This is a genomic window from Rickettsiales bacterium (assembly GCA_035765535.1).
Classification (GTDB): domain Bacteria; phylum Pseudomonadota; class Alphaproteobacteria; order Rickettsiales; family JABCZZ01; genus JABCZZ01.
Map to the genome: position 1 here is coordinate 400,588 of DASTXE010000001.1, position 43,437 is coordinate 444,024.

Genomic DNA, 43,437 nt, shown 5'->3' on the forward strand with positions numbered 1-43,437 from the left:
AGCAGGGTGATACGAGTGTTTGGCCGCAGGTTGCTCATGGAACATATTGAAGAAGCTTTCACGCAGCTTTTCTGTCGCAAGGAACGCATTTGCACCACCCAGCCGTTCTTCTATGCTCCAGGTAGGCTTATGGCCATGCGCGGCCGCATCCATGAAATCCTCGATCTCCTTACGGCTCCAGCCTGCAAAATAGTCCCACGCCTGGTTGAACTCGCGGATATGCTTTAAACACAGATACTGGTATTCATCGATCGAATGTCGCGATTTGGGAGCTTTATACTCCCCCGGCTCGCCACAACCCTCTACGGCGCATTGTCTTTGATTATCAGTATCTTTTTTTTCTTTTGTTTTTGCTCTCATGTGGCTATACATAACGCAGAAATCAATTCTAGTATATATTGTACTTTTACCTTTTGAAGTTTATACTTTCAGCATGAAAAGCGAAGCGAGAAAGAATGAAACCCCGGCATTGAAGTATGCCAGGCAATCCCTGCTGTTGATGACGGAGCGCAATATCGAGCCGACTCCGATCAATTATACCGTGTGGTATCATTACACGATGGGTGACATTAAGGAGCTGAACGCGGAGATCGACAAGTTCCTGCGCACGAAGACGCTTGTCATCACGGATGATGTAAATATTTACCTCTACAACAAATACGTCCTCGCGCCGCAGCAGACGGAAGAAGAGGCAGTGACGGATACTTCCCAGAACGCGCAGACCGTGCTGGGTGAGATTATGGAAGTCATCAAGAAATTTAGCAGTGACACCGAGAATTATAATACGCAGATTGATTCCCACGTCACGGCGCTGTCAAAAAAGATTACCGATCCCGCGCTGAAGGAAATGGCGGCGGAGATCATCAACCGCGCCGTGGCGATCCGTGATTCCGGTTCCGAGCTCAGCTCGAAGCTGGAGGAATCCAAACGCGAGGTTGCCGTGCTTAAAACCAACCTTGAACGCGTGACGTATGAATCGCACCGCGACTTCCTGACGGGCGTGGGCAACCGCAAGGCGCTCGAAAAGCGCCTGGAAGAGCTCACACGCTGGTCGCGTGAGAATAACAACGCGGATCTGTGCCTGCTGATGATCGACATTGATCACTTCAAGAGCTTCAACGACAAGTTCGGCCATCTGATCGGCGACGAAGTGCTGAAGAAGGTGGGGCAGGCGCTCGTGGATACGGTTAAGGGCAAGGACTTCGTCGGCCGTTATGGCGGTGAGGAATTCGCCATCCTGCTGCCGAGCACGCCGCTTGCGGGTGCGCTGGTCGTGGGTGAAAATATCCGCAAGAATATCGAAGAGACGATCCTGCAGCGCAAGGATACGGGTGATGTGATCGACAAGGTCACGGTTTCCATCGGCGTGGCGCGCTACCGCCCGGATCAGGATTCCGCCGCCGTCTTCATCAGCCGCGCCGACAACGCGCTTTATCGCGCCAAAATGGGCGGCCGCAATCGTGTAACCCCGGAATCATTTAATTAGTTTTGCTGTAGTTACGGTAGGTTATAAAGGGAAGGAAAAAATTTCTTCGCTTCCCTTAGAGCGCTCTCTATGCATTTTGCTTCCGTACAGGCATATTCTGCGCCCTGTGGACGTAAGGGCATGGGAAAATATTTCTGGTTTAGCTCCAGTGCGGTGTCGTCGATATTCGAATAGATGGTTTTATAGAAGCCAGTGTTATTATAGGATTGCACAATTTCTTCTTTAGTGAACTCTTTGTGCATCTTGGCCACTTCATCGATCAGCAGGGTTCTGAGTTTTTCATAATCGCCGAGCATCTTCATACCCAGCGGCAGGCTCCTTTTCATCTCGATGCTAATAGCATATTGGAGCAACATGCAGGTTGTTTGCAGTCCGGCATAAATCCGTGTCATCGAATCCAGGCTATCCGATCGGCTGGCGGTCATCTCGTTGGTACCGCGGATGCTGGTTGCCTTGCAGAGGCAATACCCGGCTGAGCGTTAATGCCAGTAGCTGTTCCGGCAAATGTGATGGCAGGAGCGCTGGGCGCTGCTTCGCGCGTTTGCGTGGTGACCTGATCACCTCGCACGGTAACCGCGCCTACTGCGACTTCAGGGTTGCCTGTAGCACTGGCCCGTGCCGCCGCCGCATCCATGAAAGCGCGGGAAGCTATATCTACTTGTTCTGCCTTTGCGTGCTTCATATCCATACTGGTGGTAAGCGCTTTTGCGCCGTCATTAACGGCGGCAGGAGCAGCCCCCCATTGTTTGGCCTGCTGTATGATCGAGTCAAACGCTGCATTTGTGGCTTCCACAGTAGTTGCCGTTCCGGCTGCATGGGGATTCATTTGAACATCAGGCAACGGGCCTGAAGCGGCATGTAAACTGTGATCACCGGTACTGGGAGATAGTCCAAACTGGGCCTCAAGAGCTCTGTCTTTTGCCAGTACAGCAAAAGCAGCCGCATTCGCTGCTTCTGCGGCCGCCTGTTGCTCTTCAAGGGTAGGAGGCGGCTGGTCGCCCCATACGGATCGGCGCTCTCCGGGGGCCAAACCCATAGCTTCCTTGAGAGTATTTCTGGGTCTCCCATTACGCAGCATGTGTGGTGAGAAGGGATTTCTCTCACCTTTTTCTTCTAATGGCGTGCCATCCACGATGTGAGGCGGTTTCCACCCACTTGAGTTATTTCCCAAGCCGTTGGAGGGGCGGACGGTAGTAGACATAGACGATTGATGGGGAGTAGCGTTGCCATGACTTTGAGATGAGGCGTTAGGGCCATCTTCCAGCAGAAGCTTGGAGGCGTCGTAGGATGCTTGGTCGAATGGCAGGGTTGGAGAAGTTGGACCAAGAGGTGATATGGTGGTTGTCACGGATGGCATTGTATGTGCGTCGTCACTTCCACCCGTGAAGCGGTTTCTTAACCATGAAAACAGCCCGGATTCCTTTGCCGGCGCAGTCTCGGGGGACGATATCTCATCTGTTGCGGTGGGTGCCATGACGGATTCCTGTTACACTAGTCTCACCTGCCAGTATAAAGGATTGCGGTTAATAAGGGATTAATTTTTTATGACAATTTATAATATTATATTTCCTTTTATATTGAAATATAATGATTTTTATAAGGTGTTCTCGCATTGCGATCTGCGAATAATTCTCACTGTCCAGAACAAAAGTGATTACAATGCGTTTTCCCACCATGTCGGCACTGTCGGTTTTAATCCTAAGGAAGCATTAACGATTTTCCGGTAGGGGATACGGGTACGCCTTAGAATGACTTTGCCTGCTTCCAGAAAACATTGTAGCTGTGCTTCGTTCTGTAGGCCTTCGACGATATGCAGTTTTCTGTTGTCCTTGGTTAGAAAATACAACGTAATAAACTTCGGTGGCCTTTCACCCCAGAAATTGCCCTCAATAACCAATTCTGCGATGTCACTGAAATTACAGATCTCCTTGCCGTTCTTAAACACAATATGGCGCGAAGTGTTTATTTCCCAGTTTTCACCCAGCAGCAGAACCAATATGCCTCGAAATGAAGAGATGACGCAAATCGCCAAACCAATCACAATACAGATAGCTGCTGTTACATACTCAGATGTGTCATAAACTGGCAATAGCCAGTGGCCATGGCTATAGCTTTCTTTGTCGTGCAATATCTGCGGCCCTATCTTCAATACGCAATATACCACGAAGACGGAGAGTGATAAAAAATACAGTACTTTGAGTGCTGCGGGCAAAACCCGAGGATGAAGTATAATGCCGGATTGGGTTTCTTTGATATCGAGTGCTCGCATGACGCAAATAAGATTTTCATCAAGTTGCTGAAAGAAAACACGTCATTAAGAGACTGGTGGAGCATAGGAGAGTCGAACTCCTGACCTCTTCCATGCCATGGAAGCGCTCTACCAACTGAGCTAATGCCCCGTATCAATAGGGAGAGGACTTTTTAGCCAATCTGCCGCGAGTGTCAACAGAAATCAGTGTGGCTTATGCCATCAGCTGTTCCACCATGCAGGCTTCCAGCGTCGCTGATGTCGGGTTGGCCAGGGGAGAGCTTACGCGGTAATAAATCGCTCCGAAGGGAAAGACGACCATGAATTTATCCCAGCTGGACATCAACCGATGCCGGCTGCTATGGCAGGCTATGCAGATGACAGGAACATTGGCTAACCTTGCCAGATCGATGACGCCTGTCTGCACTTTCATGCGTGGCCCCTTGGGGCCATCCGGCGTGATGACGATATGCTCCCCGGCCCGCAGCGCCCTGATCGCTTTCGCCGCCGCCTTTGCACCGCCGCGGGTGGTTGAGCCGCGTATGACATCAATGCCAAAACGCTGGATGGTGCGGGCGATAATCTCGCCGTCATGATGGGTGGAGATGATGGCGTGTGTTTTATTCGCCTTCGGGCAGATCATCGCCATCATCAGCAGACTGCCGTGCCAGAAGGAAAATATGGCGGGCAGGTCGCCATTGAGATAAGGCAGTGCAAGCTCGTCTATGTCCATATGCTTGCGCGAGGTATAATAAACGAATCGGATATACGCCGCGATGCAGAAAGAGAGCCCGCTTTGAAAGGCAGGGGCCCGGAAAAGCCTTTTTGAGAATTGCTTCATGCACCTAAAAGGAGTGAGCAACAGCGCGCAGAGAAAGAGAGAAATTATCCGGCGAGGTTGATAAGCTTGATATTGGCAGCAAATGTTCTGCCTTTGTTCGTCGCCAGTTCATAGCTGACGCGCTGGCCTTTCGGAAGATTGGCGATATTCGCGCGCTCCAGCGAATTGGAGTGGATGAATACGTCGCTGCCGCCGCTTTCGGGTTGGATGAAGCCGAATCCTTTGTTTGGATTAAACCATTTTACAGTACCGGTAGCCATTTTCTTCCTTTCAGGGTGAAATGCTAATGACGCAAAGGCAAATCCAAAAACAATTTGTGCGCCCGAAATGCTTCAGGCGCACAAAAATGAATGCTATCGCAATTAAGCGGCGAGCTTCAGGTTTACAGCCGAGGTCTTGCCTTTTTCGGTAGCAAGTTCATAGCTGATTTTCTGGCCGTCATCCAGACCGCGCATGCCGGCTTTCTGCACAGCAGAAATATGCACGAACACGTCCGAACCGCCCTGGTCAGGCTGGATAAAGCCGAAGCCTTTGGTGGAATTGAACCATTTTACAGTACCGGTAGCCATAGTATAGTCTCCTTTAGACATTAACGTTTTTAACTGCCTTTATCGGGCAATCATTGAGCTTATAACTTATCCCGAACCATTCGGGAAACTCTACCAAACGCTGAAAAACCAGTCCTTAGGAGATATATTTTATATACCAGGCAGGTATCCGCTACCCTAGGGTAACCAACAGATGCAAGAGTAGCTAAAAAACTCAATAGACAGCTTAGCGTTTTTTCCCGCAAAGTCAATTTTTCTGTGGGTTTCAGGGCAATAAAAATGCCCGTAGCCAGAGAAAATCAACGATTAGTGATGAATGTCAGGTGGTAAGCTAAAATGCCCTTCACAAGAAGTAGGGACAGACTATAATCGTCTTATTCGTTTTTAGCAGCTCATCCGATGCCCAGAATATCAACTTTAGCCTTAATGATTCTTCTGTTCTGCATGCCATCATGGGCATATTCCGAACAGAATCTGGCGGAAATCAGGCGAAACTATAATGCATCCACCGCAGAACTTGAAAAGCATCTTATTGAAGGGCAGTGGATCGATGAAGAACCTGATTCATCAATCCTGTTAACAAAACATAGGTACCTTGCGGAAGAGTGGATAGTAGCATGGCTCAATGCACATCCTTCTCAGGGAATTGAAGGCATCAGGAAGGCTATCACAACGCTTGCGCCGTCGGAAACCCCGCAATGCGTCACATTGGAGGACGATACTTTTCTTGTGGCAACGCCCGCTCTCATTCCCAGCATATTCATTATAGCGAAGTCAGACGGGCGTTTTAAATCTGTGTGGAGCATAACCGATCCGCAGGAGGTCAAAGGGAAAGCAGCGGATATGCTGAGCGCTTGGCAAGCCGGTAACGCCGTGCATGGCGGGCGCGGCCCCTACTCAGCGGGAGGGGGAAGCATGGGACCGCTTTTCCCTGAACTCGGCATTTTGCCGGCGGATAAAAACGGGCATGCACGCTTTTATATCGATGCTACCTATGCACAAAGTGCCGGTGGCACTCAAGGCAAGCAAATCACTCTATGGGCGTGGGATGGCACAAATGCGCATCTGCAGTTTGCCCGGAATTATCTGATCGGGATTGATCAGGATGCAGGAACTCGCGTAGAAGGCAATCTGCTTAAGGTGCAGCAGAAAAAATCCTTCCGTACATTCTTCATGAGCGCGTCATCGCCAGAGCGCCAGGTAGACTGGATTGTACAGATAGAACCGGAAGGAATGAAAGAAGTAGGGGAAGAAGTCGTGGTGCCTGAACTGGATGCAGTGGATGAACTTTTCTATCGGCTGATCAAAGGAACGCCTGCTTCGGACATTGCCTCACCAGCAGCCATTAAGGTCGCTGAAAAAATCATACAGAATGTCCGTGCCGGAGATTCGGAGGAAGAGTGGAAAAAATATTCTTCACTCGGCATGATCATGGATTGGGCAGTGACTCATGACGCAGGCAAAAAGAGCTTATGCCTTCCGCTGGATGAGGGAACCTATCAGATAACATTCGGAGGTAAGCGCTACTTTATTGCAAGTCTCGTGAAAACCAACGGATGCAAGAGCCAATAAGCACATGATTCAATTAACTGCTATCCAAGAAGTTGATAAAATACACGAGTTACTAAGTCAGCATTTAAAAGAACTTAACCAAAATTCTCTTGGGTTTAATCATTTAACTGTATATGGAAGACTCTTTTTATACACACTTGAAAAATATAAAACTGAATTAGAGTTACCATCCCCTAGATTCAGTTATGAGCTTAGAAACTTTATCAATCGACAGCTAGCCTCAAATTTATTGTTATGTATCGAAGGAGGTTTGCAGGAATTTATTGTGGATCAGTATAAATGCTCAGTTCTGAATAAAAGGGAGCTTTCAGCATTTGGTTGTGCATCAACTTTACTTAAAAAAACAGACTCTTTATTAAGCAACTCAGAAAGGAAATGGTTAAAAAATTTCAGAGGAAAACGAGTTTCAAGCCCAGATTTTTATGATTTATTAGATTTTGTAATCTGTAGCCTCTCCCTCATACCTGCTGAACAAAAAAAATTGTTCAGAAGATCTTTTGAATTTTTTACCTTAGTGCGTAATAAAGCATCCCATTTAGATGCCAGCTTAACTCTCCAAGAGATAGCATTAATAGAAGAATTTTCACTTAAAGATTCTAGCAAATTACGGTTTCAAATTAGCGTGGTAGAAGATGAAGGATTGCATTATTTCGAGGTAACTCTAATTTTCTTTCATCAAGCTTGGTTGCATGTAAAAAATTTCTTTGAATTACTTTACGATGAGATAAATACTCAATCGTAAATAAAGTTTTCTAGTCTCACCCCACCACCACCTTTATATCCTGCGTTGTATTCGGCGCAGCGGCAGGAGTGAAGGCGCGTTTCTGGGTGAAGTGAATTATCGTTTCACCCGCCGCAAATGCGGTTACTTCAAATAATTCATCGCGGCTGGAAGCGCCCGGCCTTGGGGAATCCACCGCATCGCTCTCCAGCTTCGCAACGCTTGCAATTGTCTTATTCTCAATCTCGAAGAACCACTGATACCCGGCGCTGCCAAGCCCCGGCAGGGTGATACGGGTTTTATCGCCAACGGAAAGTGAAACTTCTTTCATAAGCACCTCATTAAGTAACGGGCAACCGGACGAGCAGAGCGAGGACTAGCGACCAAGCGGGAGCGCAGCCCGCGTGGCGCCTGAACGCAATCCAATAGTCTAAAAAAATAACCGGATGCGGTATTACACCGCACCCGGCCCAGATATACAACTACGAAAGGTTACTTCTTGATGGCAACTTTTTTGATCGGCCCAACCGGAATCGGACGGACGATCAACGGATCGGTCGCGGCGTGACCGAAATTCGGCCCCTGGTTCCACGTTGCACCGCTGCGCCACCAGTGCTGCAGCGTGCCATCGGTCAGTTCGGCGATGAGTTCCAGGTTGAAGCCGTAGCTTGACTCGATCAGCCCCAGCACTTTCGTGATGCCACTGCCAAAGGTCGCACTGTGGAACCAGTCCTGTGTGCCTTCATTGTCGCGCCACCAATGCTGGATGGAGCCGTTCACCGCCACGCAGAGCTCATAATTGCCCTGCTTGGTTTCGTCGGCTGCGCTGTACTGGCCTTCGACCATCACGGGCGAGCTCTTCACGCCTGCGCCGAACTTCTCGCCAGCCTTCCATGCGCCGCCATGCGGATCGTCACGCCAGTAACGCTGCATCGTGCCGTCGTTATTGACGCAGACGACATCCAGCCCATGATCGCGGCGCTGCACGAGCGTCGCACCGCTATGCGCAACGTTGGAAGCGAACGTGGCGCTTGCCGCCCATCCGCCGCCGCCATTGTTGCGCCACCAGTGCTGCAGCGTGCCGTCGGAAAGGCGTACGACGAGTTCGAAATTGCCCGGGGCGCCGTAATCCCCCTGGATGAAGCCGGGAATACCTGCCACATTCGTGGGGCCGAAGATGCCGCCATCGTTCCAGGTGCCGTTGGACTGGTTGAACCACCAGTGGTGCAGGCGGTTGGAAGTCGTCCAGTACACATACTCGAAGTTACGGTTATACGTGGTGCCGGTAGCGGTGGGGCTTTGCTGGCAGTCATTGGCGAGCGTTTCGGCGAGCGACCAGTTGAAGTTGGAGCCGTCGCGCCAGTAATGGCGGATGGCGTTGCCAGTGGGGGCTTTCGTCCAGACTTCAAAGTTGCGGTGGCCTGCGCCGTCTCCGCTTTCATACAAGCTGCCGTTATGCATGCGGCGCTTCGTCCAAGGATCGGGATTGATGGCAGCGTTCGGGATGCCGTACTTCGCATAGGAGTCGATATCGGCCTGGCCGTAACCGAACCAGCAATAGCCCTGCATGCCCCAGCCCGTGCCCCACGAGTTGCGGATAAGCCATGCATTCTTCGAGTCGTCGTAGCCGACAATCACGATGCAATGCCCGCCTGCAACGGTGTTGTTGGTCTTCGTATAGACGCCGGAATTCGGGCCGTAAGCGAAGAAGTCGTTATAGACGGTGAAGCAGGCGCTGAGCGGGCCTACATTATCCAGCCAGTTTTTCTGGTCCTGGATATTGCCGATCGCGACGTAATTATCCAGACGCACGGTGCGGCCGTCACGGTCGGAAGTCGGGTGGTAAGGCTGGTTCGTCGTTTCATACGGCCAGCAGCCCGGATCGGCAACGCCGTGCGCTTTCATCCAGTCGAGCGCCGTCACGGGGGAGCCAGTGGTGGAGCATTGCGCGCCAAGCCCGTCATGCACGTCGCCTTCGGAGCGCAGGCTCCATACGGCGTGTTCGATGCGCGTCATGGCTTCCACTAGGCCCACGGCGCTGAACGTCCAGCAGGATTCGCAAGGTCCCTGATCCTTAATTTTCGTGAGCCACGGCCAGCCATAACGGTTACGCCAGTCGACCGATTTAGGCGTGCCCGACGTGCCGAACTCTGCAGCTGCAGCAGGAGCCGCAGCGGCAAGTGTTTCCTCAGCGGTGGAGCGCAGTTCCAGCACCTTGCTGCCCGGAGCGCCGGGAGCAATCGTCTTAAGCGACTCAAGCTGGGTCGTATCCAGTTCGGTAAGTTTATTCTTAGGAATGAAACCGCGGTTGATGCGCTGCTGGAGCAGGAAAGTGTTGTTGGTCGGCGCGGTGAAGAAAGGAGTGAGATCAAGCTTCGGCAGATCGGCTGCTTTCGCGACTTTGCTCAGATCGGCACCTGTCGGATGGACCTTCACCTCGTCTTCGTCCCTGAGGCGATGATCGAGCGTCCATTGAGCGTTCGCCGCCGTGAGGTCTTTGCGTAGGTCTGCAATTTTGATTGGCATAATCTCTCCTTAAAATGGTTGAGAGAGAAAGTTACTTATGGTTGTATAAATGAAATATAACTCAATCTTCGGCTTTCGTAAGTAAGTTATAAGTGTATTTAAAAAACAACACTTTATGAAATGCCATAGAGGAACATGTCAAAACTATAAGTTGATCATATGGTTGAATATGGTTTGATCGGGACAAGCGCAATCAAGAAACTTGTGAATGACAGTAAAATAACTATTCTCTCTGGGAAAAGTAAAAGGAAAACGACATATGAATTGGTTATCGCGTCTGAAGTCCGGTTTGAGCAAGACCAGCAGCCGTCTTGCTGGGGGGATTGCAGGAATATTTACCAAGCGCAAGCTCGATAAGGAAACGCTGGAAGAACTGGAAGAACTGCTCGTGCAGGCGGATATGGGGGCGAAGACCGCCTCTAAAGTGGTCGGCGCGTTCGGCACGCAGCGTCTGGATAAGGAAATCTCGCCGGAAGAAATCAACACGGTGCTGGCGGAAGAAATCAGTAAGCTGCTGACGCCTGTTGCTCGGCCGCTGGAAATAGACAAGGCGAAGAATCCTTATGTGATTATCGTTGTGGGCGTGAATGGAAACGGCAAAACGACGACAATAGGCAAACTCGCCAAGAATCTGCAGCATCAGGGCCATAAGGTTATGCTGGCCGCAGCCGATACGTTCCGCGCAGCGGCGGTGGAGCAGCTGGAAGTCTGGGCGCAGCGCAATCAATGCGAGATCGTTACCGGCGCGCCCAATGCCGAACCAGCCAGCGTGGCTTATAAAGCCATTGAAGAGGCAAAGCAGAAAGGCGCTGACGTATTGATGATCGACAGTGCGGGCAGGCTGCATAACAAATCCAACCTTATGGCGGAACTTCAGAAGATCATCAAGGTCATCAAGAAGCTGATGCCCGAAGCGCCGCACGCTGTGATTCAGGTGCTGGATGCGACCACGGGCCAGAATGCGATCAATCAGGTGGAAGTGTTTTCATCCATGGTGAATGTGACGGGGCTTGTAGTCACAAAACTCGACGGTACGGCGAAGGGAGGGATTGTTGTGGCTCTGGCGGATAAATTCGGCCTGCCGATTCATGCTATTGGGGTGGGGGAGGGAATAGACGACCTGCAACCATTTGTTGCCAAGGAGTTTGCCGAAAACCTGTTTTACCAAGAATGATGCAGGCCGTCTTCCAACCAGCGGTGTCACTGCCGCATTGCAACAACGATGGAGGCATGCTGCGCGATGGTTTTTTCCTGATGGATGCATGTTGCCACGGTAGCGATTGCGATCATGGCAAAGGCTGCAATCCACAGAAGGCCGGACTCACAACGTCTTTGGTAACCATACTGCATAATGCTCTCCTTGAACGATTGTTATTGCAAGTTTGATTTATGTACATTATTCATATGGTGAACGCAACATAAAAATTCAAGGGGGTGTTATGGGACGTGGTGGTATTAGAAAAGGCGCAGGCAGACCGACAGGCAGAGGGCCACATGGAGAGGCAACCAAACCTATTCGTGTTCCTGTAAGCCTGCTGGACGAGATTGCAAACTTTGTCGCCAATAAGGGCTACAAGATTCCGCTTTACTCCAGCCACGTGCAGGCAGGCGGACCGGCGCCGGCGGACGAAGCGATCGATGATAAAGTCGACCTGAATGAATATCTGGTGAAGCACCCGAGCGAAACCTTCATGGTGCGCGCGACCGGAGAATCCATGATCAATGCAGGTATTTCCCATGGTGACGTGCTGATCGTGGACCGCAGTCTTAAGCCTGCAAATGGCAAGATTGTCATCGCGGCAGTGGATGGGCAACTGACCGTGAAGCGCTTCCAGAAGGAAAAGAACGGCGCAGTTGCATTAATGCCGGAAAACCCGGAATTCAAACCAATCATACTCGCAGAGGGTAACGATCTCGTGATCTGGGGCGTCGTGACGAACGTGATACACGCGCTCTAGCGCTTGAGTTAAAGGGTGGCTATCAGAAAAACTTCACCGCTGGCAGGACGAAGGCCATCCGTGCGGCCTGAGAAATAGCGTTGGGTCATCTCCTGCGTAGAGATATGATGGGCGGTCTTGAAACCGGCTTCGCGAGCCAGTTCCATCATTTCTTCCGGACTGAAGAAGCTGATAAACGGTGTGCCGCTGGCTTTCGCACGCGCATAAACCTCTTCATGCTGCGCGCGTTCGTCGGCAGGGATGAGATCAAGCGGTAGCAGAAATGTCATTGCCAGTGTAGAGCCGGGAGCAAGTGCCGCGATCTGACGTAATGTATCTATGACTGCCTCCTTGGAGAGATACATGGAAACACCCGTGGAAGCTATCACGGAAGGCTGCTTGGGATCGAACCCCGATGAAATTAATTCCTGAAGCCATGACTCGCCCGACTCAAAATCAACGGGCACCAGATGCAGCCAGTCTGGAACACCGAAGCCAAGCTCAATCAGGCGCTGCTTTTTCCATAAAGATGCGCTGGGTTTATCCACTTCAAATACCCGCATTTGCGAAGCGATGTTTTTATGGCGCTGAGCAAAACTATCCAGCCCTGCGCCCAGAATAATATATTGCGCAATGCCACGGCCATATTGTTCAATCACGAGATCGTCAATAAAACGCGAACGGCTTACAATGGCAGCGCGGTAGCCTTGCGTGCCTTGCAGATTCATGTCCGGACGCTGGCGCCAGTTTTCAGGCGGCGATGCCAGTTGTAAGCCGACTTCATCTTCCAGTATATGCGGCGCCGGGTCACTCAGCACATGTAAGGCGCGCCACAGGGCAACCCTCACGGCAGTGCTGTCGGCGGTGGCAATCGGGTCTTTATCCATACATCAACTCCTAAGGAAGAATGAAGCAGATGGCGGATAAATAGTATATAAGATTTAGACGCTCCAGGTCATATCCGACGCAGGGATATGAAGCCCGCACTCGGTTTTCTGCTCATTCTCCAAACCTATTGTGTGCGCCCAGCGCCCCGCGCGCTCATCCTGTCCTGCCGCAACAGGTACGGTGCAGGGCTCGCAGCCGATGGATTTATAACCTTTTGCCACAAGCGGATGCGGCGGAATATTACGTAGCATCACCGCTTCGCGCTGGTCGTCCTTGCTCCAGTGCGCCAGCGGATTGATCCTGAAGACACCGTTTTCATCAAGCTCTATCGTCTGCATGTTAGCGCGTTCGGGCGTCTGGTAACGCTTTCGGCCTGTAATGAGGGCTAGAATCCCAAGAGATTCAATGGTGCGGTCCAGCGGTTCCACCTTGCGTAGCCAGCAGCAGCGATTAGGTTGGGTTTTCCAGAGCATGCCATCCGCATCGATCCGCCCGAGCATTTCCGGGTCCGGTTTGATCCAGTGCACATTCTTAAGGCCAAGAGATTTTTCCAGCGTGCGCCCGTATTCCAGCGTCTCAGGAAAATGCTTTCCCGTATCCAGGAAAAGTACTGGCGTTTCCGGCTCGACTTCCGCCACCAGTGCAAGCAACAGGCCTGCATCCGCACCGAAAGAAGTAAGCAGTGCAATAGTACCGGGAAATTCCTGCCGGATCATGGTACGCAGCAATTGATGCGTGTCCAGTTCACCGTAAAAATTCTGCAGGCGATCCAGTGAGGTGGTCATAACACATTCTCCGCCCCATGATGCTGCGGGGAAGGCAAGATATGTGCTGCCTCATTATCCTGTTCCAGAGCGCGTATCTCTCCCGTTCCAAGCAGGCCCAGGCTGCGAATGAAGCCGCGCGTTCTGTCGCTGACGGATTTATTGTCCAGCCCCTCGCTTTTCCATTCAAGACGCTTCTTGCCGATTGTAGTAACGATGTCAGCCCATTCTTCTTTAAAGAGATTGGCGATAAAGCCACGGATTTCCTGGCCAAGCGTAGGGCTTGCACCGCCCGTGGAAACGGAAATGGTCAGGTCTCCGCGCTTGACGAAGGCAACAAAGTGGAAATCGCAAAGAGCTGGTTTATCTTCCACATTGACGAGAATGCCCTGCAGCCGCGCGATGCTGACCAGCACGGCGGAAGTTTCATCATCCAGCCCTACAATCATCAGCACATTAGCCTGCCGAATTTCATGGGATTCCGGAAGCGTATCCTCGTAGGCGGCAATATTGATTGCTCCCATCTCCTGCAACTGCTGCAGTCTGCGGGAGAACGCTTCGCCGGTGCCGACAAGGGCAATGCGTATTCGGCTTAAATCCAGTGATACAGGGTACATCATGCTGCCCATTTATACTGTGTTGATAATGCGTCCGTAGCGGTTTTCTTGACCGCTGCTATGCCGTGGCGGTGACAGAAATCGCCGAACCCCTCATTCGCATTGCGTCCGCTTTTATAAAGCGCCACCATCGGCTCCAGCGCGGTGGTGATGTCATCGAACGGCACTTTGTCGAACACTTTCTCATTCAGGCGTGTGCCTTCAAAATCGCCGCCGATGAAAACCGAGTAATGTTCCGGTGTGCGGCCCACAAGACCGATATCGCCGACATAAGGACGTGAGCAGCCATTCGGGCAGCCCGCAATACGCACCGCGATTTTTTCTTGGCCGATTTCGTGCTTGTCCAGCAGTTGCTGGATTTTGGCTTCGAGCGGGTGCTGCACGCGTTCGGCTTCAGCCAGCGCCTTGCCGCAGGTCGGCAGAGAAACGCAGGCAAAGAAATTGCGGCTTAAGTCCGTAATATCCTCACGCAGGCGCACGCCATATTTGCGCAAGATAGAAGAAATAGTAACCTTTTCCTTTTCTTCAATATCGCACAGAATAATATTCTGGTCATTCGTCAAAGTGAGCGGCATCTTATAAGTGGAAACTACTTCGCGCAGCGCTGAACGGTAGGCCACGCCGTAAACATCATCCGCAATACGTCCGCTAGGAATAGGAACGCCGAGGAACCATTTTCCGTCACCCTGTTCATACCAGCCGACATGATCCACGACCCCCCAGTGCTTGACCGGAAGCGGCGCATCAAGAGAGGCGCCGAAATATTTTTCCATTTCCGTTTTGCACCAGTCGAGACCTTGTTCCGCCACCACATATTTGAGGCGCGCATGTTTGCGGTCGCCGCGGTCACCGTTGTCACGCTGTAATTTCACAACCGATTCCACAGCGCGCACCATATTTTCCGGTTTCACGAATGCGATCGGCTTGGCGAGGAAAGGATAGGTCTTCGGATTATTGTGATTCATGCCGAGACCACCGCCGATAGCGACGTTATAGCCTTGCAGTTCCTGCCCGTTAAACAGTGCTAGCAGAGCGATATCGTTGCACAGCATATCCATGCAGTTATCTTCGGGTTGGCCTATAGCCACCTTGAATTTGCGCGGCATATAGGAATCGCCGTAAAGCGGTTCGCCCTGTGCCGGGGAAGGCAGGAAAGGATAGGCTTCAATCTTTTCGCCGTCCAGCCAGATATCCCAATATCCTTCCGTTTTTGGTGCAAGATCCTTGGCCAGCGTAAAGCAGGCCTCCTCAAGCTTCGCGTGAATATTATCACGGATAGGAGCGGGGCAGGTGATGATATTGCGCACCACGTCGCCGCAGCCGCCAAGTGTAGAGAGCAGAATCCGGTTTATGTCGGCCACAAAAGGCTTCAGATGCGCTTTCACAATGCAATGGAATTGGAAAGTCTGGCGCGTGGTGATCCTGAGCGTGCCGTTAGCATGGGTATCGCACAGCGTATCAAGCGCGAGATATTGCTCAGCCGAGAGTCTGCCGCCGGGCATTTTAAGGCGCAGCATGAATTCCCATTGCTTGTCGAGCCCTTGTTTCTTGCGCTCGGTGGCGCTGTCGCGATCATAGCCCTGATAGCTGCCATGAAATTTCAGTAATTCATAAGATGCATCTGAAACAAAATCATTAGCATCAGCAAGCTCATCCGCAATATTTCCACGCAGCCCGTCACTAGCTTTCTTTATAGCTTCCACACCGGAAAGTTTCTGCGTATCGGACATTGAATACCTGCTTGATTTAATAGTGGCTGCGCAGGCGGATAATAGAGAGGAAACTAATTTATTGCAATATTTTTGTGTAAAGAAATATTATACAAATTAGAAGTGTGCAAATATGCTTAGTGCAGTGTTGGCTGTGCACTTGCGGCCTGAAGTTTTTGTTCTTCAGCCCGCCCGATAAAACTATCGGATTGCTTTTCCGGTACCAGGCTTTTGGGAGCGGCATACAGCTTTTTGCCGTTCTCTTCGGTAGTGCGTTCTTTCGCAAAACGCTGCTCAAAGCTGGGAGTCTGAGGCAGAGATGACTCGGCTTGAGTATGAGGAGCATTTACCTGTATATCGCCTGGCTGGGAAGAACCTGTAGCCGCTGCTGACTGCGGAGCTTCTGATTTATGGTTATGTTTGCCGCGCGCATTTTCAAAGAAGCCGCCGAACAGCCTGAGCGTTACAGCGCAAACAAATGAATAAAACCCTTCAAACGCGACGATTTCCCCCACGGCCTTTAAAAGAGGGATTTGTGCGCCCGTATCGCTGGTAACCGTTTTCTGCGCCAGCTTGGGAAACATTTTGGTGACAAAGGCAGACTGCCCCATCTTTGCACCGGTATCCTCAAATAAGGTTGCGTTCCATGATTTCTGAGTGCCGCCCTTGCGTTCGCGTCCCAGCAGCATCGCAATGGGAATCACTGTAAGCGCGGTTGCAAGCCTGCCTCCGAGAATGCTGCCAAGGCTGATTTTCTGTGCTTCTTCCTTCTCGGCAGGTTTATCAGCTGCATTTCCTTGAACGCCTTCGGTCTGCTTATCTTCTTTATTGCCGAATTTATCGATGAATGCCTGGCGCTTCTTTTCCAATGCTGCCACAGGGAATGCAAATACAGATCCGTCCAGCCAGGACCAGAGCACCATCATCAGGCCCTTGGACCAGCTTGCGGAACGTTCCGGCGACATATGCAGCTTGTTTTCAAGCTGATTGGCCGTCCATTCGCGGCTCTTATTACCCCTGGTTCTAAGGCCGCGCGTAATGGCGGATTTGTCGCTTCCGTAGGTGGTATAGAAGGTCAATGCCGCGGAAGTTACAGCTACCGCGCTGGTTAATAGAACACCATAGACAATGGCGTCAAATGCCCGCTGGGCAAAATTCATTTTTTTCTTGTCTTCATGCTTACCTTGTACGCCGGTCAATGCATACAGCAGTTCGCCACTTGCGTTTTCTAACGATTTACCCAGGGTGCCTTGAATATTCTGCCAGTTTTCTTTGGTGGCCGGATCCATGGAGACCGTGTCGGGAATACGTACATCGTTATAGCCGGACTTGGTTCTGGCAACATCCAGCGCCATTTTTGCAGATTGCTGGGGAGAAAGACCAGAGACATATCCGGCAATAAAACCGGCATAAGCGGAGTCTGCGGAACCTATGGATTTTTTAACGGCAGGAAAATCAGTGCGCCCGGCAGCAACAACAGGCGTTACGCCAGGAGCGGAAGAGCCTGTAAGAAGGACAGTGCTGTTATCCGATCTTACGATAAGAGCTGCAGGCGCTCTGTTACGGGCAGGCTTGCCTGCCTGTGCTCTGAGCTTGTCGCGTTCCTCCATGTCGGCCAGAAGTTTTTTGGCCGCCAGGTCAAAATCATGCCCTGTATCGTAGATGCGGGTAAGCTCCTGTTCGTCGCCCACGATAACGTCGGCATTCTCAAGAAGTTTCTGGTATGTACCGGGAGGTACCGGATGCCCGAACTGCGCTTGTTTAGGAAGCGTGGCTACAACTCTTTTATCGTTTGCGAGCGCTTTAGTAAGCAGCGTATCGGGAAATTCGTTGCCGAGCTTTCCCCAGAGTGACGACGGAATAAACACGACGTCGTTCTTGCGTACAAGCTCGTCGGTGATCATACCCGGCTTCAGCAACTGGTCGGCATTGCCCGGATAAGTCGCCAGCGTATGGCTGCCGTCCGGAGCGGTAAAGATAAATGATACGGCAGGCTCGGCATTATTGCCGATTTCATTTTGAGCGGGAAGCAAGTGGGTGCCCGTTCCCTTGATATCATTCTTGATGGAATCGGAATACACACCGTGACCGGCGACACCCAGAAATTCCAGGTGAGCGTTATGGCCCATGAGGCGCTTGAACGTGACCAGTGTATTCGCCGTAGAGCCGCCCGGCTCAATACCCTCCATCTTTAAACCTTGCGTAAGCCTGGAGATAGTATCGAATTCTTCTTTGGTAAGGGAGACTTTTTCGCCGCGCCGTGCATCGTGCTCAGCCAGCACTTTATCAATAACGGTATTCAGCTCGGCATATCGATCGCGTATAGCAGCAGGCGCCGTCCTCAACTCTTCAGGCGAAGGCAGCGGGATAGGCACGTCTGCTATCAATAAGTCGCTCGATAAAATATTGACCATTCTGTATTCCCGGCTTAGGGGTGACCGATTGACATGCAACCACCCGGAAGCTATTAACTAATCCCATATTACATGATAGAGATAATAATTAGTATGACAGTTTTATGAAATTTATTAATAATTCTGTAGCTTTTTCTGTTATTGTATAACTAAATAAAACACATATAAAACATGGGAATAAGGTGATAATGAACCGCGTTTTTTCAGGCGTACAGCCGACTGGCAACCTCCATCTGGGCAACTATCTGGGGGCCATACGCAACTGGGTGGATATGCAGGGTACCTATGAATGCATCTTTTGCGTTGTAGACCTGCACGCGATCACCATTCCGCAGAAACCGGAAGAACTGCGCCAGGCCATCCGTGAAGTTACGGCGGCCTATATTGCCTGCGGCATTGATCCCAAAAAGAGCATTATCTTCCCACAATCGAGCGTTTCAGTGCATTCCGAGCTTTCCTGGATACTGGGATGCCATACGCCGCTCGGCTGGTTGAACCGCATGACGCAGTTCAAGGATAAAGCAGGCAAGAACCGCGATAATGCATCGCTTGGCCTGTATGGTTATCCTGTACTGATGGCAGCAGATATTCTGGGTTATAAAACCACCCATGTTCCGGTGGGTGAAGACCAGAAACAGCATCTTGAACTGGCACGTGATATTGCTGGTGCATTCAACCGCTATTACGGTATTGATTATTTCCCGCAGCCTGAACCGCTGATCCGGGACACTGCTGCGCGTATCATGAGTCTGCGTGACGGAACGAAGAAAATGAGCAAGTCCGACGAGTCGGATTATTCGCGCATTAACCTCACAGACGATGCCGATGCAATCGCGCTCAAGTTCCGCAAGGCTAAATCGGATGCCTATCCGCATATCGACTATGAACCAGAAACCCGTCCTGAGGCGGCAAATCTGATCGATATTTATGCAGCGCTCTCAGGCATTTCCCGCGAGGCTGTAGTCAGCCAGTTCGGCGGCATGAATTTTTCGGACTTCAAAAAAGCCCTGACCGATATGGCGATTGAAAAACTTTCCCCAATCACGGCCTATATGCGCGACCTGCTGAACAACACTGACTATATCGATGCGGTGCTGAAAGACGGCGCAGAACGGGCAGATGCGCTGGGATCGCGTTATCTGCGCGAGGTAAAGGAAATCGTGGGCTTCCCGGTCTTTTAATTATCTGGGCAGTTTTATAGTGACAACCAGCCCGGGCTTGTTATCGGCAAAGCTAAGCTCGCCTTTATGGAGTTTCACCGCCGCACCGACCAAGCTTAAGCCCAGCCCATTGCCCGGTGAGCTGCGGCTTTGTTCGAGCCGGAAGAACTTTTCCGTGACCTTGCTGTAGAACGACTCTGGAATACCGATACCGCTATCGGCAACCTGCAGGAGGATATATCCATCCTGAGCGAGCAGTCGCACGGTGATCAGGCCGGAGCGCGGAGTGTATTTGATGGCATTGTCGATGATATTGGCCATCATCTGCGTAATCAGATGGCGATCCCCCTTGATGGAAAGACCTTCGGAAATTTCAGAGACCAGCGTCTGAGCCTTTTCTTCCGCTACAAGCAGGTAAAGATCGACTACGTCCACCATGGCCTCAGAAATATTGAATTCGCTGAACTGCTCAACACCAGCGCCGATTTCAGCTTGCGCAATGCGCAGGATGGAATTGAACGTTGCAACAAGCGAGTCAATTTCTGCAAGCGAGCCGCGCACCTGTTCATTCAGTTGCTGCGGAGTAGTATCCCCAATCAGCATGCTTTCCAAACGGTTGCGCAGGCGGTTTAGAGGCGTGCGCAGATCATGGGCCACATTATAAGAAATGTCCCTTACACCGTCGATCAGCTCGCAGATACGGTTCAAAGTCTGGTTTAGATGCAGCGCCAGATGGTCGAATTCATCGCCGATACCGATGACATTCACGCGTGTATGCAACGCGCCTGCAGCCACTTTGCGGAAAGTCTGGTTGACCACATCAATACGCCGGTAAATCGTGTAGGAAAGCAGCATGCCGCCGACAGCCGCCATGGCAAACATAATGGCGAAGCAGAGATACAATACCTCTACAATAATTTCCCGCACATGCTCGATATTATCCATCTTGCGCCCGACCAGCAGGATATACCCTCCCGGCAGTGCCGTATTCATCGCAATGGCCTTGGAGCTGCTAGGCGGAGAGCCATTTTCATTGTTCACGGTGAATTTTACCCAGCTATCCACATCCGTCTTGCCGCCCGGCCAGCGGTCGAGGTTTCCGGCCAGTACTTTCCAGTTTCGGTCGATAAACATAATGACAAGGGTCTTATCCTCGTCCTTTTCCAGGATGTTCTTGATCGAAGCAACGGTTTCATCCCGCTTGTCGACGGTGAATTTATGTTTCAAGTCAGCCAGATGGATTTCAATGGAGTGCTTGAGATCGGCTTCCATATTGTTGATGATTTCGCTGTAAACGAAAATCAGCAGCGCCGTCACGGAAGCAGCAAACGTTACCATGTAAAGCAGGGTAAAGCGGAAGGCCGCCGATCGGAAAAGACGAAACATCTAGCTTTCACTCAGTTGGTAGCCGACACCTCGGATCGTTTTGATAAGGGATTTATCGAACCCTTTGTCGATCTTCTGGCGCAGGCGGCTGACCTGCACGTCGATAACATTGGTCTGCGGATCGAAATGGAAATCCCATACGCTTTCCAGCAGCATGGTACGCGTAACCACCTGTCCGGCATGACGCATCAGATATTCCAACAGCATGAATTCACGATTTTGCAGCGGTATGTCCTTACCGGAACGGGTTACCTTACGGGTCAGGAAGTTCATAACTAGGTCGCCTACCTGCAGAGAAGATTGCTCGCTGCCTGAACGCTGACGGCGCATAAGCACTTCGATACGCGCCATGAGTTCGGCAAAGGCGAACGGTTTGACGAGATAGTCATCGCCGCCGGATTTCAGCCCTTTCACGCGTTCATCCACCTGATGCAAAGCGCTCAGGATGAGAATCGGTGTCGTATTGCCGGAAGCGCGCAATGTCTGGATAATCGTAAGCCCATCAAGCTTCGGAAGCATCCGGTCGATGATCAGTACGTCAAATTCATTCTCCACGGCATGAAACAAGCCGCTGCTGCCGTCTGTCATGTGCTCCACATGATGTCCGGCTTCCTGCAACCCTTTCACAATAAACCCGGCTGCATCTTTATCGTCTTCAATTAATAATACGCGCATATACCCACTTTTATAAATGTCTGGCAGCAATATAAAGCTTTGTAAAACTATTTACAATATATGGCTTTATCTCATAGTCTTTGAAAAATGGAGAGTAAAATGGAAGGAGGCTGTGAAAAAATCCCGCAAGTGACGCTGGCGTTCTGGATTATCAAGATCGCGGCCACAACGCTTGGAGAGACCGCAGGCGATGCTGTGACGATGTCCATGAATCTGGGGTATCTGGTGGGGACCGCCATTTTTGCCTCTATTTTTATCGTGGCCGTCAGTGGCCAGATCATGACCAAACGCTTCCATCCGTTTCTATATTGGGGGGTGATTATTGCCACCACCACGGCAGGCACCACATTAGCCGACTTCGCCGACCGTTCGCTAGGAATAGGTTATGCGGGCGGTTCATTGTTGCTGCTTGTGTTGCTGATGACGTCACTTGTCCTGTGGTATTGGACGCTCGGCTCTGTCTCTATCGATACAGTCCACACTGTCAAAGCGGAAATATTTTACTGGGCGACGATCATGTTTTCACAGACACTCGGCACGGCGCTGGGCGACTGGATGGCGGACTCCACAGGGCTTGGCTATGAAGGTGGTGCGCTGGTGTTTGCGGTGGCGCTTGCCGTGGTCGCATTCGCGTATTACCGCACGAAAGTTTCTCATACGCTGTTATTCTGGGCGGCATTCATCTTGACGCGCCCGCTTGGCGCCACTGTAGGCGACCTGCTGGATAAGCCAGTAGCGCAGGGCGGCCTTGCCCTGAGCCGCTACACCGCATCCGGCGTGCTGTTGATATTCATTATCGCATGCATCCTGTTGCTGCCGCAAAAAGCGTTGCAATCACGGCACTAGCTCCGCAGTGCTTTCCGCCTCTTCCGCAGTCCAGGTGCTGCCTGCCGAAGCAAGAATGACCATCCCTATGGCAAACAGCTGTATGGCGCCAAGCGTTTCTGAAAGGAAGACTACGCCACAAACGGCTCCGATGGCGGGTTCCATGCTTGAAAGTATGCTGAAAGTGCGCGTAGGCAGCTTGCGCAGCGCAAACATTTCCAAAGAATAGGGCAGGGCGCTGGAGAGAATGGCGACACTAAGTGCCATGGGTAGAATAGCAAAGTTAAACAGAGAAAGCCCGTGCTGCGCAAAACCAATGGGAAATACGAAGCAGGCGGCGATGCTCATGCCAAGCGCTGTGGCCGTTCCGCCATGCACTGTGTGGCTGGTTTTCTTGCCGAAAATAATATAGATCGCCCAGCAGGTGGCTGCCCCAAGCGCATAAGCTGCCCCAACCGGGTCAATGTTAGAGGAAAGTTTTGTCACCGGTAACAACAGCACAATTCCGCCCGCAGCGCATACTGCCCAGAGAAAATCCTTCCAACTGCGTGTATGCAGCAAAGCAATCGCCAGTGGTCCTGAGAACTCCAGGGCAATGGCAATCCCGAGCGGAATACGGGCAATCGCCATGTAAAAAAGCAGGTTCATGCTGCCAAGCGAAAGCCCGTAAGCAAACAGGGAGAACCATTCATTGCGCTTCGGCCATCTGCGCCAGGGGTGGCCTACCGCAATCAATATGCAGGCGGCAAACAGCAGGCGCAGCGAGACGACCCCCAGCGGAGAAAGCGTGTGGAAGAGGTGTTTGGCAAGCGATGCCCCCGTCTGGATGGAGAGCATGCCCACTGCAAGCGCCGCGATGGCATAAGTGCGTGAAGAATCGGTAAGCTTTAAAAACATATAATGTTCATAGCTTACCGGTTGCTTACAATAAAGGGCTTTCCGTTCTGATAGCCCATTTCTGCATGGGAACGATCAGCCAGGCAATCAGCAATGCCATCGCACTCCCCAGGAACACTTCCATAACGCGGTGCAGTGCCACAAAAATCCCTGTCGCGCTTGAACCATCCGCAATCGCCGAAGTGACGACAATGGCTGTGGTAATGGAAGCCACACGCCACCCTGTAGGAGTTTTGAACAGGTGCTTAACAAAAATCGTAGCTGCCAGGGCAAGTGGAAGCAAAAGGTCCTGCTGCCGGACAACCAATAAAAATAGTAACCCCGTCAGGCATCCGATAATCGTGTTGCTGATACGCAGTTTGAAACTGGCCCAGGTGGTTCCTGTATTAGGTTCGGTTACAAGGATCAGGGAAATAACCGCCCATAACGGATTGCCTCCGAACAGCACATGGATGATAAACCATAAGATGCTGGTTCCGAGGAAAACACTGAGACCGAATTGAACACTGGGCAAGCCCTGTGCCTGCCTTAAAAGACGTAATAAATGCATGAAAATATGTTGTAAGCTAAAGTGAAACGCGCATAGAAAGATGCGGCAGCATAGCCTAGCTACGCTGCCGTATGATAAAAGGCCTATTAAATGGTTGAAGCTATGCGGCTTTCTTGCCCATAGTGCATTCTATAATCTGGCTGATTTCCTGCATCTTATTATCCTTCTTCAAGATAGCTCCGAAGGAGAGTATGCCGCGCAGCTCGCCGTTCCTATCCTTCACCAGCAGACGATTGACATTGTGCTCGCGCATGGTTTCGGCCGCTTTATCCAATAGGTCATGCTCACTGCAGAAAAATAATTCCGTCGTCATATGATTACCGACCTTTTCTTTTGCAATATCCTTGCCCCTGGCAACAGCGCGCAGCACGATATCACGATCCGTAATGACGCCTTCCAGTATACCATTGGTCATAACTGGTAAAATCCCGCATCTCAGCATTTCCATCTTCATCGCGGCGTCCTGCAGGCTATGCTCAGAAGTAATAATAACGGGATTAGCTTTCATGATATCTCTTACTTTGGTCTGCATATGCTGTTCCTCACACTGTTTAATGTATTACTGCGGCATGGTTTCTGAAGGACCGCCTGTTGCCCCGCCGGTGTTTTCCGGATTGGTAGATTTTTCCGGATCGATTGGATGGCGCCCGCTAAGTTTCTTCTCCATACTTTTGCAATATTCAAGGCGCTGTTTGTATTCCCTGGTACTGAACTCAGTTTTATGCTCATGCAGACTATCGCAGTCTTGCTTGGTCATGCTGGAATAAGAGGTGGTCTGGGCATTGGCCGCCATAACGGGGGTAACTACAAGGAAAGCAAAGAGAAGTGAGCGTATTGATAGATTCCTGATATTGCTCATAACCCTATCCTTTCCATATTTAGCGGCGGCAGGTGAGGAAAACCCGGCGGTTTTCATACCTTACACATAGAAAAAGCGGGGTTTTATTTCTATAAGAAATCCCAAGAGCTTTATAAACAGTCTGTAAATTATGGTGCCAAATGTTCCTTATGCAGACGAATCTAGGGGAGTTCGGCAAGCAATTCCCGTGTTACGCTATTAAGCAGCAGCCGCCCCTCCGGCGTAGTGCGGATACGCTGCGCATCCGCTTCGACAAGACCGGCTGTCTGTAATCGCTGAATTGCGACGGGGGATAGCGCCGCATGTAAATCCAGCCCCGTGCGCTCCTGCCATTTGCGGTAATTAATACCGTCTGAAAGCCGTAAGCCCATCAAAACAGCTTCTTCCAGTGATTCTTCGGCGGGAATTTCAGTCTGTATGGAAAGCCCCGCTCCGGTACGCTCCACTTGCTCCAGCCAGCGTTCGGGACTCTTAATATTCTCCGTCGCGTAACGAATAGCTGCGTGGGTACGCGGAGGAGTGCTAGCGACGACCTCGCGGGGGAATCCCGGCAAAGCCGGGATGGGGGAAGCGTTCCCCCCATAATCAATACTATATCTTCCGTGAGCGCCAGCGCCGATGCCGATATAATCCTGACTCTGCCAGTAAGCCATGTTATGGTGGCTTTCACCGCCAGGTTTGGCGTGGTTGGAGATTTCGTAAGCTGGTAGGCCGTGCGCTTCCATCACCGACTGTGTCAGCATATACATATCTGCGGCCAGCCCCTCTTCCGGCAACAGGAAGCCGCCATTATGATAGATATGATGAAAAGCCGTATTTTCTTCTATGGTAAGCTGGTAAAGTGAAAGATGGTCGCAGGCATATTCAAGCGCCTGTGTCAGTTCACTTTCCCAAGCCGCAAGTGTTTGGCCGGGGCGTGCGTAAATTAGGTCGAACGACATGCGCGGAAAGGAGTCTCTTGCTAATGCCAGCGCTTGCAACGCCTCATCTGTGCTATGCTCGCGGCCAAGAAATTTGAGGTCGGTAGCATTTAGCGCCTGTACCCCCACGGAAACGCGATTCACACCGCTGGCGCGAAAATCACGAAATTTCTGGGCTTCTACGGATGTAGGGTTGGCTTCCAGTGTGATTTCGGCATTTTCTATCATAGGCCAGAAACCGGCAGTTGCATCGATTAATGAAGCGACTGTCTCAGGAGGCATCAGGGAAGGGGTGCCGCCGCCAAAAAAGATACTAACCACTTGCCGTTGCGGCAATTTCTGGGCATAATAAGCAAGCTCGGCAAGCAATGCCTTCTGCCAGCGCGCATTATCGACACTGGCGCGCACATGGCTGTTGAAATCACAATACGGACACTTGGATTTGCAGAACGGCCAATGAATATATATGCTGAGCGGACGGGACATGTAAGGAAAGCACGATGAAAGCGGATAAAGCTGCAAAGCAGGCTCTTATAAACATATTAAACGGGATTTACAGCGAAATCCACACGATTGAGAGTAATTTGGGTATTCGTGCGAGCGAAAATGATTATCGCCCGCGTATCGAATATTTCCACGACGCCGTGCGCGTGCTAACCTCCGGTGTTTCATTGGACAAACGTTTGTCTGTGGAATTCCTGGCCTATGATATTTCCATGCTGCGCCATATCCAGGCCAATCCCGTTCCCCGTAAGAATGATAAAATGAATCTCTCGCCGGGAACCGCGGTCGTTAAAAGCGGATATGCAGACGATTATGCCGCAACACCCGCACAGGCACGGGGGAGATTATCCGAATTATACAAAAATTACGCTGTTCTGTTTGCGGCCCTTTTCGCTGAACAGGCTGACCGGGATTATCAATCCAAGGTCAATGAAGGCAATTATGAAGTGGAGACTATTGCGGAACTGGAGCACGCAGCAAAACAGGCCGCCAAGAAGCAGGGAGCGGAAGTAGACCTCGCGACGTTTGTTGAACAGAATATGGGCGACCCTGATCTGATGAAAAAAATGCTGGCGGCGCTCGGGAATAAAAAGAAAAAAATGCTGGCATCGGATCTGGTCAAGCATACGGCGCATATGATCAAGGAGGCCGATAATAAAATCAAAGAGGCCGATAAGGCGCACTTCACTTATGTCACCAGCCAACTCGCTGTGTATGAGAATGCAAAAGACGTGGTTAAGAAAATGGCGGTCAGCGGTATGAATATCGTCGGCCAGTTCGTTGAAAATGCCATGAGCGATATCGCACGCGGTGGCGGCCGGGGAAGGTAAGATAAAGCAAAATGACGTCGGTGTAAGTTCGTTTTTAACAAAGTGAATACTTGTTTGCCTTGATCGAATATGCTAGCTCAGTGATGGAATCAACTTTCAGCGGGCGGCATTTATGAAAAACCATTATCGGCTTGCGGTTTCCTTCCTCTTTCTTGCGCTGAGCCCTTTCTCGGCACAGGCAACTTTTTTCTCCGATGATTGTCCGCTTCCTGCTGTGAACGGTAAGAATGCGAGTTTTGAAACGGCATTCACACCCGATAGCCACCCTACGGAACGTGTGGTCACTACATTGCGCGAAGCCAAGCACAGCATACGCGTAGTCGCTCATACCTTTATCTCTAAGGATATCGCAGTGGAACTGGTCAAGCTTGGCCGTAACGGCAGGGACGTCAAGATTCTTCTGGATAAAAATAAAAATGAGTCGGGATATACGGCAGCCAAGTTCTTTATCACCATGGATAACCCGCCTCACATTCCAAGAGATATTAAGAACCAGTATGAAAACTATATCCTGATCGATGATAGTGAAATTATCCTCGGCGATATCGGCGCACTGCAGGGCTCTTATGACGAGCCTAAAAACTCTGCAGGCATTTTAATTATCCGCAATGTTCCCGAACTGGTAAAACGTTACAATGATAACTGGCAGCGCCTTTGGGACGGCTCGCAGGTCATGGTGGAAAAAATAAGCAAATAATTTACGTTACTGAAATCTGTGATGATGCGCGTGGCAGATTGCTACCGCAAGCGCATCCATCGCATCTGCTCCATGTGAGCCGCAGCCGGGCAGCAGCATCTGCACCATCTGCGCCACCTGATGTTTTTCCGCTCGGCCGATGCCGACCACGCTTTTTTTCACAAGCGTAGCTGCATATTCACTGACTGGAAGACCGCTTTGCACCAGCGTCAACAATATCGCGCCGCGTGCCTGTCCAAGCTTCAGGGTGGATTGACCGTTCACGTTGACGAAGGTTTCTTCCACCGCTGCTTCGTCCGGATTATATTGCGCGATAATGGTGCTAAGTTCGCTGCTCAGATGCAGCAGGCGTGGCGCGATGACTTTCTGTGAACTATCGGTTTTAACAGTGCCACAGGCAATGAGCGAGAGCGAATTGCCGCTGCTGCGGATAATACCCCAGCCTGTTTTCTGCAATCCCGGATCGATGCCGATGATGATGCCCATATTCGCTTACGCGCTCAGGCGTTCGAGAATATCGTCTGCGATTTCGTAATTGGCGAACACTTCCTGCACGTCGTCGTTATCTTCCAGCACATCGATCATTTTCAGCAATGCAGCTGCCTGTTCTTCATTGACCGGTGCGCCGGTCTTGGCAAGCCAGGTGAGCTTTGCCGATTGCGGTTCACCGAATTTCTTCTCAAGTGCATCGCGCACTTCGCCAAACGATTCCGGCGAGCAGGTGATCTGATGATGTTCTTTATCCGATTCGCAATTTACAGCGCCTGCTTCGATGGCGCCTTCCAGCATCGCTTCTTCACTGGCTTTCGCAGCCGGATAGGTGATGATGCCGACACGGTCGAACATGAAGCTCACACTGCCGCTTTCACCGAGATTGCCGCCTGCCTTGGAAAACGCCGCGCGTATTTCAGGAGCGGTGCGGTTGCGGTTGTCGGTGAGGGCTTCCACGATCACAGCCACGCCGCCAGGGCCGTAACCTTCATAGCGCACTTCTTCGTAATTATCCGTATCACCCTGACCGCTGGCGCGTTTAAGCGCATCGTCGATTCTGTCCTTGCTAATATTTTCCTGCTTGGCTTTCAGGACGGCAGCGCGCAAACGTGGATTATGCGCCGGGTCCGGAGCGCCCGACTTACAGGCTGCATTGATTTCGCGCATGATCTTCGTGAAGACCTTTGCTCTTTTCGCATCCTGCGCGCCTTTACGGCGCATGATGTTTTTAAACTGACTATGGCCTGCCATGAGACTATTCCTTATTTGAAAACGACCGTTTTATGGCCGTTTATTAAGACACGTTGTTCGATGTGGTATTTGATGGCGCGTGCAAGCACGGAGCATTCGCTGTCGCGCCCAACTGCTTCTAGATCTTCTGGTTTGTAAGTATGGTCCACGCGCGTGACTTCCTGTTCGATGATCGGTCCTTCGTCCAGATCCGCAGTCACGTAATGCGCCGTTGCACCGATGAGTTTCACGCCGCGATCGAATGCCTGATGATAAGGTTTCGCACCTTTGAAGCCGGGAAGGAATGAATGGTGGATGTTGATGACTTTGCCAACGAGACGCGCGCAGAGTTCCGGCGAAAGCACCTGCATATAACGCGCAAGTACGACGAGTTCAATCTTGTGTTCCTCGATCAGGTCAAGCACCTGCGATTCCTGAGCGCGTTTGTCGCCTGCTTCAATCGGCAGATGGTGGAACGGAATACGGTTCCACTCGACGATCTCGCGGAAGTCAGGATGATTAGAGATAATCGCAGGGATTTCGACCGGCAATGTTCCTGTGGTGTAACGATGCAGCAGATCGTTCAGGCAGTGTCCGTAACGTGACACCATGATCAGCACGCGCGGCTTGACAGCCTTATTGTGCAGCTTCCACTCCATGCCGAATTTCTGTGCGACCTTCGTATAGAAGAGTTTGCGTAGTTCTTCTTCCGGCGGCGTGTTTTCATCGGTGGCGAATTCCATGCGAAGAAAAAAGCGTCCCGTGGAAGCATCGCCAAACTGAGCGGACTCGATGATGAAACCGCCATTGTCACACAGGAATGTACTGACGGCTGCGACGATACCGCGCACGTCATAGCAGGAGAGGGTGAGGATGTATTGATTGCTCATAAAACCGGAATCGTTGTTTACGCACGCTACAGATATAGGAAAAGCGGTGAAGAATCAATACTGTCGCTGTTAGTGTAATTCCTTGCCGCGCTTCACTGCAGCGGCGACTGCATCGGCAAACAATTGCTTCAACGCATCGTCTTTCATCAGCACGCTGAGCGCTGCTTCCGTCGTACCGCCTTTGCTGGTTACATCAGAACGCAATTGCGCGAACTCTTTTGAAGAAGCAGCAGCAAGCGCAGCACTGCCGGCAACGGTGCTCATGGCGAGCTTTCTGCAAATAGCTTCAGGCAGTCCCTGCGCCACACCTGCGACAGTGAGTGCTTCCAGCAGAAGAAAGATGTAAGCGGGCCCGCTGCCTGAAACGGCAGTGACGGCATCCATCAGTGATTCATTTTCAAGCCACACAGTTTCACCGGCAGCTTCCAGCAAAGCAGTGGCGACAGCTTTTTGTGCTTCGCTCGTTTTGCGGTTAGCACAGAGTGCGGTGATGCCTTTGCCGATCAGTGCGGGAGTGTTGGGCATCGTACGCACAATAGCGGCATCGCCCAGATGCTTCTCGAAATATGCAATGTCTTTTCCTGCAGCGATGGAAATATAAAGCGGTGCATCGCCGAACTTCTTCGCAAGTTCAGGAAGCAGCTCATCCATCGACTGTGGTTTGACGGCAAGCACGATGCATTCAGGTGCAATATTCACATCATCAATGTTATTGATGATGCCGTCTTGAGTGATGTGTGAATCAACAACGGTGATCGCATCCTTGCGCATTCCGTGCGCGTGCCATGCAGCAAGCAGGGCGCTGCCCATCTTGCCAGCGCCGAGCAGTAATAACGATTCAGGAAAACGGCTCACGCTTCGCCGACGGTTTCAAAGATAGCAGCAGTGAGAGCTTCTTCTGCGGACTTGTTGCCCCAGATGATTCCCTGGAATGCGGGGAAGAAACGTTCGCACTCAGCGATAGCGATGTCGATCAGATCTTCGAGCTGTTCGATCGCCATCACACATCCGCCACGCATCAGCATCGTGTGACGGAATGCGACAGAATTATCATCACTCGAAAGATCGAAGTGACCGATCCACAATTTATCATTGACCATCGCGAGCAGCGGATATAATTTTCGTGTCACCGCTTTAGGAAGTTTGGTTTCAAATGCGCAGGAAAAAATCAGCGCACCTTGATCAGGCTGCCACGTGAACCAGATGCGATAGTTGCACCACGAGCTATTTACTTCGGCAACAATTTCTTCATCGGCGGGACGATCGTATGCCCAGTCGCGATCGATGATCACCTGCTCGACGAGGTCGAGAGGATTGGAAAGAATATTGTCGTTTTCAACGCGCAAAGTTGTCATGGGCGTATCCTTTTTTTGTAAGCTTTTAGGAAGGCCTAACTTAAACAAAACCGCAGAAAAGTCCAGTTTTTATATATAAACGGCCACCCAAAATATTCCCGCGCGGGAAGAGTGTGCACAAAAAATAGGCAGTCAATTTTCTATAATAATATGCGTGGATTGAGGGGGTGTTTTGTACACGTTATTCTCATAAATCAGCATTAATAATTAGTCGCAATAATATGTAAAAAATATTAAGTTGTTGTTATAAATAGATAAAATAAATTTCTATTATTAAACAAAGGCTTGAATATAAAAATAAAAAAAGGGGAGCAATTGCTCCCCTTTTCTGAAGTTCTATCCGCGAGCTTACTGGACGATTTTCCAGCTGCCATCCGGCTGACGGCAGGCACGGCCGTAAGCCGACTGTCTTTCACCGCCTACAACAATGGTCTGCTGGAATTCACGGCAATACGTGCCGTCATCGGTTCTGTAATATTGTTCCGGTGTGATAGTGCCGGAGTTACCGCTCCTGGGATTACGCCAGGGCAGGGACTGACCGGGCTGGGAATTCTCCAGCGCGTTCTGTGCAGTCTGGTTTGCATAAGCAGCGTCTGCCTGGTCAAGCGATTTGCCGATCGAGCTGCCCACGAAGCCGCCGAGGATCGCACCGGCTGCCGTGGAAACGAGACGACCGCGGCCGCCACCGATGGTGGAGCCGGCAAGAGCGCCGAGTACGCCGCCGCCAACCGTGCCGATATCCTGTTTAGAAATGCCGCCGGTGGATTGACCAGCGCCCGGAGGGGGAGGATTGCAGCCTGCCAGCATGGAAGTCACGAGCGCAAGCGCAATGAGTTTCTGGGTCTTCATAGTATTCTCGTCCTTTATAGTTAGAAAAATAAGGCGTTATATACAGTACTGTTTATTTCATAAAACAGTCATGTTATCAATAGCGGTATCATTATAGTTTCATTAACCGCACATTACAAATAATGCATAATCAAGCCAACCATCTGCCTTATGCCGAAGTCGGCTCTCTTATGCGCCGCGCTTCACTCATGTCGCTCATTGTCGGAGTAACGCTGGTGGTGCTGAAAGGCGGTGCATGGCTGATGAGCGATTCGCTTAGCCTGATGTCTTCGCTGGCCGATTCGATGCTGGATGTCATGGCCTCGACCGTGAATTTTATCGCCATACGTTACGCGCTGCGCCCGCCGGATGACGATCACCGTTTCGGGCATGGCAAGGCAGAAGACCTGGCAACGCTTGCGCAATCGACTTTCATCTGCGGTTCCGGCGGCTTTCTGGTGATTGAGGGCATCAAGCGCCTGTTTCTCCCGGAGCCTGTCTATAACAGCAGCATCGGGATTGCGGTCATGGTGGTATCCATTGTCATGACGTTTGCGCTTGTACTCTACCAGCGCCATGTAGTGAGGAAAACGGCATCAAGCGCAATTGCAGCTGATGCCATGCATTACTTTTCCGATTTCCTTATGAATATCGGTGTGATCGTGGCCATCGTCATGGCATCGCATTTCGGATGGAAGACTGCAGATCCGTTGATTGCACTGATTATTGCCGGAGGTCTCATACACGGCGCTTACCATATGGGAAGGGCTGCGTTCAATAACCTGATGGACAGGGAGTTTTCCGATGCCGAGCGTGAGGAGATCAAGCGCGTTGTTCTGGGATTTCCCGACATCAGCGGATTACACGATCTGCGTACCCGCAGGGCAGGAATTCATGGCTTCATTCAATTCCATCTTGTGTTTTGCAACCGTGACATCAGCCTGAAACAGGCTCACAAGATTTCCGACAATGTGGAAGAAGCGCTCGCGGCAATTTACCCTCATACGGAAATACTGATCCATCAGGATCCGTACAATGACGGTTAGATGACCTGAGCTTTAGAGCGGAGTTGTATCACCTGCTAATTTAGTATGGGCAATACGGACTGTTAGTTCAAGTCGTTTGGCAACCAGTGTTTCCAGTCGTTCCATTTGTTCAAAAGAACTTGTTGTGCATAAACATTCCGGTGCGTTTCCATCTGTGCATGCTTTGAGTATGTAGTTAGGTCGCCACATAGCATGCGTGGCACCACGATTTTCGCCACTCATGTATTTTTCGACTTCCAGATGACTGAGCTGGTGTTTCCATAATGTTTTTATGAGTCTCTTTCCCCGCCATATATCTATGGAGGATGAGCGCACAATCACTTTAGGATTACGCCACCCCCATATCCATATAGTATCCAGGCAAATTGCTGTTGCGATGATCACAAACGCTAGAGACAATGCTAGTGCAAAAGAATGTATTTCCGGATGGTGATAGATATAGGCCCCATTGCCCAGCGCGATTGCGAGTGCCAGCGATATAATGCTGATATACCTCCAGCAGGACGAAGAGATGATAACCGCATCAGACGACTCTTCAATTTGCAGTTGCCAGTTGGGCCTTCCCACCCAGCCGCGGAAAGGAGCCTGTATAAACCGCAATAATCTGGGAAGGGGAAAATATTGCTGCCATATTCTGCTGAAGAAAAAGAGGATGAGGACAAGCAAAAACAGGTAAGCAAAGTATAAGCCGATATCATCGCGCGTCTGATAGGAAAAAAGTGTCGCCGTACACGCCTTTATCCCTGTGATGACTAGAAAGATAATCAGAAACAATTTTGCGACTGACATCGGTTTTTGGCTCATATGGCGACCATGTTAATAAGTTATCGGTACCATTATGACTTTTTTAATCGGATCGACAACAGATATGAAGTGCTATGGTAGAAACACTTTCATATGCTCGCAGCCGCGGATATTGCCTGTGGTGATACTGATACTCGTGGAAAGCGAGGTAATATGATGCCACCAGCCTACAGGAATAAAAAGACAGTCACCCGGTCCAATCTCGACATCAATAACCGTGGCATTAGCGAACTCGGGATATTGCTGCAGATTGGGAGCCAGCAGATCAAAGTCGCTACTGCGCGGATGAGTGTTGTTATACATATAGGGCACCTGCAGAGCAGGAACGAGGCGTACTAATTTTCTGCCATATACCTGAATCAGCATAACATTGGCATTATCGTAATGCGCAAGCGTCTGTGTGCCTGCCGGACCGATCAGTATATGATGAGGCTGTTCGTCACTGTCCGGCGTCAGGTAGTCAAGGTCGCTCAGTTCGTTGCGCAACGAAAGAAAGGCTGAACTGTTGAACTCAGAATTCACATTGGTCATATAGAAATTATTGGTCGGCGGCGTATTTTCCACCAGCTCGATATATTGGCCGAATGCAATAATGCGGCGATACTTAGCAGTATTATGTTCATAAATGGAGCCCGCATCGCGCCCATACTGAATCTGCACTTCAGTTCCGGCGCCAACCTTGTCTACAAGATTACGCGGCGTCCAGCCCTTTGCCGTGCAGCCTTCCAGCGCGTTTGAGAATAAGCCTGCCCGATTAGGGTAGCAATATTCTTCTAAAAACTGTTCGTGTGCGGGAAGGGGAGTTTTTGTGATATGCAGATATTCAGGAATATGGCGCAATTGCTGGTCGAGCGACATCATAAGCTTTTCACGGCGTGAAAGCCGTGTGTAAAGCTGTTCTGCTGCAGTAATATAAGGCATGGCAATGGCTAGTTCAGCCTCGATTTGTTCATGCCTAAATCCGACCTTGAGCAAAGTAGAACGCAGCTGCTCAAGCGTATAACCGCTCGATACGGAGGAGGCGATCCATTGCTTTATGTCAGTGCTGTTGCTCATGCAGGGATAAAATATATCCGAGCACTTTAGAGTCCCTTCTGCAGAAGCACAACCCTGTTTCCGAACATGGGCGATAGCGGCACGAAGGCCTCAATCCCTATCCGGCCCGGATACTCATAGGTCGTATCTTTCGAGTAAGCGCCATTGGCACGTATGGTGGCGCCAACACTGAAATTGATGACGGTTGCCCCTTCAATTCCGGAACCGCTGTCAAAAACAGAAGTGTAGAAACCGCGCGTTTCCGTGTTTTCCGATTTGCCGGTCTGGGGATTGACACGAATAACATGTTTGGTCGCCCCTATAAGCGTAACGCCCGGATGCACACGTATGGATGCAGTAGAAAGTGGCGCATTGTTTCCGACACCCCGTGTAAACCCGGATGCGTCAACTTTTCCGCCCATAATATCAAGCGAACCCGAAGTATCAGCCTCCCACGAAACGCAGTTGAAATTCCTGCGGCCAGCATCTGTCTGCGAGCTTACAGGAACGAAATCCTTCGCCTTATGGATATCGATATTATTGATGACATTCTGCCCGGACTGGAATTTGGCGGCGCGGCGCGTATTGCCGTTATAAATGACGGTGAGTTTATTGATTACGCCACCGGTATTGCCTACATTCACCTGAAAAGCGTCATCCTCCTCCGCATCGCTACCGGTGAGATCTACAGTGACTTCGCCGATATTATAAGGACCGCTGCCGAAAAGCACCAACCCACGCGCAGCGCCGACATTGTCACCGAAAATGCCGTTACCTACCGAATTAAGATGGGAGGCTTTGAGCGTACCGCCTTGAACAGATTTCACACGATTGAGATACATGCCCGCAACGATATTTGTCGCCTGATGCCGCAATGTACCGAAATTGATGAAGGTAACATCACCAAAAACAAGAGTTCCACCATTTACTCGGATACCTTCCTGCGCATAGCCTACGCCATTCATCAGGAGTGAACCAATATTTAAATTACAGTCATTGCATGTAAATAATATATCGACTTCAGCGCTGGGTTGCCAGGCTGCTCCAGGCGCAAAATCCAGCGTAATATTGTGGCCTGTTATAGAAATAGATCGGGTTTTTACAATGCCCTGGAACTGGTAGTTTCCGTTCTGGGATAGAAGGGCCTGAACTTCCTGAGTCTGGTCCTGACCGTTGCCTTGAATAACAACAACGTTGCCGGCAGTGTTTGCATTGGCAATAGGACAGAAAACCATCACAAGAACAGCCATGCATATCGCTTGGATAAATGCTTTATGGGATAACATAAAAATCCATTTATAATAATACTGGTTGATAAAAGAGCACAAACAAGGTGGTGGAATTGCAGCAATTCAACAATGTGTAATCGTCTAAACAGGTTTTTTTATAGGGGGCTGCTTAACGGTCCAGCGGAGCCTAAATATAAAGGCGTTACGATGACCACACTTACCCTGGCGATGGCCCTTGCGCTCAATTAAATGACGCAATAGCACCCTGCAGCTCTAATGTTTCTATATGGGATTATAAAATAAAATTAACGTTAACGCTATGACAAAAATAGCGGCGATAGGTTTAATGCCTATTGCGAAGCATGAATGCTTTAAAAGCCACTACCACAGTAGGTTTAACAAATTTTTGCAATAGTTTTGCGAACTGCATTTCCTTTTAGAAGATATCCATAGGCATATAAGAGGAATATAAATATTTCTAGATCCTAAAAATTCTGCACACGCACAATTAGAAAATGCGGAAGATGTGGGAAGCAGTGCTTTTTGAGAGAGTTGGCTGGGGGACTAGGACTCGAACCTAGATTGACGGAGTCAGAATCCGCTTTCCTACCATTAGAAGATCCCCCAATCGGCCGGAAGGCATTGTTATATGCTGATGCAGGAAAATTCAATAGTAATTTTTAGGGGTAACAAGAAATTGGAGAAATATGGGGTATGGTGATGCATATACTAAAAATTGAAGATCATATAGGGTTCACAACTATAAATAAGCCGCTATAGTGAGTCCGCATCTGAGATAAGGTGCCTTAAACCCAAACAAAGGAGTAAGGAATGAAAAAACAGCTATTACTGGGTGTTGCAGCGCTTAGCATGATCGCGGTCAACGCATACGCGGTGGAAGATAATATGACGGCTCCGGGTGCAAGCGATACTCCGGCGGTTGCGTCTGCCGATCAGGATTCGCAGAAAACAACGACTCATAAGCATCGTCACCACCACAAAGGCAAAAAGAAGAAAACCAGCAAAGCTAAAGAGCAGGAGTCCACTGCACAGGAAGCAAGCGAACAAGGCGGTGAGCCCGCACCTGTTGGCGCACTGAGGGAAGGCCGCTAATCCAACTTATAATCCCCGCATCAGGTAACCTTGTTGCGGGGATTATCTGTCGAGAAGTAAAGAATTAGAGTATTACGCTGAATTTCCGGGCAACAATGCAATGCCAAACCAGTATTCTTTAATACGCCCTACAGCCTCGCATAATCCTTCAAAATTTACGGGCTTCTGAATGTAGGTGCTGGCGCCTAATTCATAGCATTGAACTACGTCTCTTTCATCGGAGGAAGTGGTCAATATGACAACAGGAATCTTTTTCAGGTTCTGATCTTGTTTCATAAGCGACAGGGTTTTTTTGCCATCCAGTCCCGGCATGTTCAAGTCAAGTAATACAAGCCCCGGCTTTGCTATGGCATCATCATTGGCATATTTTCCCTCATGCTTCATATAATCCAGCGCTTCCTTACCGCTCATGCACCAGTGCACGGGATTATTAAGATGCGCTTTTTTAAAGCTGCGAACAGTCGCATTATAATCATCCGCATTATCTTCAACCAATAATATAGTAGGAAAATCAATAGATTCATTCATAAATTATTCCTTTATACGATCGTAAAATAAAACGTGCTGCCTTTACCTAACTCAGACTCCAGCCATATCCGCCCACCATGACGTTCAATAATTTTTTTAACAAAAGTCAGCCCGACCCCGGTGCCTTTCTTGTTATCATCCTCCACATTGAGTCTTTTAAAAATACGGAATATTTCTTCAAAAAACTCTTTCTCAATACCGATGCCGTTATCGCGTACATAGAAAACACTTCGTTCTGTGCCGTATGGTCTTACCACCTCATCTAAACAGCCGATTTCAACGGTCTTTCGATGGCTGTCATTATACTTAATGGCATTGACGATAAGGTTACGAAATACTTCAGTAATACGCACTTTATCGCAGACAATGACAGGTAAGGGGCGGGGAATCAGTATTTCCCCATTACTATCCTTTAAAGTGGTTTCAATCATACCTCCAATGTCATGTATGACTTTATTCAGATCTGTCTGCTGGATGGCCAGTTCCTGCCGGCCAAGCCGGGAGAAATAAAGCAGATCGTTCACGAGGCTTTCCATACGCTGGCAGAGATAACCTAAGCGTTGCAGCCTGCCACGCCCCTCAGCATCCAGCTTGTCATTATAATCCTCAAGCAGGAAACTTGCATTATTAAATAAACCGCGCAGGGGCTCTTTAAGGTCATGAGAAGCAATATAGGCAAAATCATCCAGCTCCTGATTGCTGCGTTTCAAATCCAGAATTAACTTTTCTCTTTCACGGTCTGCTTGCTTGCGCATCGTAATATCGTGGATGATTTTTGAAGCACCGATGACATTCCCGGCAGCATCATGGACAGGGGAAACGGTAACAGAGACCTCAATCGCTCTGCCGTTTTTAGTGACACGGGCGGTTTCAAAGTGATCGACAGACTTATTGGCGCTGATCTGGCCGATAATATAATCTTCTTCGGGGAGACGTTCCGGCGGAATAATGAGCGAAATATGCTGGCCGATAGCCTCGCTGGCGCTATAGCCGAATAAGCGCTCTGCAGCAGCGTTCCATGAGGTGATGATACTTTGGAGAGTTTTACTGATGATGGGATCGTCAGAGGAGGCAACAATCGATGCCAGCAGGGCGCGTTCGCGCTCATCCCGTTTACGCTCCGTAATATCTCTTATGAAAGCAGTAAAGAAGTAATGATCCAGAATATTCTGGGCCGTAATGGCTAGCTCGACGGGAAATAGCTTGCCTTGTTTATTCAGGGCAGAAACCTCAATGCGCTTGTTCAGCATGGGGCCGGTGCCGTCGGCTAAGAAACGCTGTAATCCTTTAGAATGTGCATCGCGGTGCGCAGGCGGAATAATCAGAGCGGCAAGGGATTGGCCTATCGCTTCTGCGCGCGGCCATCCGAAAATCGTTTCGGCCTGCGCATTCCATTCCATGATTAGGCCGTTCTCATCCATGGTGATAACCGCATCCAGCGAATGCTCAATCATTGCCCTCAATTTGCTCTCACTGCTTGCCAGTAATACTTCTGCCTGTGTTTTTCGGTAAAATCCGGCCGCAAGCGCGAGAGCAAGAATGATGGTGGTAATGCCAGCAATGGTAAGCGCCAGAATCTCAAAATCCTGACCGTGTTCGTGTACATGGCCGGCATATGGAATCATGACGGAGGCTGCCATTCCTGTATAATGCATACCGCAGATACCGGCCCCCATGACTAATGCAGCCGCCATCTGGAATAGATAACGGTAAACACTCGTATGTCGTGCCAGCGTAAAAGCAATCCACAATGCGGCAGCCGATGCCACGATTGCAATGACGACCGATAAGAGAAAAAGAGCAGGGGTGTAACGTAAATCAGCATCCATGACCATGGAGGCCATGCCCGTATAATGCATACCGCAAATGCCAATCCCCATCAGTATGGAACCAGTGAGTACTTGCCGCAAAGTAAGCTGTTCGCGTGCGACTATGCCCAGCACACCGTAGGAAACGGCAATGGCAATAAGCATCGAGATAAAAGTAAGCTCTGGATTATAATGGACAGCCATATGCATTTTGTAGGAAAGCATGCCTATAAAATGCATGGACCAGATACCGGCGCCCATGGCGAAGGCGCCGCCCAAATGGAATAGATATTTTCCTTTTAAATTCTTTACGCTTACAAGCTGCTGCGATAATGAAAGGGCGGTATAGGAAGCAAAGCTGGCAACAGCATAGGAGAGAACCACCAGCGTGAGCTGGTAAGAACCATGTTCTATATAGCTAGGAAGAACGCCGGATATGAAGAAAGAATCTAACATAAGAACAATGTGCTCAACCTATATTTGATAATGTAAGTATAATTTAATAATAAAAATAGCAAAAGTTATTTGCCTGTCAGGTTTATATTAAGCGTGCATCCGGTTCTTTAAACTCTTCATGAAATTCTAAGCTTGCCTTAGTAGACACCTTATTTATTTACCATACGGTAGTATCTTTACTGGCCTGAAGCCGAGGTGATTCATCCGGGAAATCACCGACCGTTAGCAATAAAGGCCCATCGCCGCTTCGCAGCCAGCGAAATCTTTCTTGAATCGTTGCATGCGTATCGGTTTCGTTAAACCGCTCAATACGGTAACCGGCGCCTTGCAGTATACGGTCACGCAGGGCATCGTCCTTATTATTATGTCCCTGACCGTCATACTCGACGATTGCTATCACCCTGAATGTATCTTTATCGCAGATAACAAAATCGACTGATTTGGTATTAAAGTTTTTGCGCACCGTATTACGCCTCCAGCTGTTCCTTATATTATGGGCATGAGTGATCAGCGCATTAAAGGAAACCTGTGGATCGGGCAGGGTATTTAAAAGCATCTGGAATATCTTGCGCTCGCTCTGATTCATAAGACCGTCTGTTGCTGTAATCGGCAAATTTTCTGCATCAGCAAAGAGTTTCGATGACTGCGAGCGTAATTGTGCTTGGTTTTTTGTGTTATTACGGTGATTCCTGTATCGCCGCTTATTCGGAAAAAACAGCAGCAATATTTTAAGCATCAACACGACAATAAAGATAGCGATAATACCGGGATGCTTCAGGAGTTCAGATACAAACAGGTTCTGAATATTGTTCATACGTAATACCTCGGTTAAAACACCCTGTTGTCGCCTTTTTGCACCACACAGAGGTTTTTTTCAACGTGAAGTGGTAAATTAAGTGATTTCTAACCATTTATCGCGCATATTGTCTCGCGAAGACATAACAAAATGGGGTGAACATGAAAGCTTCTAAACTGATTTCCGTGCTGTTGCTGTGTGCGTTGGCTTCTCCCGTGCTTGCGCAAACGGCGGAACCTGCTGCAGCTGCTGCGCCTATGGTCGATTCCGGCAATACCTCTTGGTTGCTGGTTTCCACTGCGCTCGTGATGTTGATGACTCCCGGCCTTGCATTCTTTTATGCAGGCATGGTGAGCCGTAAGAACGTAGTTTCCACCCTACTGCAGAATTTCGTGGCGTTAGGCGTGGTCGGCCTGCTTTGGATAGTGGTGGGTTACAGCCTGGCATTCAGCGATGGCAATCCTTACATCGGTGACATGTCGTTCCTGATGCTCAAAGGCTTGGACGGCCAGCTCTATGGTGATGCAAAAGTCCCGCATTATGCTTTTATGGCGTTCCAGATGATGTTTGCCGTCATTACCCCGGCGCTCATCACGGGGGCTATTGCGGAACGCGTGCACTTTAAGGCATGGCTGCTGCTGCTGGCGCTGTGGAGCATATTCGTGTATGCGCCCGTTGCTCATTGGGTGTGGTCGAGCAAAGGCTGGATTGCTGCTCTGGGTGGCCTGGATTTTGCAGGCGGCCTCGTAGTCCATCTGACCGCAGGTGTCGCAGGCCTTGTCGCTGCCATCATGTTCGGCAAACGCAATATGGGCAATGAAGTAAACCGTCCGAATGACGTATCCATGATCATGCTGGGTGCTGCTCTGCTGTGGTTCGGCTGGTTCGGTTTCAACGCGGGTTCGGCTATCACGTCAGGCTTCCTTGCCGCGCATGCTTTCGTTACAACGTTTGCCGGTGCTGCTGCGGCGATGCTTGGCTGGTTGCTGGTGGACTGGATTAAAAATAGCAAGCCGAGTGCCGTGGGCGCTGCTATCGGTCTCGTTGTCGGTCTGGTTATCGTAACGCCCGCCGCCGGATTCGTCTCGGTTGCTTCCGCTATCTTTATGTGCGGCGTCGGCAGCGTGATCTGCAACACCCTTGGTCATCTCATCAAGACCAAGACCCACCTGGACGATACGCTGGACGTGTTTGCCTGCCACGGTATTGGCGGCGCTCTCGGCGCCATCATGACCGGTATGTTCGCAACCAAGCTGGTGAATCCTGCCGTGGCTGTTGACGGTATCCTGATCGGTGGGCAGATCGGAACCCTTAAGGCAAACCTGATTGGCGTGATTGCGGTTGCGGTGTTTACTGCAGTTGTAACTTACATTCTCATCAAGATTGTCAACGTTATCACTCCGATTCGTGTTTCTGAGACAGAAGAGACAGTGGGGCTTGACGTATCCGTGCATGGCGAAGTATCACGTTTCCACGACAGAAGGGCACAATAACTACAATGCTTAACCAGCCTGCGATGGATGTATAAAAATGAGTTATGTCAGTATAGCCACGATTATCACGGACATTCAGGACAGGGTTGAGAAGTTTGCGAAAACCAGTGAAAAAATCTCCGGCCAGATTAACCTGCTTGCTTTGAATGCGACCATCGAAGCGGCAAGGGCCGGAGATTCTGGGAGAGGGTTTGCGGTAGTTGCTGCTGAAGTGAAGAATTTAGCTAAGCAGGCCGCGCAGAATTCCAAAGAGCTGAGAATTGACGTCATCAAAGAGATCCAGACGCAGACCGGGATACTGCAGAAGCAATTTGACGATAAGGAATACGGCCGGCTCTCCGAAATGTCCCAAACTTTGGTGCAGCTCATTGTGCGTAACCTGTATGAGCGTACTGCCGATGTCAGATGGTGGGCCACAGACGATGCGTTGTTTCGCTGCCTTGAATCAATGGAGCAGGCCGCCGTCACCTACGCCATCAGTAGGCTGGAACTGATTAACCGCTTTTATTCTGTATACCTGAATCTTGTGCTGGTGGACCCCAGCGGCAAGGTTATCGCATGTTCGCAGCCGTCACGTTTCCAGCGAATCATGGGAGCGGATCTCTCCACAGTGTCGTGGTTCAGGAAAGGTTTAAGTACAACAAGCGGCGACCAGTATGTGGTGGACGATATTTATTTTGATCCGCTGCATGAGAATAAAATGGTGGCGGTTTATGCCACTGCGGTGCGTTCCGGGGGCAGGGTGGACGGTAAGCCGGTAGGCGTGCTTGGAGTATATTTTGATTGGGACGAGCAGTCCAAGATCATCGTGCGGGATGAGCCCAGCCTCAGCAAAGAGGAATGGGAATACAGCCGCGTCATGCTGCTGGACCAGAATATGCGGGTTATCGCTTCGTCGGATGGAACCGGACTGCTTACTTCTTTCATGCTTGAGCACAAAGGCGAGAAGAAAGGCTATTACTTCAATAAAAATGATGAATTGATCGCGTTCGCCAAGACGCTTGGCTATCAGGAATATGATGGCCTGGGATGGTATGCGGTCATTGTGCAGAAAATAAGGCGGTAGCAATAGTAACCCCGGATGCTGAGAATCGTGGATACCGGCAATTCGCAACACATAAACATCCACAGGAGGAAGAAATGAACAAGAACTGGATAAGATTATCTTTGGCTATGACAACGGCACTGACGGCGGCAACGTCTTTTGCGGACGAGGCTTCAAAACCTGCACAGACCTGGTGGAGCGGCACGACATTTTCCG

47 protein-coding genes and 2 tRNA genes (1 of these 49 only partly in view) are annotated in these 43,437 nt (G+C 50.2%); 13 read left to right on the forward strand and 36 right to left on the reverse strand.

Annotated features, from left to right (window positions below; genetic code table 11):
• Nucleotides 1–360, reverse strand: partial view of a DnaJ domain-containing protein gene (locus VFT64_01990; GenBank protein ID HEU5046593.1) — the 5' portion only. The gene continues 210 nt to the left of window position 1, outside the view; the window shows 360 of its 570 coding nt (coding positions 1–360); the start codon lies at nucleotides 358–360; the stop codon falls past the left edge of the window.
• A gap of 73 nt (nucleotides 361–433) precedes the next feature.
• Between VFT64_01990 and VFT64_01995 the strand changes: the two genes are divergently transcribed.
• A complete protein-coding gene (locus VFT64_01995) occupies nucleotides 434–1,486 on the forward strand; it encodes a diguanylate cyclase (protein HEU5046594.1) in 1,053 nt (350 codons plus the stop codon).
• A gap of 11 nt (nucleotides 1,487–1,497) precedes the next feature.
• Here VFT64_01995 and VFT64_02000 read toward each other — a convergent pair whose 3' ends face one another.
• The 7 genes from VFT64_02000 to VFT64_02030 all read right to left on the reverse strand — a co-directional run bounded on the left by VFT64_02000 (nucleotide 1,498) and on the right by VFT64_02030 (nucleotide 5,144).
• Nucleotides 1,498–1,911 (reverse strand): hypothetical protein, encoded by a 414-nt coding sequence (locus VFT64_02000; protein ID HEU5046595.1) that lies wholly within the window; start codon nucleotides 1,909–1,911, stop codon nucleotides 1,498–1,500.
• Nucleotides 1,908–2,843: a hypothetical protein gene (locus VFT64_02005; GenBank protein ID HEU5046596.1), complete on the reverse strand. Its 936-nt coding sequence runs from the start codon at nucleotides 2,841–2,843 to the stop codon at nucleotides 1,908–1,910. Before VFT64_02005 ends, VFT64_02000 begins: the two co-directional genes overlap by 4 nt.
• A gap of 297 nt (nucleotides 2,844–3,140) precedes the next feature.
• Nucleotides 3,141–3,755 (reverse strand): hypothetical protein, encoded by a 615-nt coding sequence (locus VFT64_02010; GenBank protein HEU5046597.1) that lies wholly within the window; start codon nucleotides 3,753–3,755, stop codon nucleotides 3,141–3,143.
• A gap of 54 nt (nucleotides 3,756–3,809) precedes the next feature.
• A tRNA-Ala gene (locus VFT64_02015) sits at nucleotides 3,810–3,885 on the reverse strand.
• A 63-nt stretch (nucleotides 3,886–3,948) separates the two neighbouring features.
• The gene (locus VFT64_02020) at nucleotides 3,949–4,467 is read right to left on the reverse strand and encodes a DUF374 domain-containing protein (protein ID HEU5046598.1); all 519 of its coding nucleotides are present in this window, start codon (nucleotides 4,465–4,467) and stop codon (nucleotides 3,949–3,951) included.
• A gap of 152 nt (nucleotides 4,468–4,619) precedes the next feature.
• Nucleotides 4,620–4,835 carry a cold shock domain-containing protein gene (locus VFT64_02025; GenBank protein HEU5046599.1) on the reverse strand — a complete coding sequence of 72 codons (216 nt, stop codon included), beginning with the start codon at nucleotides 4,833–4,835 and terminating at the stop codon, nucleotides 4,620–4,622.
• A 102-nt stretch (nucleotides 4,836–4,937) separates the two neighbouring features.
• The gene (locus VFT64_02030; protein HEU5046600.1) at nucleotides 4,938–5,144 is read right to left on the reverse strand and encodes a cold-shock protein; all 207 of its coding nucleotides are present in this window, start codon (nucleotides 5,142–5,144) and stop codon (nucleotides 4,938–4,940) included.
• Between the two features lie 423 nt (nucleotides 5,145–5,567).
• Here VFT64_02030 and VFT64_02035 point away from each other — a divergent pair, with 423 nt between their 5' ends.
• Nucleotides 5,568–6,695, forward strand: a complete 1,128-nt coding sequence (locus tag VFT64_02035; protein ID HEU5046601.1) for a hypothetical protein — start codon at nucleotides 5,568–5,570, stop codon at nucleotides 6,693–6,695.
• A 4-nt stretch (nucleotides 6,696–6,699) separates the two neighbouring features.
• The gene (locus tag VFT64_02040; GenBank protein ID HEU5046602.1) at nucleotides 6,700–7,437 is read left to right on the forward strand and encodes a hypothetical protein; all 738 of its coding nucleotides are present in this window, start codon (nucleotides 6,700–6,702) and stop codon (nucleotides 7,435–7,437) included.
• Between the two features lie 16 nt (nucleotides 7,438–7,453).
• On the opposite strand, the gene VFT64_02045 is transcribed toward VFT64_02040, so the two are convergent.
• Nucleotides 7,454–7,747, reverse strand: a complete 294-nt coding sequence (locus VFT64_02045; GenBank protein ID HEU5046603.1) for a protease inhibitor I42 family protein — start codon at nucleotides 7,745–7,747, stop codon at nucleotides 7,454–7,456.
• Between the two features lie 161 nt (nucleotides 7,748–7,908).
• Nucleotides 7,909–9,942, reverse strand: a complete 2,034-nt coding sequence (locus VFT64_02050) for a C1 family peptidase (protein ID HEU5046604.1) — start codon at nucleotides 9,940–9,942, stop codon at nucleotides 7,909–7,911.
• 259 nt (nucleotides 9,943–10,201) lie between these two features.
• Between VFT64_02050 and ftsY the strand changes: the two genes are divergently transcribed.
• A complete protein-coding gene (gene ftsY / locus VFT64_02055) occupies nucleotides 10,202–11,116 on the forward strand; it encodes a signal recognition particle-docking protein FtsY (protein HEU5046605.1) in 915 nt (304 codons plus the stop codon).
• Between the two features lie 26 nt (nucleotides 11,117–11,142).
• On the opposite strand, the gene VFT64_02060 is transcribed toward ftsY, so the two are convergent.
• The gene (locus tag VFT64_02060; protein ID HEU5046606.1) at nucleotides 11,143–11,292 is read right to left on the reverse strand and encodes a hypothetical protein; all 150 of its coding nucleotides are present in this window, start codon (nucleotides 11,290–11,292) and stop codon (nucleotides 11,143–11,145) included.
• An 89-nt stretch (nucleotides 11,293–11,381) separates the two neighbouring features.
• Here VFT64_02060 and umuD point away from each other — a divergent pair, with 89 nt between their 5' ends.
• A complete protein-coding gene (gene umuD, locus VFT64_02065) occupies nucleotides 11,382–11,900 on the forward strand; it encodes a translesion error-prone DNA polymerase V autoproteolytic subunit (protein ID HEU5046607.1) in 519 nt (172 codons plus the stop codon).
• Between the two features lie 8 nt (nucleotides 11,901–11,908).
• On the opposite strand, the gene VFT64_02070 is transcribed toward umuD, so the two are convergent.
• The 5 genes from VFT64_02070 to VFT64_02090 form a co-directional block, all read right to left on the reverse strand.
• Nucleotides 11,909–12,766 (reverse strand): class I SAM-dependent methyltransferase, encoded by an 858-nt coding sequence (locus VFT64_02070; GenBank protein HEU5046608.1) that lies wholly within the window; start codon nucleotides 12,764–12,766, stop codon nucleotides 11,909–11,911.
• Between the two features lie 54 nt (nucleotides 12,767–12,820).
• Nucleotides 12,821–13,552 carry a phosphoadenylyl-sulfate reductase gene (locus VFT64_02075; protein ID HEU5046609.1) on the reverse strand — a complete coding sequence of 244 codons (732 nt, stop codon included), beginning with the start codon at nucleotides 13,550–13,552 and terminating at the stop codon, nucleotides 12,821–12,823.
• Complete coding sequence (locus tag VFT64_02080) at nucleotides 13,549–14,151, reverse strand: NAD(P)-dependent oxidoreductase (protein ID HEU5046610.1); 603 nt, start codon at nucleotides 14,149–14,151, stop codon at nucleotides 13,549–13,551. The genes VFT64_02075 and VFT64_02080 overlap by 4 nt, the downstream gene beginning before the upstream one ends.
• Nucleotides 14,148–15,899 (reverse strand): NADPH-dependent assimilatory sulfite reductase hemoprotein subunit, encoded by a 1,752-nt coding sequence (locus VFT64_02085; protein ID HEU5046611.1) that lies wholly within the window; start codon nucleotides 15,897–15,899, stop codon nucleotides 14,148–14,150. Before VFT64_02085 ends, VFT64_02080 begins: the two co-directional genes overlap by 4 nt.
• A gap of 95 nt (nucleotides 15,900–15,994) precedes the next feature.
• On the reverse strand, nucleotides 15,995–18,271 hold the full coding sequence (locus tag VFT64_02090) for a carbohydrate kinase family protein (GenBank protein HEU5046612.1): 2,277 nt from the start codon (nucleotides 18,269–18,271) through the stop codon (nucleotides 15,995–15,997).
• 185 nt (nucleotides 18,272–18,456) lie between these two features.
• On the opposite strand from VFT64_02090, the gene trpS reads away from it, so the two are divergent.
• On the forward strand, nucleotides 18,457–19,452 hold the full coding sequence (gene trpS / locus VFT64_02095) for a tryptophan--tRNA ligase (protein HEU5046613.1): 996 nt from the start codon (nucleotides 18,457–18,459) through the stop codon (nucleotides 19,450–19,452).
• Here trpS and VFT64_02100 read toward each other — a convergent pair whose 3' ends face one another.
• Together VFT64_02100 and VFT64_02105 are read right to left on the reverse strand one after the other, a co-directional pair.
• On the reverse strand, nucleotides 19,453–20,817 hold the full coding sequence (locus VFT64_02100) for a HAMP domain-containing sensor histidine kinase (protein HEU5046614.1): 1,365 nt from the start codon (nucleotides 20,815–20,817) through the stop codon (nucleotides 19,453–19,455).
• Nucleotides 20,818–21,492, reverse strand: a complete 675-nt coding sequence (locus VFT64_02105) for a response regulator transcription factor (GenBank protein ID HEU5046615.1) — start codon at nucleotides 21,490–21,492, stop codon at nucleotides 20,818–20,820.
• Between the two features lie 99 nt (nucleotides 21,493–21,591).
• Here VFT64_02105 and VFT64_02110 point away from each other — a divergent pair, with 99 nt between their 5' ends.
• On the forward strand, nucleotides 21,592–22,338 hold the full coding sequence (locus VFT64_02110) for a hypothetical protein (protein ID HEU5046616.1): 747 nt from the start codon (nucleotides 21,592–21,594) through the stop codon (nucleotides 22,336–22,338).
• Here VFT64_02110 and VFT64_02115 read toward each other — a convergent pair.
• The 5 genes from VFT64_02115 to hemW form a co-directional block, all read right to left on the reverse strand.
• Entirely contained in the window at nucleotides 22,327–23,214 is an 888-nt protein-coding gene (locus VFT64_02115) for a DMT family transporter (protein ID HEU5046617.1), read from the reverse strand. The genes VFT64_02110 and VFT64_02115 overlap by 12 nt on opposite strands.
• Before the next feature lie 25 nt (nucleotides 23,215–23,239).
• Nucleotides 23,240–23,728: an FUSC family protein gene (locus tag VFT64_02120; protein ID HEU5046618.1), complete on the reverse strand. Its 489-nt coding sequence runs from the start codon at nucleotides 23,726–23,728 to the stop codon at nucleotides 23,240–23,242.
• Nucleotides 23,729–23,864: 136 nt separating this feature from the next.
• On the reverse strand, nucleotides 23,865–24,296 hold the full coding sequence (locus VFT64_02125; protein ID HEU5046619.1) for a CBS domain-containing protein: 432 nt from the start codon (nucleotides 24,294–24,296) through the stop codon (nucleotides 23,865–23,867).
• A 27-nt stretch (nucleotides 24,297–24,323) separates the two neighbouring features.
• Nucleotides 24,324–24,623 (reverse strand): hypothetical protein, encoded by a 300-nt coding sequence (locus VFT64_02130; GenBank protein HEU5046620.1) that lies wholly within the window; start codon nucleotides 24,621–24,623, stop codon nucleotides 24,324–24,326.
• Between the two features lie 161 nt (nucleotides 24,624–24,784).
• Nucleotides 24,785–26,029: a radical SAM family heme chaperone HemW gene (hemW, locus tag VFT64_02135; protein HEU5046621.1), complete on the reverse strand. Its 1,245-nt coding sequence runs from the start codon at nucleotides 26,027–26,029 to the stop codon at nucleotides 24,785–24,787.
• A gap of 14 nt (nucleotides 26,030–26,043) precedes the next feature.
• Here hemW and VFT64_02140 point away from each other — a divergent pair, with 14 nt between their 5' ends.
• Entirely contained in the window at nucleotides 26,044–26,877 is an 834-nt protein-coding gene (locus VFT64_02140; protein HEU5046622.1) for a hypothetical protein, read from the forward strand.
• 112 nt (nucleotides 26,878–26,989) lie between these two features.
• Nucleotides 26,990–27,574, forward strand: a complete 585-nt coding sequence (locus VFT64_02145) for a phospholipase D-like domain-containing protein (protein ID HEU5046623.1) — start codon at nucleotides 26,990–26,992, stop codon at nucleotides 27,572–27,574.
• Nucleotides 27,575–27,580: 6 nt separating this feature from the next.
• Here the strand turns inward: VFT64_02145 and ruvC are convergent, their stop codons facing one another.
• The 6 genes from ruvC to VFT64_02175 all read right to left on the reverse strand — a co-directional run bounded on the left by ruvC (nucleotide 27,581) and on the right by VFT64_02175 (nucleotide 31,889).
• Nucleotides 27,581–28,060 carry a crossover junction endodeoxyribonuclease RuvC gene (gene ruvC, locus VFT64_02150; protein HEU5046624.1) on the reverse strand — a complete coding sequence of 160 codons (480 nt, stop codon included), beginning with the start codon at nucleotides 28,058–28,060 and terminating at the stop codon, nucleotides 27,581–27,583.
• A gap of 6 nt (nucleotides 28,061–28,066) precedes the next feature.
• Complete coding sequence (locus VFT64_02155; GenBank protein HEU5046625.1) at nucleotides 28,067–28,816, reverse strand: YebC/PmpR family DNA-binding transcriptional regulator; 750 nt, start codon at nucleotides 28,814–28,816, stop codon at nucleotides 28,067–28,069.
• Nucleotides 28,817–28,827: 11 nt separating this feature from the next.
• A complete protein-coding gene (gene purU / locus VFT64_02160) occupies nucleotides 28,828–29,685 on the reverse strand; it encodes a formyltetrahydrofolate deformylase (protein ID HEU5046626.1) in 858 nt (285 codons plus the stop codon).
• A 69-nt stretch (nucleotides 29,686–29,754) separates the two neighbouring features.
• The gene (gene proC / locus VFT64_02165) at nucleotides 29,755–30,540 is read right to left on the reverse strand and encodes a pyrroline-5-carboxylate reductase (GenBank protein ID HEU5046627.1); all 786 of its coding nucleotides are present in this window, start codon (nucleotides 30,538–30,540) and stop codon (nucleotides 29,755–29,757) included.
• Nucleotides 30,537–31,040: a YbjN domain-containing protein gene (locus tag VFT64_02170; protein ID HEU5046628.1), complete on the reverse strand. Its 504-nt coding sequence runs from the start codon at nucleotides 31,038–31,040 to the stop codon at nucleotides 30,537–30,539. The genes proC and VFT64_02170 overlap by 4 nt, the downstream gene beginning before the upstream one ends.
• A gap of 348 nt (nucleotides 31,041–31,388) precedes the next feature.
• Nucleotides 31,389–31,889, reverse strand: coding sequence for an RT0821/Lpp0805 family surface protein (locus VFT64_02175; protein HEU5046629.1), 501 nt, complete (start codon nucleotides 31,887–31,889; stop codon nucleotides 31,389–31,391).
• 122 nt (nucleotides 31,890–32,011) lie between these two features.
• Between VFT64_02175 and VFT64_02180 the strand changes: the two genes are divergently transcribed.
• Nucleotides 32,012–32,914, forward strand: a complete 903-nt coding sequence (locus VFT64_02180; GenBank protein HEU5046630.1) for a cation diffusion facilitator family transporter — start codon at nucleotides 32,012–32,014, stop codon at nucleotides 32,912–32,914.
• Between the two features lie 12 nt (nucleotides 32,915–32,926).
• Here the strand turns inward: VFT64_02180 and VFT64_02185 are convergent, their stop codons facing one another.
• The 4 genes from VFT64_02185 to VFT64_02200 form a co-directional block, all read right to left on the reverse strand.
• Entirely contained in the window at nucleotides 32,927–33,718 is a 792-nt protein-coding gene (locus VFT64_02185; protein ID HEU5046631.1) for a hypothetical protein, read from the reverse strand.
• A 72-nt stretch (nucleotides 33,719–33,790) separates the two neighbouring features.
• Nucleotides 33,791–34,774 carry a cupin-like domain-containing protein gene (locus tag VFT64_02190; GenBank protein HEU5046632.1) on the reverse strand — a complete coding sequence of 328 codons (984 nt, stop codon included), beginning with the start codon at nucleotides 34,772–34,774 and terminating at the stop codon, nucleotides 33,791–33,793.
• Nucleotides 34,775–34,800: 26 nt separating this feature from the next.
• Nucleotides 34,801–36,003, reverse strand: coding sequence for a hypothetical protein (locus VFT64_02195; GenBank protein ID HEU5046633.1), 1,203 nt, complete (start codon nucleotides 36,001–36,003; stop codon nucleotides 34,801–34,803).
• A 532-nt stretch (nucleotides 36,004–36,535) separates the two neighbouring features.
• Nucleotides 36,536–36,609 (reverse strand) — tRNA-Gln (locus VFT64_02200).
• Nucleotides 36,610–36,813: 204 nt separating this feature from the next.
• On the opposite strand from VFT64_02200, the gene VFT64_02205 reads away from it, so the two are divergent.
• Nucleotides 36,814–37,095: a hypothetical protein gene (locus VFT64_02205; protein ID HEU5046634.1), complete on the forward strand. Its 282-nt coding sequence runs from the start codon at nucleotides 36,814–36,816 to the stop codon at nucleotides 37,093–37,095.
• A 72-nt stretch (nucleotides 37,096–37,167) separates the two neighbouring features.
• Here the strand turns inward: VFT64_02205 and VFT64_02210 are convergent, their stop codons facing one another.
• The 3 genes from VFT64_02210 to VFT64_02220 form a co-directional block, all read right to left on the reverse strand.
• The gene (locus VFT64_02210; GenBank protein ID HEU5046635.1) at nucleotides 37,168–37,623 is read right to left on the reverse strand and encodes a response regulator; all 456 of its coding nucleotides are present in this window, start codon (nucleotides 37,621–37,623) and stop codon (nucleotides 37,168–37,170) included.
• Between the two features lie 11 nt (nucleotides 37,624–37,634).
• A complete protein-coding gene (locus VFT64_02215) occupies nucleotides 37,635–39,887 on the reverse strand; it encodes a PAS domain S-box protein (protein HEU5046636.1) in 2,253 nt (750 codons plus the stop codon).
• A gap of 157 nt (nucleotides 39,888–40,044) precedes the next feature.
• Nucleotides 40,045–40,701, reverse strand: coding sequence for a DUF2726 domain-containing protein (locus VFT64_02220; protein ID HEU5046637.1), 657 nt, complete (start codon nucleotides 40,699–40,701; stop codon nucleotides 40,045–40,047).
• Between the two features lie 143 nt (nucleotides 40,702–40,844).
• Between VFT64_02220 and VFT64_02225 the strand changes: the two genes are divergently transcribed.
• Nucleotides 40,845–42,176 (forward strand): ammonium transporter, encoded by a 1,332-nt coding sequence (locus VFT64_02225; protein ID HEU5046638.1) that lies wholly within the window; start codon nucleotides 40,845–40,847, stop codon nucleotides 42,174–42,176.
• Nucleotides 42,177–42,213: 37 nt separating this feature from the next.
• Nucleotides 42,214–43,242, forward strand: a complete 1,029-nt coding sequence (locus tag VFT64_02230; GenBank protein HEU5046639.1) for a methyl-accepting chemotaxis protein — start codon at nucleotides 42,214–42,216, stop codon at nucleotides 43,240–43,242.
• Nucleotides 43,243–43,437: the final 195 nt, after the last annotated feature.

Bases quoted from the DNA above. Each gene is read 5' to 3' on its own strand.
- VFT64_02195 (HEU5046633.1), bottom strand. From the start codon at position 36,003: ATGGCTGTTCTTGTGATGGTTTTCTGTCCTATTGCCAATGCAAACACT.
- VFT64_02230 (HEU5046639.1), top strand. From the start codon at position 42,214: ATGAGTTATGTCAGTATAGCCACGATTATCACGGACATTCAGGACAGG.
- ruvC (HEU5046624.1), bottom strand. From the start codon at position 28,060: ATGGGCATCATCATCGGCATCGATCCGGGATTGCAGAAAACAGGCTGG.
- VFT64_02215 (HEU5046636.1), bottom strand. From the start codon at position 39,887: ATGTTAGATTCTTTCTTCATATCCGGCGTTCTTCCTAGCTATATAGAA.
- VFT64_02225 (HEU5046638.1), top strand. From the start codon at position 40,845: ATGAAAGCTTCTAAACTGATTTCCGTGCTGTTGCTGTGTGCGTTGGCT.
- VFT64_02155 (HEU5046625.1), bottom strand. From the start codon at position 28,816: ATGGCAGGCCATAGTCAGTTTAAAAACATCATGCGCCGTAAAGGCGCG.
- VFT64_02205 (HEU5046634.1), top strand. From the start codon at position 36,814: ATGAAAAAACAGCTATTACTGGGTGTTGCAGCGCTTAGCATGATCGCG.
- hemW (HEU5046621.1), bottom strand. From the start codon at position 26,029: ATGTCCCGTCCGCTCAGCATATATATTCATTGGCCGTTCTGCAAATCC.
- VFT64_02000 (HEU5046595.1), bottom strand. From the start codon at position 1,911: ATGACCGCCAGCCGATCGGATAGCCTGGATTCGATGACACGGATTTAT.
- VFT64_02130 (HEU5046620.1), bottom strand. From the start codon at position 24,623: ATGAGCAATATCAGGAATCTATCAATACGCTCACTTCTCTTTGCTTTC.
- VFT64_02175 (HEU5046629.1), bottom strand. From the start codon at position 31,889: ATGAAGACCCAGAAACTCATTGCGCTTGCGCTCGTGACTTCCATGCTG.
- ftsY (HEU5046605.1), top strand. From the start codon at position 10,202: ATGAATTGGTTATCGCGTCTGAAGTCCGGTTTGAGCAAGACCAGCAGC.
- purU (HEU5046626.1), bottom strand. From the start codon at position 29,685: ATGAGCAATCAATACATCCTCACCCTCTCCTGCTATGACGTGCGCGGT.
- VFT64_02220 (HEU5046637.1), bottom strand. From the start codon at position 40,701: ATGAACAATATTCAGAACCTGTTTGTATCTGAACTCCTGAAGCATCCC.
- VFT64_02140 (HEU5046622.1), top strand. From the start codon at position 26,044: ATGAAAGCGGATAAAGCTGCAAAGCAGGCTCTTATAAACATATTAAAC.
- VFT64_02070 (HEU5046608.1), bottom strand. From the start codon at position 12,766: ATGGATAAAGACCCGATTGCCACCGCCGACAGCACTGCCGTGAGGGTT.
- VFT64_02060 (HEU5046606.1), bottom strand. From the start codon at position 11,292: ATGCAGTATGGTTACCAAAGACGTTGTGAGTCCGGCCTTCTGTGGATT.
- VFT64_02045 (HEU5046603.1), bottom strand. From the start codon at position 7,747: ATGAAAGAAGTTTCACTTTCCGTTGGCGATAAAACCCGTATCACCCTG.
- VFT64_02190 (HEU5046632.1), bottom strand. From the start codon at position 34,774: ATGAGCAACAGCACTGACATAAAGCAATGGATCGCCTCCTCCGTATCG.
- VFT64_02210 (HEU5046635.1), bottom strand. From the start codon at position 37,623: ATGAATGAATCTATTGATTTTCCTACTATATTATTGGTTGAAGATAAT.
- VFT64_02035 (HEU5046601.1), top strand. From the start codon at position 5,568: ATGCCATCATGGGCATATTCCGAACAGAATCTGGCGGAAATCAGGCGA.
- VFT64_02030 (HEU5046600.1), bottom strand. From the start codon at position 5,144: ATGGCTACCGGTACTGTAAAATGGTTCAATTCCACCAAAGGCTTCGGC.
- VFT64_02185 (HEU5046631.1), bottom strand. From the start codon at position 33,718: ATGAGCCAAAAACCGATGTCAGTCGCAAAATTGTTTCTGATTATCTTT.
- VFT64_02110 (HEU5046616.1), top strand. From the start codon at position 21,592: ATGGAAGGAGGCTGTGAAAAAATCCCGCAAGTGACGCTGGCGTTCTGG.
- VFT64_02115 (HEU5046617.1), bottom strand. From the start codon at position 23,214: ATGTTTTTAAAGCTTACCGATTCTTCACGCACTTATGCCATCGCGGCG.
- VFT64_02040 (HEU5046602.1), top strand. From the start codon at position 6,700: ATGATTCAATTAACTGCTATCCAAGAAGTTGATAAAATACACGAGTTA.
- umuD (HEU5046607.1), top strand. From the start codon at position 11,382: ATGGGACGTGGTGGTATTAGAAAAGGCGCAGGCAGACCGACAGGCAGA.
- VFT64_01995 (HEU5046594.1), top strand. From the start codon at position 434: ATGAAAAGCGAAGCGAGAAAGAATGAAACCCCGGCATTGAAGTATGCC.
- VFT64_02020 (HEU5046598.1), bottom strand. From the start codon at position 4,467: ATGGACATAGACGAGCTTGCACTGCCTTATCTCAATGGCGACCTGCCC.
- VFT64_02170 (HEU5046628.1), bottom strand. From the start codon at position 31,040: ATGACAACTTTGCGCGTTGAAAACGACAATATTCTTTCCAATCCTCTC.
- VFT64_02100 (HEU5046614.1), bottom strand. From the start codon at position 20,817: ATGTTTCGTCTTTTCCGATCGGCGGCCTTCCGCTTTACCCTGCTTTAC.
- VFT64_02145 (HEU5046623.1), top strand. From the start codon at position 26,990: ATGAAAAACCATTATCGGCTTGCGGTTTCCTTCCTCTTTCTTGCGCTG.
- VFT64_02180 (HEU5046630.1), top strand. From the start codon at position 32,012: ATGCATAATCAAGCCAACCATCTGCCTTATGCCGAAGTCGGCTCTCTT.
- VFT64_02075 (HEU5046609.1), bottom strand. From the start codon at position 13,552: ATGACCACCTCACTGGATCGCCTGCAGAATTTTTACGGTGAACTGGAC.
- VFT64_02005 (HEU5046596.1), bottom strand. From the start codon at position 2,843: ATGCCATCCGTGACAACCACCATATCACCTCTTGGTCCAACTTCTCCA.
- VFT64_02080 (HEU5046610.1), bottom strand. From the start codon at position 14,151: ATGATGTACCCTGTATCACTGGATTTAAGCCGAATACGCATTGCCCTT.
- VFT64_02025 (HEU5046599.1), bottom strand. From the start codon at position 4,835: ATGGCTACCGGTACTGTAAAATGGTTTAATCCAAACAAAGGATTCGGC.
- VFT64_02105 (HEU5046615.1), bottom strand. From the start codon at position 21,492: ATGCGCGTATTATTAATTGAAGACGATAAAGATGCAGCCGGGTTTATT.
- VFT64_02050 (HEU5046604.1), bottom strand. From the start codon at position 9,942: ATGCCAATCAAAATTGCAGACCTACGCAAAGACCTCACGGCGGCGAAC.
- VFT64_02125 (HEU5046619.1), bottom strand. From the start codon at position 24,296: ATGCAGACCAAAGTAAGAGATATCATGAAAGCTAATCCCGTTATTATT.
- VFT64_02090 (HEU5046612.1), bottom strand. From the start codon at position 18,271: ATGGTCAATATTTTATCGAGCGACTTATTGATAGCAGACGTGCCTATC.
- VFT64_02010 (HEU5046597.1), bottom strand. From the start codon at position 3,755: ATGCGAGCACTCGATATCAAAGAAACCCAATCCGGCATTATACTTCAT.